Annotated in this window: 63 protein-coding genes (2 of these 63 cut by a window edge); 12 read left to right on the forward strand and 51 right to left on the reverse strand. The window is 36.5% G+C overall.

The annotated features are described in order from the left end of the window. Positions 1-804: the 5' portion of a transketolase family protein gene (locus MKY30_RS01515; protein ID WP_147210120.1), read on the reverse strand. The gene continues 144 nt to the left of window position 1, outside the view; the window shows 804 of its 948 coding nt (coding positions 1-804); it begins with the start codon at positions 802-804; its stop codon lies beyond the left edge, outside the window. Continuing rightward, positions 801-1,637 (reverse strand): transketolase, encoded by an 837-nt coding sequence (locus MKY30_RS01520; protein WP_186813604.1) that lies wholly within the window; start codon positions 1,635-1,637, stop codon positions 801-803. Before MKY30_RS01520 ends, MKY30_RS01515 begins: the two co-directional genes overlap by 4 nt. 222 nt (positions 1,638-1,859) lie before the next feature. Here MKY30_RS01520 and MKY30_RS01525 point away from each other — a divergent pair, with 222 nt between their 5' ends. Further along, entirely contained in the window at positions 1,860-2,867 is a 1,008-nt protein-coding gene (locus MKY30_RS01525; protein ID WP_147210118.1) for a LacI family DNA-binding transcriptional regulator, read from the forward strand. Between the two features lie 318 nt (positions 2,868-3,185). Further along, positions 3,186-3,737, forward strand: a complete 552-nt coding sequence (locus MKY30_RS01530; RefSeq protein WP_156984991.1) for a competence protein ComK — start codon at positions 3,186-3,188, stop codon at positions 3,735-3,737. A gap of 85 nt (positions 3,738-3,822) precedes the next feature. On the opposite strand, the gene MKY30_RS01535 is transcribed toward MKY30_RS01530, so the two are convergent. Continuing rightward, positions 3,823-4,083 carry a hypothetical protein gene (locus MKY30_RS01535; protein WP_156984992.1) on the reverse strand — a complete coding sequence of 87 codons (261 nt, stop codon included), beginning with the start codon at positions 4,081-4,083 and terminating at the stop codon, positions 3,823-3,825. Positions 4,084-4,361: 278 nt separating this feature from the next. On the opposite strand from MKY30_RS01535, the gene MKY30_RS01540 reads away from it, so the two are divergent. Continuing rightward, positions 4,362-5,018 carry a transaldolase family protein gene (locus MKY30_RS01540; protein WP_147210114.1) on the forward strand — a complete coding sequence of 219 codons (657 nt, stop codon included), beginning with the start codon at positions 4,362-4,364 and terminating at the stop codon, positions 5,016-5,018. A 239-nt stretch (positions 5,019-5,257) separates the two neighbouring features. On the opposite strand, the gene MKY30_RS01545 is transcribed toward MKY30_RS01540, so the two are convergent. Genes MKY30_RS01545 through MKY30_RS01570 form a run of 6 tightly spaced genes read right to left on the reverse strand, consistent with a single transcriptional unit; the run spans position 5,258 to position 10,767 of the window. Continuing rightward, entirely contained in the window at positions 5,258-7,198 is a 1,941-nt protein-coding gene (locus MKY30_RS01545; protein ID WP_198048541.1) for an HTH domain-containing protein, read from the reverse strand. A 31-nt stretch (positions 7,199-7,229) separates the two neighbouring features. After that, the gene (locus MKY30_RS01550; RefSeq protein ID WP_147210112.1) at positions 7,230-8,273 is read right to left on the reverse strand and encodes a tyrosine-protein phosphatase; all 1,044 of its coding nucleotides are present in this window, start codon (positions 8,271-8,273) and stop codon (positions 7,230-7,232) included. 4 nt (positions 8,274-8,277) lie between these two features. Then, the gene (locus tag MKY30_RS01555) at positions 8,278-9,099 is read right to left on the reverse strand and encodes a PTS system mannose/fructose/sorbose family transporter subunit IID (protein ID WP_147210111.1); all 822 of its coding nucleotides are present in this window, start codon (positions 9,097-9,099) and stop codon (positions 8,278-8,280) included. After that, positions 9,096-9,884: a PTS mannose/fructose/sorbose/N-acetylgalactosamine transporter subunit IIC gene (locus tag MKY30_RS01560; protein WP_147210110.1), complete on the reverse strand. Its 789-nt coding sequence runs from the start codon at positions 9,882-9,884 to the stop codon at positions 9,096-9,098. Before MKY30_RS01560 ends, MKY30_RS01555 begins: the two co-directional genes overlap by 4 nt. Further along, on the reverse strand, positions 9,885-10,352 hold the full coding sequence (locus MKY30_RS01565; protein ID WP_077601711.1) for a PTS system mannose/fructose/N-acetylgalactosamine-transporter subunit IIB: 468 nt from the start codon (positions 10,350-10,352) through the stop codon (positions 9,885-9,887). Next, entirely contained in the window at positions 10,339-10,767 is a 429-nt protein-coding gene (locus MKY30_RS01570) for a PTS sugar transporter subunit IIA (protein WP_147210109.1), read from the reverse strand. Before MKY30_RS01570 ends, MKY30_RS01565 begins: the two co-directional genes overlap by 14 nt. Positions 10,768-11,288: 521 nt before the next feature. Between MKY30_RS01570 and MKY30_RS01575 the strand changes: the two genes are divergently transcribed. Both MKY30_RS01575 and MKY30_RS01580 read left to right on the forward strand, forming a co-directional pair. Next, positions 11,289-11,660 carry a nuclear transport factor 2 family protein gene (locus MKY30_RS01575; RefSeq protein ID WP_341082608.1) on the forward strand — a complete coding sequence of 124 codons (372 nt, stop codon included), beginning with the start codon at positions 11,289-11,291 and terminating at the stop codon, positions 11,658-11,660. A gap of 189 nt (positions 11,661-11,849) precedes the next feature. Next, the gene (locus MKY30_RS01580; protein WP_147210107.1) at positions 11,850-12,596 is read left to right on the forward strand and encodes an SDR family NAD(P)-dependent oxidoreductase; all 747 of its coding nucleotides are present in this window, start codon (positions 11,850-11,852) and stop codon (positions 12,594-12,596) included. Between the two features lie 209 nt (positions 12,597-12,805). Here the strand turns inward: MKY30_RS01580 and MKY30_RS24070 are convergent, their stop codons facing one another. From MKY30_RS24070 to MKY30_RS01700, 25 genes are all read right to left on the reverse strand, one after another. After that, positions 12,806-13,054, reverse strand: a complete 249-nt coding sequence (locus MKY30_RS24070; protein WP_445667729.1) for a helix-turn-helix domain-containing protein — start codon at positions 13,052-13,054, stop codon at positions 12,806-12,808. 205 nt (positions 13,055-13,259) lie between these two features. After that, the gene (locus MKY30_RS01585) at positions 13,260-14,168 is read right to left on the reverse strand and encodes an NAD-dependent epimerase/dehydratase family protein (protein ID WP_147210106.1); all 909 of its coding nucleotides are present in this window, start codon (positions 14,166-14,168) and stop codon (positions 13,260-13,262) included. A gap of 3 nt (positions 14,169-14,171) precedes the next feature. Then, complete coding sequence (gene hydA / locus MKY30_RS01590) at positions 14,172-15,557, reverse strand: dihydropyrimidinase (RefSeq protein WP_147210105.1); 1,386 nt, start codon at positions 15,555-15,557, stop codon at positions 14,172-14,174. Positions 15,558-15,572: 15 nt separating this feature from the next. Continuing rightward, positions 15,573-16,802 carry a M20 family metallo-hydrolase gene (locus tag MKY30_RS01595; RefSeq protein ID WP_186813602.1) on the reverse strand — a complete coding sequence of 410 codons (1,230 nt, stop codon included), beginning with the start codon at positions 16,800-16,802 and terminating at the stop codon, positions 15,573-15,575. A 44-nt stretch (positions 16,803-16,846) separates the two neighbouring features. Continuing rightward, on the reverse strand, positions 16,847-18,310 hold the full coding sequence (locus tag MKY30_RS01600) for an NCS1 family nucleobase:cation symporter-1 (protein WP_186813601.1): 1,464 nt from the start codon (positions 18,308-18,310) through the stop codon (positions 16,847-16,849). Positions 18,311-18,360: 50 nt separating this feature from the next. Further along, complete coding sequence (locus MKY30_RS01605) at positions 18,361-19,119, reverse strand: SDR family NAD(P)-dependent oxidoreductase (RefSeq protein WP_147210102.1); 759 nt, start codon at positions 19,117-19,119, stop codon at positions 18,361-18,363. Between the two features lie 21 nt (positions 19,120-19,140). Further along, positions 19,141-19,509, reverse strand: coding sequence for a RidA family protein (locus MKY30_RS01610; protein ID WP_147210101.1), 369 nt, complete (start codon positions 19,507-19,509; stop codon positions 19,141-19,143). Positions 19,510-19,557: 48 nt separating this feature from the next. Next, positions 19,558-20,217 carry a PAS domain-containing protein gene (locus MKY30_RS01615; RefSeq protein WP_156984995.1) on the reverse strand — a complete coding sequence of 220 codons (660 nt, stop codon included), beginning with the start codon at positions 20,215-20,217 and terminating at the stop codon, positions 19,558-19,560. Between the two features lie 223 nt (positions 20,218-20,440). Further along, entirely contained in the window at positions 20,441-21,229 is a 789-nt protein-coding gene (locus tag MKY30_RS01620) for an SDR family oxidoreductase (protein WP_341082612.1), read from the reverse strand. 190 nt (positions 21,230-21,419) lie between these two features. Next, the gene (locus MKY30_RS01625) at positions 21,420-22,505 is read right to left on the reverse strand and encodes a DUF871 domain-containing protein (RefSeq protein WP_186813600.1); all 1,086 of its coding nucleotides are present in this window, start codon (positions 22,503-22,505) and stop codon (positions 21,420-21,422) included. A 6-nt stretch (positions 22,506-22,511) separates the two neighbouring features. After that, positions 22,512-22,790 (reverse strand): hypothetical protein, encoded by a 279-nt coding sequence (locus MKY30_RS01630; RefSeq protein ID WP_147210098.1) that lies wholly within the window; start codon positions 22,788-22,790, stop codon positions 22,512-22,514. Positions 22,791-22,806: 16 nt separating this feature from the next. Continuing rightward, positions 22,807-24,102, reverse strand: coding sequence for a PTS sugar transporter subunit IIC (locus tag MKY30_RS01635; protein ID WP_341082613.1), 1,296 nt, complete (start codon positions 24,100-24,102; stop codon positions 22,807-22,809). Positions 24,103-24,160: 58 nt separating this feature from the next. Then, a complete protein-coding gene (locus MKY30_RS01640) occupies positions 24,161-24,484 on the reverse strand; it encodes a PTS lactose/cellobiose transporter subunit IIA (RefSeq protein ID WP_147210096.1) in 324 nt (107 codons plus the stop codon). After that, positions 24,481-24,798 (reverse strand): PTS sugar transporter subunit IIB, encoded by a 318-nt coding sequence (locus MKY30_RS01645; protein ID WP_341082614.1) that lies wholly within the window; start codon positions 24,796-24,798, stop codon positions 24,481-24,483. The genes MKY30_RS01640 and MKY30_RS01645 overlap by 4 nt, the downstream gene beginning before the upstream one ends. 642 nt (positions 24,799-25,440) lie before the next feature. Next, the gene (locus MKY30_RS01650; RefSeq protein WP_147210094.1) at positions 25,441-25,584 is read right to left on the reverse strand and encodes a lmo0937 family membrane protein; all 144 of its coding nucleotides are present in this window, start codon (positions 25,582-25,584) and stop codon (positions 25,441-25,443) included. 175 nt (positions 25,585-25,759) lie between these two features. Further along, positions 25,760-27,154 carry a serine hydrolase domain-containing protein gene (locus tag MKY30_RS01655; protein WP_147210093.1) on the reverse strand — a complete coding sequence of 465 codons (1,395 nt, stop codon included), beginning with the start codon at positions 27,152-27,154 and terminating at the stop codon, positions 25,760-25,762. A 112-nt stretch (positions 27,155-27,266) separates the two neighbouring features. Continuing rightward, positions 27,267-28,439, reverse strand: coding sequence for an IS200/IS605 family element RNA-guided endonuclease TnpB (tnpB, locus tag MKY30_RS01660; protein WP_147210092.1), 1,173 nt, complete (start codon positions 28,437-28,439; stop codon positions 27,267-27,269). A gap of 335 nt (positions 28,440-28,774) precedes the next feature. Next, complete coding sequence (locus MKY30_RS01665) at positions 28,775-29,503, reverse strand: SIS domain-containing protein (RefSeq protein ID WP_147210091.1); 729 nt, start codon at positions 29,501-29,503, stop codon at positions 28,775-28,777. Further along, on the reverse strand, positions 29,503-30,246 hold the full coding sequence (locus MKY30_RS01670; protein WP_147210090.1) for a creatininase family protein: 744 nt from the start codon (positions 30,244-30,246) through the stop codon (positions 29,503-29,505). Before MKY30_RS01670 ends, MKY30_RS01665 begins: the two co-directional genes overlap by 1 nt. Before the next feature lie 55 nt (positions 30,247-30,301). After that, complete coding sequence (locus MKY30_RS01675) at positions 30,302-31,294, reverse strand: phosphotriesterase family protein (protein ID WP_341082617.1); 993 nt, start codon at positions 31,292-31,294, stop codon at positions 30,302-30,304. Positions 31,295-31,504: 210 nt separating this feature from the next. Next, positions 31,505-32,800: a PTS ascorbate transporter subunit IIC gene (locus tag MKY30_RS01680; protein ID WP_147210088.1), complete on the reverse strand. Its 1,296-nt coding sequence runs from the start codon at positions 32,798-32,800 to the stop codon at positions 31,505-31,507. A gap of 21 nt (positions 32,801-32,821) precedes the next feature. After that, a complete protein-coding gene (locus MKY30_RS01685) occupies positions 32,822-33,094 on the reverse strand; it encodes a PTS sugar transporter subunit IIB (protein WP_147210149.1) in 273 nt (90 codons plus the stop codon). Positions 33,095-33,097: 3 nt separating this feature from the next. After that, positions 33,098-33,538: a PTS sugar transporter subunit IIA gene (locus MKY30_RS01690; RefSeq protein ID WP_147210087.1), complete on the reverse strand. Its 441-nt coding sequence runs from the start codon at positions 33,536-33,538 to the stop codon at positions 33,098-33,100. A gap of 20 nt (positions 33,539-33,558) precedes the next feature. Beyond that, complete coding sequence (locus MKY30_RS01695) at positions 33,559-35,685, reverse strand: BglG family transcription antiterminator (RefSeq protein ID WP_147210086.1); 2,127 nt, start codon at positions 35,683-35,685, stop codon at positions 33,559-33,561. A gap of 305 nt (positions 35,686-35,990) precedes the next feature. Then, positions 35,991-36,194: a CsbD family protein gene (locus tag MKY30_RS01700; RefSeq protein WP_371863290.1), complete on the reverse strand. Its 204-nt coding sequence runs from the start codon at positions 36,192-36,194 to the stop codon at positions 35,991-35,993. A 514-nt stretch (positions 36,195-36,708) separates the two neighbouring features. Here MKY30_RS01700 and MKY30_RS01705 point away from each other — a divergent pair. The 7 genes from MKY30_RS01705 to MKY30_RS01735 are packed head-to-tail and all read left to right on the forward strand — an operon-like array spanning position 36,709 to position 41,743. Beyond that, the gene (locus MKY30_RS01705; protein WP_147210084.1) at positions 36,709-37,440 is read left to right on the forward strand and encodes a GntR family transcriptional regulator; all 732 of its coding nucleotides are present in this window, start codon (positions 36,709-36,711) and stop codon (positions 37,438-37,440) included. Between the two features lie 11 nt (positions 37,441-37,451). Next, positions 37,452-37,886, forward strand: coding sequence for a PTS sugar transporter subunit IIA (locus MKY30_RS01710; protein WP_147210083.1), 435 nt, complete (start codon positions 37,452-37,454; stop codon positions 37,884-37,886). Positions 37,887-37,897: 11 nt separating this feature from the next. Further along, positions 37,898-38,182, forward strand: a complete 285-nt coding sequence (locus tag MKY30_RS01715) for a PTS sugar transporter subunit IIB (protein ID WP_147210082.1) — start codon at positions 37,898-37,900, stop codon at positions 38,180-38,182. Positions 38,183-38,185: 3 nt separating this feature from the next. Then, complete coding sequence (locus tag MKY30_RS01720) at positions 38,186-39,454, forward strand: PTS ascorbate transporter subunit IIC (RefSeq protein WP_147210081.1); 1,269 nt, start codon at positions 38,186-38,188, stop codon at positions 39,452-39,454. A 19-nt stretch (positions 39,455-39,473) separates the two neighbouring features. Then, on the forward strand, positions 39,474-40,391 hold the full coding sequence (locus MKY30_RS01725; protein ID WP_147210080.1) for a phosphotriesterase family protein: 918 nt from the start codon (positions 39,474-39,476) through the stop codon (positions 40,389-40,391). A gap of 12 nt (positions 40,392-40,403) precedes the next feature. After that, on the forward strand, positions 40,404-41,009 hold the full coding sequence (locus MKY30_RS01730) for a bifunctional 4-hydroxy-2-oxoglutarate aldolase/2-dehydro-3-deoxy-phosphogluconate aldolase (protein ID WP_147210079.1): 606 nt from the start codon (positions 40,404-40,406) through the stop codon (positions 41,007-41,009). A gap of 2 nt (positions 41,010-41,011) precedes the next feature. Next, positions 41,012-41,743, forward strand: coding sequence for a creatininase family protein (locus MKY30_RS01735; RefSeq protein ID WP_147210078.1), 732 nt, complete (start codon positions 41,012-41,014; stop codon positions 41,741-41,743). Between the two features lie 87 nt (positions 41,744-41,830). Here MKY30_RS01735 and MKY30_RS01740 read toward each other — a convergent pair whose 3' ends face one another. From MKY30_RS01740 to MKY30_RS01820, 17 genes are all read right to left on the reverse strand, one after another. Continuing rightward, positions 41,831-44,620 (reverse strand): sigma 54-interacting transcriptional regulator, encoded by a 2,790-nt coding sequence (locus MKY30_RS01740; protein WP_341085586.1) that lies wholly within the window; start codon positions 44,618-44,620, stop codon positions 41,831-41,833. 413 nt (positions 44,621-45,033) lie between these two features. Then, on the reverse strand, positions 45,034-46,098 hold the full coding sequence (locus MKY30_RS01745; protein ID WP_147210076.1) for an SIS domain-containing protein: 1,065 nt from the start codon (positions 46,096-46,098) through the stop codon (positions 45,034-45,036). A gap of 66 nt (positions 46,099-46,164) precedes the next feature. Then, a complete protein-coding gene (locus MKY30_RS01750) occupies positions 46,165-46,869 on the reverse strand; it encodes an N-acetylmannosamine-6-phosphate 2-epimerase (RefSeq protein ID WP_147210075.1) in 705 nt (234 codons plus the stop codon). A gap of 34 nt (positions 46,870-46,903) precedes the next feature. Then, the gene (locus MKY30_RS01755; RefSeq protein WP_147210074.1) at positions 46,904-47,719 is read right to left on the reverse strand and encodes a PTS system mannose/fructose/sorbose family transporter subunit IID; all 816 of its coding nucleotides are present in this window, start codon (positions 47,717-47,719) and stop codon (positions 46,904-46,906) included. After that, positions 47,703-48,449: a PTS mannose/fructose/sorbose/N-acetylgalactosamine transporter subunit IIC gene (locus MKY30_RS01760; protein ID WP_147210073.1), complete on the reverse strand. Its 747-nt coding sequence runs from the start codon at positions 48,447-48,449 to the stop codon at positions 47,703-47,705. Before MKY30_RS01760 ends, MKY30_RS01755 begins: the two co-directional genes overlap by 17 nt. 12 nt (positions 48,450-48,461) lie before the next feature. After that, positions 48,462-48,938 (reverse strand): PTS sugar transporter subunit IIB, encoded by a 477-nt coding sequence (locus tag MKY30_RS01765; RefSeq protein ID WP_147210072.1) that lies wholly within the window; start codon positions 48,936-48,938, stop codon positions 48,462-48,464. Between the two features lie 13 nt (positions 48,939-48,951). Beyond that, positions 48,952-49,353 carry a PTS sugar transporter subunit IIA gene (locus tag MKY30_RS01770; protein ID WP_147210071.1) on the reverse strand — a complete coding sequence of 134 codons (402 nt, stop codon included), beginning with the start codon at positions 49,351-49,353 and terminating at the stop codon, positions 48,952-48,954. A 233-nt stretch (positions 49,354-49,586) separates the two neighbouring features. After that, positions 49,587-49,727, reverse strand: a complete 141-nt coding sequence (locus MKY30_RS01775) for a hypothetical protein (protein WP_341082622.1) — start codon at positions 49,725-49,727, stop codon at positions 49,587-49,589. A gap of 41 nt (positions 49,728-49,768) precedes the next feature. Continuing rightward, positions 49,769-50,908, reverse strand: a complete 1,140-nt coding sequence (locus MKY30_RS01780; RefSeq protein WP_341082623.1) for an aminotransferase class V-fold PLP-dependent enzyme — start codon at positions 50,906-50,908, stop codon at positions 49,769-49,771. A 68-nt stretch (positions 50,909-50,976) separates the two neighbouring features. Further along, a complete protein-coding gene (locus tag MKY30_RS01785; protein WP_147210069.1) occupies positions 50,977-52,152 on the reverse strand; it encodes a YhfX family PLP-dependent enzyme in 1,176 nt (391 codons plus the stop codon). Positions 52,153-52,178: 26 nt separating this feature from the next. Continuing rightward, entirely contained in the window at positions 52,179-53,375 is a 1,197-nt protein-coding gene (locus MKY30_RS01790) for a phosphopentomutase (protein ID WP_147210068.1), read from the reverse strand. A gap of 144 nt (positions 53,376-53,519) precedes the next feature. Further along, entirely contained in the window at positions 53,520-54,371 is an 852-nt protein-coding gene (locus tag MKY30_RS01795) for a phosphotriesterase family protein (RefSeq protein ID WP_341082625.1), read from the reverse strand. A 115-nt stretch (positions 54,372-54,486) separates the two neighbouring features. Further along, the gene (locus MKY30_RS01800) at positions 54,487-55,779 is read right to left on the reverse strand and encodes a YhfT family protein (protein ID WP_147210067.1); all 1,293 of its coding nucleotides are present in this window, start codon (positions 55,777-55,779) and stop codon (positions 54,487-54,489) included. Between the two features lie 24 nt (positions 55,780-55,803). Further along, the gene (locus MKY30_RS01805) at positions 55,804-56,166 is read right to left on the reverse strand and encodes a DUF2620 domain-containing protein (protein WP_147210066.1); all 363 of its coding nucleotides are present in this window, start codon (positions 56,164-56,166) and stop codon (positions 55,804-55,806) included. A gap of 11 nt (positions 56,167-56,177) precedes the next feature. Beyond that, positions 56,178-56,543: a PRD domain-containing protein gene (locus tag MKY30_RS01810; RefSeq protein ID WP_147210065.1), complete on the reverse strand. Its 366-nt coding sequence runs from the start codon at positions 56,541-56,543 to the stop codon at positions 56,178-56,180. Between the two features lie 51 nt (positions 56,544-56,594). Continuing rightward, a complete protein-coding gene (yhfZ, locus tag MKY30_RS01815; RefSeq protein WP_341082626.1) occupies positions 56,595-57,521 on the reverse strand; it encodes a GntR family transcriptional regulator YhfZ in 927 nt (308 codons plus the stop codon). A 143-nt stretch (positions 57,522-57,664) separates the two neighbouring features. Continuing rightward, a protein-coding gene (locus tag MKY30_RS01820; RefSeq protein ID WP_341082627.1) for a helix-turn-helix transcriptional regulator crosses the window boundary here: on the reverse strand, positions 57,665-57,671 show its final stretch. It continues 950 nt past the right edge of the window; the window shows 7 of its 957 coding nt (coding positions 951-957); the start codon falls outside the window, past its right edge — the gene reads right to left on this strand; it ends in the stop codon at positions 57,665-57,667.

The following is a 57,671-nucleotide window of genomic DNA, read 5'->3' on the forward strand; positions in this document are numbered from 1 at the left end:
ATCACTGACAGCACTGCCCAATCCATTAAGAATATTATGATCCTCTACTGTCACAATCTTACCGATTTTCGTACATTCTATAATTGCTTCATGGTCTATCGGTTTAATAGTATGCATATCTAAAAGCTTTACGGAAACACCCTTGCTTTCAAGAATTTCAGCAGCCTCTAATGCAAGGCAAACCGTGTCCCCGTTCGCAATGATAGCTACATCATTTCCTTCTTTTAATTGCTTCGCCTTACCAATCTCAAACTCTTCATTTTCATCATAGATTACAGGAACCTTGTCTCTCGTAAAACGAAGATAAACCGGACCATAGATTTCGGCTGCTTGTCTTACCAGCTTGCGGGTAGCATTATAGTCAGCTCCCATAATTACTCTCATATTAGGGATTGTTCGATATACCCCCATATCTTCAATCGCCTGGTGGCTTCCACCATCATTAGCAGGAGTTAATCCACCATGAGAACAAGCTATTTTCACATTTAGATTTGGATAGCAAACCTCTTGACGAACCTGCTCTGCCATGCGTAAAGATCCAAATACCGCATACGTGCTGACAAATGGAATTTTACCGGTTGTTGATAATCCGGCAGCCATTCCAGCTGCATTTTGCTCTGCAATTCCAACATTGACATGCTGTTTAGGAACCGCATTCATAAATTTCGTTGTTTTACAGGAACCGCCAATATCTGCATCAACAACCATAATATCTTTATTTTCTTTTCCAAGTTCTTCAATTTCATCACCAAAAGCTTCTCTTGTTGCTTTCTGCTCGTAAGGTGCTTTATTTAAAACGATCATGCATTTAACCCCCTTGCTAACTCTTCCATTGCTTTCTCATACTCTTCTTCATTCGGAGCTTTACCATGCCAGCCAACAACATTTTCCATAAAGGAAACACCTTTTCCTTTGATAGTATTACATACAATACATTTTGGCTTTCCATCTTTTACATTCTTCACTTCATCCAGTGTTTCTAAGATTTCTTCCATAGAATGGCCATCAATACGCTTCGTTGTGAATCCAAAAGCCTCGAATTTCTTTTCTAAATCAAGATTGGGCATAATTTCATCTGTCGGTCCGTCGATTTGTAATCCATTATCATCTAGAAAAACGATTAAATTATCCAGTTTATATTTCACCGCTGATTGTGCTGCTTCCCAAATCTGCCCTTCTTGCGCTTCACCATCACCAATAACAGCAAAAACACGATAATCTTTTTTATCTAATTTCCCTGCTAATGCCATGCCTACTGCACAGGATAGTCCCTGCCCAAGAGAGCCTGTAGAGATATCTATTCCAGGACATTTTTTAGAATCCGGGTGTCCTTGAAATGGAGATTTGTATTCTCTTAATGTTTTAACCGTCTCCATTGGTACGAAGCCTCGATGTGCCAATGCTGCATACTGGATAGGAGCAACATGTCCTTTCGATAATACAAAACGGTCACGGTCTGCCCACTCAGGATCTTCTGGGTTTACATTCATCTCTCTGAAATATAAAGCGGTTACGAAATCAGCCGCCGAAAGAGATCCTCCCGGATGTCCGGACTGTGCATGGTAGACCATGGTTACAGCAGTCTGCCTTAATTGAATTGCTTTTTCTTTAAGCTCTTCTACTGTGATATTACTCACTATCATCACCTCAAAATATTTATTTAAAAATCTTATTCTTTATCTCTCGCTAACATCCAGAAAAATATTTTTCCTTAAGGTTAATCGTTTAACCGTTTCTTGAATTATATATTGTAAGCGGAATCATGTCAATGATAAATTTTGATTTTTTGCCACTACTTGAATACGGCTACCCTATAAGGTAACATGAAGGCATTAAAGAACGGATATAGAGGAGAAGTTATGAAAAAAGAAGTAACTACCATGAAGGACGTAGCTAAAGAAGCAAATGTATCTATCGCTACAGTTTCACATGTTATTAATAATACAAAAAATATTTCCAAGGCTACGCGGATGAAAGTAATGTCTGTTATTGAAAAATATAATTATAAGCCTAATTATTCAGCAAAAACATTAAGACAGCAATCTACCAAGACTGCGGCCTTAGTCATATCAAGCTATCCGGATTCCTTTGTTACAGAAATGATATTCGCCATTGAAGAACGTGCAAAAGAAATGGGATATAATTTGTTATTAGTAAATACCAAGGAGAATAATGAATATGAGGAAAAAACGATTAACCTTCTTTATTCTAATTTAGTAGACGGCATCCTATTATCGCCAACTTCCGGAGACATTCAGTACCTTCACAAATACACGATGGAAAAATTCCCAATTGTAATGATAAATCGTTATGAAGACTCTATCAAGAATATTCCAAGGGTGACTGGTGACAATTTTCAGCTGGGATACGATGCGACCACGCATCTGGTAAAGCATGGTCATAAAAATATTGGATTTATTTTTACATACCCTAATGTTTCTACAACAGCGGATCGAATCAGAGGATATCAACAAGCTTTGAAACAAGCGAACCTTCCTTTTAATGAGGAATTAATTATACAAGGATTTGCTCATGCGGACGGAGGAGCTGACGCTGCAAGAGAATTATTAGAAAAAGAGACCAAGGTAACTGCACTATTTATCCAAAATGATTTAATGACAATTGGAGCTATAGATGCTATAAAAAAATTGAAAAAAAGTATTCCCGATGATATTGCTATTATCGGTTTTGGGGAATTTTCAGCTTCACATATTATCGAACCGCCAATAACAAACGTAGTTTTACCACCCGAAACAATTGGAAAAATAGCATTTGATACTTTATTAAATAAGATTAATAACCCTGATTATATGAGTCACATTGAATTACCTCACTCTATGACAATCCGAAAATCATGCGGATGTTAATGAATAAGCTTCTTTTTTCACGAAACTAACAAATTTTCCTAATGAGGTTTACAGCTCTTCTTTTTACAATATAGGTTATATTTACTTTAAAAGGAATATAACCTATACCTTCATGTTTCGTTCTTGATTACAAAGAGCACTAGATATTCATTTCCTCTTTCAAATCAACAATATAATCTTTGTATCTCTATTATTTTATCAATTATTAAATTTTTCAAAAAATAATAATAATTCTACTTTATTTATTATTTTTAATGTGGTAAAATATTTTCATAACATACATAATATGTTAATAATATATACTATAGGAGGGTTTTAATGAGTCCATATTATAAAATAACTGATAAAACTATGGCAATATTACCATACGACTCACCAAAAAATACATCAAAAGTCTTTGAGTCCGATCAGGAAAAAACGCTTGTTTTCAAAGAGATACCCTTAAGAATTATCGAAAAGAACTGCCTGAGATATTTTTCTTCCTATACAGGCAGAAGAGCTGCCGTGCTTTATCATGAGCCTCATTATAAAGTGAAAACACCGATTCCTATCAGTTCAACAAAAGGAATTATAGCTTTTCCAACACAAGGTCCCTCCCGTATAGATTGTGCATGGATTTTTTATCATCATGTTGCTAAAATTACAGAACGTGATGGTGGAAGTGTTGTTATTTTTAAAAATGGAAAAGAATTATTTCAGCCGGTCTCAAAAAAAGCTCTCTCCGGTCAAATTGTTCGTTGTCGTAATTTAGGATATATAATTGATAGCAGTGAAGAAAGTGAATCATCCATTTCTGCCAATTTGCTTGAACTTCAGGAAGAGTTTATGACTATCCGCATTGGGAAAAATCCTGTCAGCGCTAAAAAGTAAACGTTCGCTTAATAATATCCCCATGAATAAATCTCATAACAAGACAATCACTTGCTGAGAAGAGCATTTTAAATTATTTAACCATCTAAGTCTGATTGCTCTTGTTCTGTGTTTTTTGCTGTTTTTCTTTAAGCCCACTTTTTTCTTCCTTCACTATTCCAAAAGACAATATATTATCAATCATAAATCTGCGCACCTGCTTTCGATAATAACAATAAGCTAAAATCTTCGTTTCTTCTATCTGCATTACACGGATAATCCTCTGTGTTACGTTATTATCTTTATCAAGATAATAAATCATAATTCTTTTCTTTTGCTCCATTGCATTTGTTAAGAAACCAATCATTTACTATCGTCTCCTAAAAATAATATGCAGAAAAACAGTTGTTTTTTCTGTCTTTTTCTTCTCCACTAATATCATATGTTTGTATTTGTTTTATCTGACTCCGAAATTAAACAAAAAAACAATCAATGGTCAGAATCCATCGATGAAGTCTTAAAAAAGGTATGTAAAATTGATAAGATAGAAGAAAGAAAAAGAATTATTCAAAAGTATCATTGGTTTCAAGAAAACTTTTCCGTTGAAAATATGATAAAAAAAGAAATCAAATAGGGGTGAATAAAATGTTTTTAGATACCGCAAATACCGAGTATATTGAAAAAGCTCTAGAATCCGGAATTTTTCAAGGAGTCACAACTAACCCTACTCTTTTATTAAAGGAAGGTGAAAACAGAGAAAGGAAAATTGAAGAGCTTTTTTCCAAAGGAGTGCCATTTCTATTTGTACAGGCAGTTGGTTCTACCTTCAATGAGCTTTACGAAGATGCCTATAGAATTTATTCTTTGGCTCCTGAAGGAAAAAAGATTGGTGTTAAGATTTCACTGAACCAAGTGGGAGTAGGCGTAATAAGTAAGTTAAAGAAAGAAGATCCTGATCATGTCATATTGGGCACGGCGATTTACTCAGCTGACCAGGCTATTTTAGGGGCACTCGCACAATGCGATTACTTGGCTCCGTATGTTAATCGTATGTCAACACATGGAATAGATCCTTATGAAGCAATTAATAAGACCCGTGCTTTTATTGACTCCCGAAAACTAAACGCACAAATAATGGGAGCAAGCTTTAAAAATTCCCAGCAAGTGGTGTATGCACTAACCTCAGGTGCTCATACTGTAACAATTCCTTATGATATCTACTTGCAGATGATTGATAAAGAGATAGCTTTATCTGCTATTGATGTGTTTAATCAGCATGGGGAGGAATTAAGAGGTATGTAATTGTATGATATTATCTCGAAAATACAGCCCAATTTATAAGAAAAGTGCAACTATTACTCCAAGACAAAGTTTATTTCTTCTCTAATTATGTAATAAATTAATAATAACTCAAACAGTTATCAAAGAATCCACCTTTAGTCAGTTTTATTCTTCATCTGGCTGGCCAAAGGTGGATTTTCTTAGCAATATCTTTTTCTATCTCATAAGTACAAAACGGCTTTTTCTTCTCTACCCTGCTTCTAAATAAAAAATTGGCTATAATCCTTCTGACTTTCTTTACATAGATGAACCAGTTTATTTTTATCTGTCACAGTCCGGTTTAAAATATCTAAAAGCATCCGGAGCTTTTGCTTATCCCCATCTACATTTAAATTAATCAATAAATAATATTCATCTCCCCCTATTTGCGCCGAGCCATTTTGGGGAAATGAAAAGATTTTAAAGGTCTCTTTCTCTGAAGAAAGATGGAGATAAATGTGGATGTGAATATCTCCTGGAACTTCGACGTGTTCATAATCGCATCCATTTTGAAAATGAGCTTCAATAGGAAAATGATTGAATTTATACTTTGGCTCTATTTCTTCATACATAATGACAGGCATTTTTTTATTATAATCGAAGGCATCTAAAAATATATGCTTTAGTGAATCGACATACTCCAGCTCGGTCATGCCCTCTTCGGCAAAATAAATCGGGGAATAATGAATATTCATATTTTTACCATAGTTTGAGCATAAATAATAATCATAGGTTTGATACGCCATCGAATCCAGCTCATATAAAACCTTTGTTTCAATACGCTCAATGTAATCAGAAAAATGATGCTGTAGATTGAACTTTAACTGTTGTGTGCTCAATCTGCCATCTATAGCAATAATTGCCAATCTCAGTTTACGGTGATCTAATTCAATCCGGTTCAGCATCAGCAAAAATGTACTGAAAATCATATGCTCTTCATTTTCAGAGAATGTATAGCCGTATTGCTGCTGAAACTGTTGACAGATTTTTTTCATAATATGCAGCAGAAAAGGGTCCTGCTCATTACTATCTCTGATATTTCTATATCCTAAATCAACACAGTCGGATACTTCAAGTTTAATTTTCATACTGATTGGTATCATAATCTTAAGCAGATCTTTTAAACATACCTCACTATCAAATGCATCAATCTGCAAATAACTTGATAATTCTTTCAGCAAGAAATTCCGTGTTTCCCCGGCCAATGCAATCAAGCTATCATAATTTTCAACGGTACAGTCTTTAAAACGGTACAAATCGGTGCTGATAACCGCCATATAGGCTAAAAATTGAACAATATCTTCTGCAAAAGTAAAACCTTCAAATTCCAGCTGTAAGTTTTTAATCAGCTTCTCTACCAGTTCATATTCTTCCGTTGTCCGGTAATCAAATGCAATCTCCGGCAGCTCCAGTTCAATCCGATTTTTGGCCAGACTTTGATTGCGGAAGTAAATTAAGTAAATAATAAAGCGTTCTGCATTGATATCTGAAAATACAATTCTTGATTGCGTGATAGTCTCATAAAAAATCTTTCTGATTATCTCCATATCCGCCCGTTCACATGTGAATAGCTTATTATATTCCGCTATCCCAAAATCACTTGTCGGATTTTTATCAAAATATTTATAAACACGTATCGTCAGCATAATTTTTTTAAAGTGGGCACCTTGAACAAGCATCCCATAATGCGGTCTTACAACAAGAGTCAGATTATAATCGGACATAATTTCTTTTACTCTCTGTAATTCTTTGCTTAACGGAAAGCTGACATTCAGCTCATACTGAAGAAACTCCACCTTTACTGGCTGATGTGAGGTTAATAACCTTCGTAAAATATATTGAACACGATTATCAAATTCCGTATCGATTGTTTTGGGCTGATAGATTTGGAAATATTCTTTAATACGATTTTCATATTCCTTATCCACAATTTCTAATTTATAGCCTAGTGACTGCTTGGATGTAATCAGCAGATCCGCATTGATCAGCTCTTCTTTTAAGGTCCGAATATCATTCTTGATGGTTCTCGATGTAACACCAAGCTCTGCTGCCAGCCGATCACTTGTCATATAGGTTTCCGAACGCAAAAGAAGGAGAAATAACGCCTTAAACCTAGCTTTGCCATCTAAAAATCTAAATTTATTTGACAAGTCTAAATCCATGGTGATCCCTCCTTCCATTTGCGGTATAAAATTATTCTAAATACATACTCTTCATTGTATCAATCATATCACGAGTTATTCCTAACTCTTCTACAACATATTTTTCAATAGATCCATACTTTTGAATAATCGTATCAATGGATGTAGCAATAAATTCGGAACGTGTATCAATAAAAGAATACAAATGCTCCAGGACCTCTTTATCATCAGTCAATTTTTTATACCCTTCCATTTTCACACGGTTACGTTCCTTGCGATTTTCTTCTGTAAGCATATAATCTTTCACCAGGTCATCTTTTTTCACACCCAGAATACCCAGAACAAGCATAGCTCCAAATCCTGTACGGTCTTTTCCACCGCGACAATGCTGAAGAACAGCTGGTGCATCAGGGTTTGCTGTGATGCGCAGCATTTCTCCAAAAGCTTCCTTCGAGTTGTCTTTATTGGCAAACGTACGATACTGTTCGAGAACTACATCTGCTTGATTAACCAAAGTACCTTTTTCTTTTTGCTCAATTATTTTATTAATTAAATTAATATCTTCTTTATCTTTCGAAGAAGTAAACTGCGCAGATAGTTCTGCTGCATGTGCTACCGGGTCCAGCTGATAAGTCTTTATAGAACCGTCAACCGTTTTATTCGGATATTTACTAATCTCATCATCGCTTCGATAATCAATGATTGTATGGATATCCAGCTTCTTCAAGTAGTCAACACCGGCCTCCGTCGCATTATAGATATGATCAGAACGGTATAACATTCCCCATTTAACCGTCTTCCCATTTTCTGCTTCATACCCTCCCATATCCCGGAAATTATTCATTCCTTCTACAGGAAGCGTTCTTTCACCTATAGTATAAGCTTTATCGGCGAATTTCAAAAGAAAATACGGTCTGTAATCGACTGGTCCAATATTAACGGAGAAGCTTTTCTCAGATGTTTTTAGTAAAAACTCCGGCTGCACATCTGCAGGACTCTTCTTTAGATAGACTACTACTTCCTCTTCAGCAGTGTCATCCTTCTTAAATAAAAATTTATTGTTTTCAACTTGGGTAACTTCATATTTTTTTCTCATAGTATTATCCTAGTACACCTGCCATCGTTAACAGAATAGCTAAAACCATAATTCCTACAATAAGCTGCGGAGCATATTTTCCATTTGTCCGTTTAAAAATCTTATAAACTGCGAATGTAACCAGCAAGCTGAGAATTCCAGGCATAACCTGATCAATCATCTCTTGAATTTCGATAACATTTTCACCAGCTGTAATCTGGGCGTCAATATTAATCTTAATAATACTGGCTATCAATGCCCCGATAACCATCAACCCAACTACGTTTGCCATACTGGCCAGTCTTTGCAGAAAGTTCCCGCCGGCTCCTTCGATCATTTGCACGCCTTGCTTATAACCAATATGAATTCCATAATACTTCGTACCAACGTTGACTGTGTTATATAAAAGGAACATTAGAATTGGTCCGATAACACTGCCGTTTAAAGCAAGGGAAGCACCAATACTTCCACAAATAGGGAGCCATGTGAATTTAAGAAGGCTGTCTCCTATCCCGGCTAACGGCCCCATCAATCCAGTCTTAATAGCTGTAACAGTTTCTTTTTCCTCTTCGGTAGTTGTTTCTTCTACTGCCGCAGAGACACCCATAATTAATGCATTCGCATTTACATGGCTATTATAGAATTCTAAATGACGTTTCATCGCCTGTGTTTTCAATTCATCTGGTTTATCAGCATATAACCGTTCTAAAACAGGAGTAAAGCTGGATAAAAATCCGATTGCCTGCATCGATTGGTAGTTATTTGTCACGTTCATTAATTGCATGCGCCAGAAGATTCGATTGAGATCTTTTTTAGTAATCTTATTTTGCTCATTATGCTCCGTCATAGATCATAATCCTCCTCATCATCGTCAAAATCATCTGAGTCCTGAGATTTTGATTCAGCCTTTGTTTCCTTCTCCCGTGTAGCCAAATCGTAAAGATAAGCTAACGGCAGGGCAATTAAGGTAATTGGCAATACAGATAAATCAAGGTAAACGGCAAGTGCAAAACCTGCAATGAGGAAAACCCATAATTCACCTTTCTTAATCATCATCAGCATTAATAGACCAATACCAACTGCAGGAATAATGGAACCAGCTATTGATAGTCCATCCATAATGGAATCAGGCAGTGCTTCTACTGCTTTATCAATTGCTCCGGCACCGAAATAAATAGCCAGGAAAGTAGGAACTGCACGGATTAAGAAAGCAAAAATCATAGGAACATATTGAATGCGAAATACCTTTTTAAAATTCCCCGTTTCTGCAATTCGATTAGCAATCGGATTCAAGTAAACAATCCCGGAACGATACAAAATTAATAACTGCTGTGCCAATAAAGAAGTCGGGACTGCCAACGCAACAGCAGTCGCTGTTCCGCCAGAAAGAATACCAAGAGCTGTTCCAATTGCGGAACCTGTAATAATATCTGGTGCGGAATAGGCGCCGACGTTTCCTACACCCATCCACATAACTTCCAGTGTTGCACCGATTAACAAACCAGTCTGAAGATCTCCCATAATTAATCCGACAACCGTTGAAATTAACAACGGCCGTCTGATCATTTGTGTACCGATATCATCAATCGCGCAGATACCGGCCCAAAGTGATACGAGTAAAGAGGTGACCATTTAGATGACCTCCCTCAAATCTACTTTTTCATCATTAGGAACCATTTGTACAGTTATATTTAGGCCTTTATCAAGTAATTCCTTGAATGCTTCTCTTTCTTCCGGTGTAACAGACAATGCTTTGGAGACTTTTTCTCTTCCTTCACGGTAGCGCATTCCGCCAACGTTTAAGTCTTCAACCGGCACACCATTTTCTACAGCCTCTAAAACATCCTCACTTGTTGTAAACAGAAGCATCGTACGGCGTGTAATTTTTTGCTTTTTAATAATTTCAGCAAACTTCTTCACCGGAAATGCTCTTACTTTAATTCCTGATGGAGCTGCCATTGTTAAAATATTTTTTTGCGTAGCATCATTTCCAATTTTGTCATTTAATACAACAATTTGTTCAATCTTGTGCATATTCACCCAAGTTGTTACTACCTGTCCATGGATTAATCTATCGTCAATTCTACTAAAGCAAATCATCGTCATCGTCTCCTTCTAAATCTTTATTTGTTCTAATGGATAAACCTTGTGCGTAAGCTGTCTGAATAACTTCTTCCAATTCACTGATTTCTTTCCCGCGGTTCATTAATACCTCCAGTAATAATGGAAGGTTCACTCCTGATGCAATCATCGTATTTTCTCTTGTTAGAAGGTTGCTGGCTAAGTTAATCGGTGTTCCCCCAACAATATCAGTAAGGATCAGCAATCCTTTTGAGGTATCCAGGCTTGCTACCTTATCCTCCATTTCCTGTTTGAGATCATCAAGATTATCTACAACAAAAACGCTGATTGTTTCGTAGTTTTCCTGTTCGCCCACGATTAATTGTGCGCTTTCTATTGCAGCCTTCCCAAAGTCTCCGTGTGTCATGACCAAAATTCCAAATCCATCTGCCATGCTTTTCTTCCTTTCTATATTTTATTTGTGCGTATACTTAAGTGACATCGACTCTTTTTTACTACGCTTTTATTTTATAACATGTGGTATCGTTTTCAATTTCATTATTTTCACTATTGATAATGAAATTTCACTAATCTAAAGGAAATTCTTCCTTTTTAGGGTTAGATTGTGAAAGTATAAAAGTGTAGTTCATAATTTTATCTAGCTCTCATATTAAGAAAAATTAAATTAGTTAAGAGATATCAAATGTAGATAATTAATAATTAAAAATGAAAAAATTGACAGTATAAGTAATCAATAATACATTTAAATAAGAGTTACTTTTAACTATTAATAATCACAATTCTTGAAAACGGTATCTTATTAGTAGATAAGATACAAAGGAACTCATCTTTCTAAAAGCAGATGTTTCTAAAATTAAAATGTAAAGACTATATAACTCCAAGCATTGAATTCAGATTACCCGTCAGCTTTCAAAGGACATTGAAAGAACCACATAGTAAAGGAGCGTATGATTTATGGATAATTTACCAATGAAAAAAACATTGCAGGAATATGTAGATGCCTTCAATACCAACGATCTCGAACATCTGATGTCTTTATTTTCAGATGAAGCAAGTGTAGAAGACCCTGTTGGTTCGCCTCCTAAAACAGGCCGTATAGAAATTGAAGCGTTCTATAGAGAAAGCATGACTGGCGCCAAATTAGAATTATTAGTATCCCCACGCGGTTCTTACAGCAATGCAGCAACCATAACTTTCGCCGTTCACACAGAAAAAAAAGGGCATTCTATTCGAATTGATGTCACAGATGTAATGACTTTTGATTCCGCGGGTAAAATTGCTACTATGCACGCTTATTGGGGACCGGATGATATGCAGCAGCTATAGTTTATTAAATATTTAAAACTTGTGATTTTAATTTCTTTTCGTATATCTTGTATTACTAACAAGATAGCTATTACATCACAATAATATTAGATATATTGAAAATATCCGCAGAATATATAAACCGTTTTTCGTAAAAGATACTTAAAAAGCCATAACCAAATTTTAACTTAATGAAAAAGGATGATTATCATGGGCCGTTTAACAGGTAAAGTAGCTATTATCACTGGAGCAGCTAATGGAATGGGAGCTTCAGAAGCAAAGCTTTTCGCAAAAGAAGGAGCAAAAGTAGTTGCAACAGATATTAATGATAATGTATTACATGAGGTAATTAATGAAATTAAAGCGGATGGCGGAGATGCAATCGGTTTGAAGCATAATGTGACATCGGAGGAAGAATGGAAACAGATTATCCAAGAAACTGTAAATCACTACGGTAAAGTAGATGTACTTGTAAATAATGCTGGTGTTTCCAGTCCTAAAACAATGGCTCAAATGGAAATGGACGAATGGAATAAAATAATGGATATTGATTTAAATGGCTGTGTTATCGGGATGAAATATGTGATTCCAGAAATGCAAAAAGCCGGCGGTGGTTCTCTGATTAATATTTCGTCTATCGGCGGACTTGTCGGTATGGCCGGATCAAGTCCATATACTGCTGCCAAAGGTGCATTACGTTCTTTATCAAAATCAGCAGCTGTTGAATATGGAAAAGATAAAATTCGTGTAAATTCCGTTCATCCAGGTATTATTGAAACACCAATGACTGCAGATACTTTTAAGGATGCAGAAGTCTATTATAAAACATTCACACAGCTTCCTTACTTCGGAAATCCTGAGGATGTTGCATATGGTGTGCTATTCCTTGCATCAGATGAATCCCGTTTTATGACAGGTGCTGAGCTTGTGATTGACGGTGGCTGGACTGCGCTTTAATAGAGTTTAGTGATAAGGTATTGGGGGAAGCTAATATATGTAATTTATTTTAATATAGCTTGTATCTATTAATGATAGGCCCTATATTTATAAACAAAAAAAGATACTCTCTTCCTATGTAATTCATAGAAAGAGAGTATCTTTTATGCAATATATTATTTAACTCAAAACAACAAAATTAATATATTGGTTTAAAAACTTTTCTTTTTTTAATGTGTAAAAGATGACATGGATGCTGCCTGTTCATCCTCCCCATGTTTATCAATAAGAGATAATTCAAGTTCAAGAACATGAGCTAATTTTAGTAAAGTAACCAGCTTTGGTATATCTTTCCCGCTTTCCATTCGGCTAATTGTTTTTTGGGGTACATTAGATAACCTTGATAGTTCTCGTTGAGATAATTCCTTTCTATCCCGGGCAGCAATCCGTTTTCCTACAATTCCAATGAAATAAATAATTCCGGATTCTCCCTTGCTAAATCTTTTCGGACATCCTCAAAGTTCTTCATTATTATAGTACCGTGATAAACGCTTAAGGACGAAACAATCACCAAATAACAGCGAAGCAAAATTACCCTATTCAAAAAGAAAAAGATCTTCCAATCGCTGCAGCGATATGGAAAATCTTTTCTTTAACTTATTTAGCTAATGTTTTAAATTCGATTCAGCTCTTCAAAAGATTATAATACTCTTTTATGCCATCACCAATTGAATATGAAGGGTTGAAATCCAGCACTTCATTTGCTTTTGAACAATCAAGTGGAGGAATTTCATCATAGCCAAAGTCACCTGGACCTATTTTAAATACTGTGCCGGGAAATAATTCTTTCATTATAGAAACTATTTCTTCTGTACTTGTTAAATTTCCTTTTCCAATATTTATTGTTAAACCATTTGCTTCTTTATTATTGATCGTTAACCAAATGGCATTTACTACATCCTTCACATAAATATACTCTATCTTTTGATCCTTTCCCTTATCTTCTATTACATTCTCACCTTTTAAAGCTTTTTCAAGAATATATTTTATTGGGTCGTGCGTTACCCTTCCAGCTCCAAAAACAAATGGGATCCTTAGAGATGTGATATTCATCCCGTATTTTTCATAATATACCTTCGCAAGATATTCTCCTGTTACTTTAGTTACACCGTAGATAGATGCTGGTGCTGGAATAGTTTCTTCATGGAGTTTTGCTGCTTTACTATCTCCATAGATTGCTGCTGAGCTTAAATATATAATTTTCTTTATTTGAAAAAGTCTTCCTGCTTCAAGCACATTTGAAGTTCCAAGTATATTAGTATTAATTATCTTATCTGGTGAGTTTTCAAATCCTTTTGGGTGTGATACTCCGCCACCATGAACAATAATATCTATTTTATATTTTTCTAACACAGCCGCTAAGCGTGAGAAATCATCTACATTTCCCTGTTCAAAACTAAAATAGGGAGACTTTATATTCTTGTTTTCCATCATATTTATATCATAGCCGACAACCTGTAAGTTCTGCTGTAATAAGAAATTTACTAAATAACGGCCAATTAATCCATTACTGCCTGTTACTAAAATATTCAACCTTTATAGTCTCCCTTCTTGAGACTGTTCCGTAAATTTATTTCGGTATAAAAATTTTCCAGACCCAGGTTCTCCAACGACCTTGTTATCTTTAACAATTACTTTGCCTCTCGATAAAACATACTCAATACTCCCCTGTACTTCCATACCTTCATATACATTATATTCTGTACTCTGCTTCTGAGATGCTTTCGTAATAATACTGGATTTATTGGGATCGAGAATCACTACATCCCCATCACTGCCAACATTAAGACTACCCTTCTGAGGATATAACCCAAAAATCTTAGCTGGATTCTGACTTGTTATTTCAACAAGCTTTGACATGGAAATTTTCCCTTCACAAACGCCATATTTATAAAGTAATAACAGAGTGCTTTCTATACCAGGCAAACCGTTTGGTGCTTTTGTAAAGTTATTTATACCGTTCTCTTTTCCATTTACATATGGGTGTGATGCATGATCAGAACCAATTGTAGAAATAGAACCGGATTTAATATTATGCCACAAAGCTTCCTGATCCTTATTTGTTCTTAGTGGTGGAGAACAGATGTACTTAACTGCTTCTTTCTCTTCTTGTTTTAAATACTCCTCATTCAAAACTAAATATTGAGGACAGGTTTCGCCAAAAGCGTTCACACCTTTTTCTTTAGCTCTGACAAATTCTTTTAAAGCTTCCTCACAAGTTATATGAACAATATAGGCTGGTGCTCCCGTTATTTCAGCAATTCGTAAAGCTCTCGCTGTTGCTTCTGCTTCGGTGGCAGGTGGCCTGGTATAAGCATGATAAATCGGTTTAGTATTATTGCTGCTTAATGCCTCTTCTATAAGACAATCTATTACACTGCCATTTTCAGCATGGATATTGGTTACAACTCCTGCTTTTTTTGCTGCTTTCATTAATAAATATAATTCTTCATCGTTCACCATATTTTCTTTGTATGCCATAAATAATTTGATTGATGTAACACCTTCATCTGGCAATTTAGAAATCTGTTCAAGTACATCTTTATCGCATTTATTTATAATAGAGTGAAAGCCATAGTCTATTAAAGCATTTTGAGCCTTCTCCTTCCACTCTGTTAAATCTTCTAAAAAGGTTTGAGAATTATCTGGATCTGTATAATTTATTATCGTAGTTATTCCCCCGGCTGCAGCCGCTCTTGTTCCTGTTTCAAAGGCATCCAGAGTTCCTTTAATCCCAAGATGAGTATGGGGGTCAATTAAACCTGGCAGTACATATTTATTTGTTGCATCCAGAATAGTATCTTCATTGCTGCCAGTAATCTGATTGGATATCATGTTAATTTTTCCATTATCTATTTTTATGTCCGCTTGAAAGGTTTCGGAAGCTGTCACTATTATCCCGTTCTGTATAATTGTAGCCATCTTTTGCCTCCTAATTTATTTATTCATATAATGAATCGCAGTATTTGCTAACAGGTTCGTTCCTAACGTAATATCCTCTGCTTTTGCAAATTCTTTAGGATTATGACTTCCATTTTCAGATCTGATAAAAATCATACCCATGTCCGTAATTTCTGCCATTAATTGTGCATCATGGCCACCACCGCTTGGCATTTCAAACGTCTTCATATCAAGCTCCTGGCTTTCTTTCCGCATCGTCTCTAAAATATGTGGTGCTGATTTGGCAGGATTTGCTTTTAATTTACTGGTTATTGTGTATTGTAAATTCCTGCGTTCGCAGATTTCTTTAATTCTTTTTTCGAGCGTATCGAGAATAGCTTCTCTGCTTTCTAAATCGGTATCGCGAATGTCAATAACTGTAGAAACTCTGCCGGGAATAATATTTACCTGGCTTGGTTGAACATCCATTGTAGCTGCTGTCCCCACAGCATTCCCTCCAGATTTATTCACAATTTCTTCTACCGCCAAAGCTGTTTCACTGGCCCCTAATAAAGCATCGTAGCGTAAATCCATTGGCGTAGCACCAACATGGTTAGGTTCTCCTTCAAAAACTACCTCTGTTAATGACAAACCCGTAATAGCTGTTACAATGCCAACCGGAGCCTTCTCACGAATCAAAATTGGCCCTTGTTCCACATGCATTTCCAGATATAATTCAAACTCTGTATTCTTCCTTACTGCCTTATCAATATTATCTGCATCTAAACCAAAATCTTTTAATATTTTATATCTGGAATCACCATTACTATCCGTAACTTTAAGGTCTTCTTTTGTTAGCTTGCCTGCCATCGCTCTGCTGCCAAATACTCCTCCAGATTGGAATCTGGAACCTTCCTCTTCGCAAAAAGCTATGACTTCCAGAGGCCGCATATTAGAAATGCCTTCTTCTTTTAAATGCTGTGCTACTTCTATGCCAGCAATAACACCAACCGTACCGTCATACTTTCCTCCGTTTCCAACAGAATCAACATGTGAGCCTAATGCAACAGCCTTTAAGCCAGGAACATCTCCTTCTTTTCTGCCAATTAAATTTCCAGCCTGGTCCAGTCTCACATTTAATCCCGCTTCTTTCATCCATTCACTAATTAACTCCAGACCTTCTCTATATTCTTTCGTTAAAGCAATTCTGCTGACTCCGCCTTCTTTGGTTTTTCCAATTTGAGCTAGTAATTCTATTCTTTGCTCTAATCTTTCTTTGCTTATCAAAATACAAACCTCCATATGCATTTTTCTTTTTAAACATATCCTTATTAAATAACTTTACTATCTGCGTCCTTCTTTTTAGAATCTGTTACTGCAGTTCTCTTTGACCACATTAAAGCAAGATAAGTGACAGCAGCTACTCCTACACCAATAAACCAGTTATAATTATATAGATAACTAATAGATGGAATGATTAATCCGCTATATGCAGCTAAAGCACCTACTATAAAAGCTATTAAACCATTTCTATTCCATCCTCCATATATCCCGTCATGACGGAATAAGCTTGCAAGATTATAGTTCATTTTACGAATAATGAAGAAATCTATTAACATAATCCCCAGTACTGGAGCCATTGTTGCACCGATTGCTCCCAAAACTACATCTAACGCTCCACCTTCTTCATACCAAAGCCAAGGGGCAGAGATAGCACCAATGGTTAAAGCTATTGCACCGGATTTACGGAAATTTAATTTTGATGGAGCCAGATTAGTTAAATCATATCCAACTGCCACCCCATTTGTTGCAACATTTACTGATAAAGTAGATACTAAAATAGAAAGTGCTCCAACAATCACTATGAAAGGGTTTTCAAATCCAGCTAAAACGTAAATTGGATTTGTTACAGGTTCATCAAATGCGTACATCGTTCCTGCTGTAGTCAATAGTGCCATGAGTGAAAATAAGATAAACATCGTGGGCATTCCCATTCCTTGCCCTACAATATGATCCTTTTGTGATCTGGAAAATCTGGTTAGATCAGAAATATTTAAGATAAGGGTTGCTACAGTACCTAGTAAAGCTGTCATTCCAAGAAAGAACGTAGGCCAGAAATCCTCACTGGAAATGGTTGAAGGTATGGAAACCAGATTACCTAATCCACCGGATACATTTGCAGCCCAAAATACTAAACCAACTGCAATAACCATGATTACCGGCCCTGCCCATGCTTCAAATTTTCTAACTCGTTCCATTCCATGTGTAATAACAATTGCATGTAATGAAAAAGTGATAACAAATGCAATAAATTCATTTAATCCAAGACCTAAAACATTGATGTTCCCTAAGCTATCCCACGCTGGAAAAGAAGATGCAAGAATTACATTAACAGCGATACTGCCAATGTACATATGCACTCCAAACCAGAATATCCCTAGACAAGCCCGAATAAATACTGGTATCTGCGCACCTTTTGTTCCAAAACTGGCACGGATTAATACGGGGAAAGGAACCCCATATTTTGAGCCTGAATAACTATTAAATGCAATTGCAATAAAAGCAACTAAATAAGCACTGGCAACACAAGCAAATGCCTGCCAAAAACTCATTCCTGCCACCATTAAATGAGCTGCAACCTCCCATGCAACAATATTGTGGACAATCCCCATCCAAATTGTAGCGTAAGCCCACCAGGTCCAATTCTTCTTTTCACCTGTTAATGGAGCAAGATCAGAGTTATACAAATTTTTATTGGGTTCTTTTCCTTCCACTAAAACTCTTTCTTCTTTCATGACAATCCCTCCATTATATAAATTGAACATTCTGAATTATCTTCTAAGCATTAGAGCATTACATCTCCGCAATTCGGACCAAGCGTTTGGCCTGTATAAATATTTCCATCTGGTTCCGAAGCCAGAAAAACAGCAGTAGGAGCTACTTCTTCTACTTTTCCAAATCGAGGAATCACTAATTCTTTTTGCTTGTTTTCCTTCCATTCATCACTTACTTCATTCATCAGCTGTGTTTCAACCGGACCTGGAGCTATACAGTTTGCTGTAATTCCATATTTCCCGAGTTCCAGCGCTACAGACTTCGTAAAGCCGATAACCCCGGCTTTAGCAGCTGCATAATGGCTATGTTCTACACTTCCTTTTTGAGCAACCTGTGAAGATATATTAATAATTCTCCCAAATTTATTTTCTATCATATAAGGAACAGCTGCTCTTGTTGTTAGAAAGATACTTGTTAAATTCACTTCTATCATACGGTTCCATGTTAGCGCATCCATTTCATGAATGGGTGTGGGTGTAGAAATTCCTGCGCTATTAACTAAAATATCAATTTTTCCATAGTTTTCTATTGTATTAGAAATTAGCGTTTGCACCATATCCTCTTTAGAAATATCTCCTTCTGTTATGATTACCCGGTCTCCATACTGGTTCATTTCTTTTTTAAACGCTTCTTTTTCCTCGATATTTCTAGCCAAGTAATTTATTGATACTTTCGCACCCTCTTGCAGAAATGATGTTGCTATCGTATAACCGATGCCTCCTCCAGGGCCAGCACCAGTTATAATAGCTACCTTATTTTTCAGTTTCAATTCTACCACTCCTTAAAGCTATTACAATTCAGCAATAGCATCGATTTCTAAAGGTATCCCTTTTAAATCACATCCAATTGTAGTTCTGGCTGGTAAGTTATCTGTGAAAAACTCTTGATAGACTTTGTCATAGATTTCAAAATCATCTAAGTTAGTTAAATATGTGTTCACTTTAACCACATCTTCCAACCTGCCGCCTGCTGCTTCTAATACATTCTTAACATTGGTAAGTGCTACTCTTGTCTGTTCTTCGATAGTCTCTGGAACCTTACCAGTTTTTATATCAACCGGTGCCTGTCCTGCAACATACACCGTATTATTTTTTTTAGTAGCTTGAGAAAAATGTCCACCCGGCTTTGGAGCCAGACTTGTATTAATAATTTCTTTCATGATAATCTCCCCTTTAATATATTTTGAAACAAATCATGTTATTTCCTTTTATATTCCTTGCGTACTACGCACTGTATCTAAATAGTTATAGAGTGTGTATTTGGAGATTCCATAGTATTCACAGATTTTATCCCCTGACTTCTGAATGAGAAAAGCCCCTTTTTCATCCAGATATTTTATCCCCTTCATCTTATCCTCTTTGCTCATATGTGCGACTGGCTTCCCTACATGATTTTGAGCTTCTTGAATTAAAAGGGCTAATACATCATTCACGTTATTCACAAATACTTCCTTTACATCTGTATTAATTTTATTCAGGTCTGTAAATTCCTTAATAGATGTTTCAGCCATCATCAAACTTGTGATATCAAAATTAATACATATACATCCGATAGGTTTTTCTTCACTATTTCGGATGTACATTGTAGTTGATCTCAACATTCTTCCGTCTTTTGTCTTTGTCAGGTAGTTATGTTTATCACCTTCCTGATCCGTTCCTCTCAAAACTTCCAATCCTAAATTCGTTCCTGTATCCCCCACTTTCCTGCCTGTAACATGGCCATTTTCAATCCGGACAATTAAACCGCTTCCATATTTCTCATGCTGCGTTAAATCAAGAAGCACAACTTCACAATCACTGCCAAACTGTTTAGCAATACCTTTTACGGTCGACGTCAAAAAATCAATTTCCTCGTTAATATGTTCCATTTTAAAGAGCTCCTATCTATGAATATTCACAATGTTATACTAATTAATTTTTTTTAGTTTGTCAACATTTTTTTTAGTTTGTTTTTTGGAGATTAGAATATAAAAAGAAGAGCAACAAATTCTCATAAAGAATCTATCACCCTTCTTTAACATCATTTTCTATTTCTTATTCAAATTATTCTACATTAAAATCGTACTATTTTATTTTTAGAACTTACCCAATCTAATAAGACTTAACAAACCCGCCATCAATCAACAGTGTCTGCCCAGTAATATACGTATTTCGATAAGATCCTAAAAAGACAGCAGCTTCTGCAAATTCTTCCGGTGTACCATATCGGCCGATTGGAATAGAAGCCTGAACATTATTTTGCCAATCCTTTAGTTCAACCTGTCTCTTCTCTGCATTTTTCTTATCAAGGCTTCGCAATCTATCCGTATCGATTTTGCCCGGCCCGACGATATTGATTAATATCTGTTCCTTTGCATAATCTTCTGCCAGCGATTTGCAAAGTGCTTGTACACCGCTTCTAAATATATTGGAAAGCAACAGCTCGCTGATTGGTTCTTTAATAGAACTCGAGGCAATATATATAATTCTCCCTTGTCCATTTTCCTTCATTAAAGGAATCGCTTCTTTTATTGCACGTACAGAACTCATTAAAGTCAGTTCAAAAGCATCATACCAAGCTGTCTCATCACTGGTTTCAAAGTTAATAATTGGTGGACCACCTGCATTACTTACCAGTACATCAAGTACACCAAAGTGTTCTTTCACAAAAGCAAATAGACGGTTGATATCTTCTTTTTTCGAAACATCTGTAACGAATGGAATCACTTCACCGCCTGTCTGAGTTGAAATCTCATCCGCTGTTTTTTTTAAAATTTCTTCCGTTCTGCCGGTAATAATAACAGATGCGCCTTCTTCTGAATACTTATTCGCAATTTCTCTGCCGATGCCTTTACTTGAAGCTAAAACCAATACCTTTTTGCCTTTTAATTTTAAATCCATTGTTTATCGCTCCTTTCTTTGTTATTTAATATATCATATTTGAATTAGTGAACAGAAGAACGTGGAGCTTTTCTCTATGAAAATCATTTATGGATTTTGACTGAATAGAAAGTTTTAAATGACTGTCTTCTCTTCAGAATACAAATGGACCTCTGCCTATTTTCCCGACAGAGGTTCATTATGCGTTTCTCTATATTTCTCTTAAAGTAAAGCTGCCCCAAGGGCGAATATAATCTAGTAAAAATAGCTCTTCCTTACGTACATGCCCTACTTTATTTTTACGTTCATCTGCAGGCATGTCTTTTAAAACCACTTGAAGCTCTGCTTTATATTTTCCAAAAGAATCATTTCCTATGAATATATCTCCACGTTTTTGCGCTGGAGTCGCTGCAGATTTTACTGATCGAGAAGCATATTTTTTTCGAACATCTACAGATCGAACCATATACTCACTGATATCGCCCCGGCGTATATGCGTTTCTTCAAACATAATCGTTTTCTCCATAAGGGACACATTTTTTTCAAGCTCTACGGAGAGCTCAAGTCTTGCTGGATTGAGTTTTCCGAGCTGCTCTAATTCCTCATCGCTGGCATACGCATTGCCAATAATGACATCATCAATGAGCCCAGTAGCAAACAGATGCTTTGCCTGTATATCAATTGGAAGATTCCGATGCTCTTCCAATGTACACAGACCATCATTAATATTCCACGGCCCCAATTCTGCATGCTCTGATGTTACAAAAGCTGCTGTACGTAAATTGTATTTTTTAAAACGTTCGGAGCAGCTGATAAAAAACTCATATGGAAGCCCCGTATATTTTTGCGGGTAGAAGTTATGACAGCCGACTAGGTTCGCAGTATTTGGCTGATGTGTCATAATATTTTCCAAATACGCAACATCATTACTCATATTTAATTCAATTTTCAAGCCGTAATCATTGTAAGTCATCTGTGCTTCTTTTAACCCATCAAAACCTAAATCAAGCCGAATTCCATCTGCGCCAAGCTCTGCGAAAAAGTCTGGTTCATCATAGCTGATACCTAGCTGATTAAATACTGCTGGTGCAACATCTAAGATAACCTCCATTTGTAACCCCTTGGCACATGAAATAATATCCATAAAGTCTGCCTTGATTTCTTCTTTTGGTTTTTGCACAGAAAGCAGACAGGTAAATACACGGCTAAATCCATAAGAGGCCGCTTTCTTCAAATAATCTTTATCCTGCTCTGGAGTCGATTTTTCAGGATAAATGGAGACACCTAAACGACGCATAATATATTACCCCTCTCTTTGTTTTAATAATTGCTGCTGGCGTTTATGTATACGTGTCAGCATTTCTCGATAAAGTGTAGAGATATAGACTGAGCATATAATTGTTGGTACAATAATAATGCTCATAAAACGGCTGTTTGTCAGAACAAAAAACACAATGGCGGCAAGAATTATCAGAATAGAAAGCCCCATTGCTTTCCATACAGATTTTGATTCTAATGGCTTTTTATTAAAATAAATAAGAGACCCGACAAAAGCTGCTGCTGCAAAAATAATTTCTAACAAAGATAGCACTCCCTTTTTATGATGTTTGTGATTCTTCTTCTGTTTGAAGCTGCTGCTTTTCAAACATCTTAAAGAATGGATAATAAATAAGCAGCGCAACGGTGAAATTAATAATAACTAATATGCCGGCCATTATTGACCAATCTGTACTGATAATAGCAGCAATTGGTGATGGAACGGTAAATGGGAGCTTTGCCATTATCATTGGAATCAGGTTAAACGTAAAGAACAGGTAAGCAATTACGGTATTTACAAGTGGAGCAATGATAAATGGAATTGCAAGCAACGGGTTCATTACAATCGGTGCTCCAAAAATAATGGGTTCATTAATATTGAAAAGCCCCGGTATAAATGAAAGCCTGCCCAGCTCCTTTAAATATTTTGCTTTGGAAAACATAAACAGTACAACTAATGCCAGTGTTGACCCAGCTCCTCCAATCCAGACAAACCATTGAATAAACTGCTCTGTAAACAATGTAGGAAGATTAGCTGCATCTCCTGTCGCTGCATATGTATCCATATTTTCTAAAATTGCTGCATCCCACATCGGACGAATAACCGGTCCTAAAATAGCTGGCCCATGAATACCTAGTGTCCAGAAGAACACAATCAGGAATACCGTTAACATTCCACCTATCAGACTATTACCAACAAGCAGGTCTTTCAACGGTGTAACTGCCCAGGTAATAACATAGTTGATATCAAAATTCAGTATGTGACGGACAAACCAGAAAAGGACGATAATAACTAACGCAGGAATAAGCGCTGAAAATGAATTTGCAACCATCGGCGGTACAGTATCTGGAAGCTTAATCTTAATATTACGCTGTATAAAAAAGCGAAATATCTCTACCGTTAAAAGTGATGTAACAATCCCGCCAAATAGCGATTGTGCACTCAAGGAACTGATATCTAACCGGCGTCCTGCTTCAATAACACCATCCACACTCTCTGTTACATTTACCGGAACAACTGATGTAAGCAGAAAAGCTAATACTGCAAGCAAGCCTGAACTAAGCTGATCAATTTTATAATGTCCTGCCAGCGCGTAGGCTACCCCAAAACTTGCATACAGCCCCATTGCTCCTACAGTGAAACGAAATGGGATGTCCAGTACTTCACGATAAGGCGCGATAAAATCTGCATAGCCCTCGATGGGAAAATTCAGCAGTATAACAAAGAAAGAGCCGATAATAGTCAGGGGCAGTGTGGAGAGCACCCCGTTACGAATTGCAAGTAAATGTCTCTGTGAAGCAATCTTATGTGTTGTGGGCAGTACCTTTTCTTCCAGAAAACCCATAAATTTATTCATAAATATTTAACTCCTTTAACATAATAACGTTATAATGTTTATAATTAAAAAAATATTCTTATCTGGAGATTTGCTTTTCTTTATGCACATCAATAATCTCTTTGGCAAGCTCAACCGTAGTCATCGCATTCATCAGGTGATCCTGCGCATGAATAAAAATAATTGGAATTTCAAATGTTTCTCCTTCTGCTTCTTTTTGAATCAATTCTGTCTGGATATGATGTGCTTTTACAAACTCTTCATCTGCTTCTTTCAGCTTTGCTTCACACTCATCTGGATTCATCTGTTTAATAGATTGAATGGCTTCTATTGCACTGCTGCGAGCATTACCGCTGTGCATAATCAACATAAAAGACTGTTCATAAAGCTCTTCTTTTGTCATGATTCAATGCCCTCATCGATTAATTTTTGAGCATGATCTAACACTGCACTCCCTTTAACCATACCATAATCTCTTTGGTCAATTGTAGCAACCGGAATATTATATTCCTCACCTATTTTTTTCATATCCTGAAGCATATAACGAATCTGTGATCCAAGTAAAATGACGTCAGCCTCTCCAACATAATTACGAACTTCCGAAGCCGAAACAGCGTTAATAGTGGCTTCCTTTCCCTGCTCTTCCGCAGCCTTCTTCATTTTTGTAACAAGCAGACTGGTGGACATCCCTGCTGAACAACATAACAAAATATTCATAAAAAATACCTCCTATTTTTTGAAAACGCATTCTTTTCTCTCAGTGAACAATATATCATACAAACAAATCATAGTAAATAACGTTATAATGTTTATAACGATTTTAAATCTATGGAACTAATATATTATTACCTTTGGGAATATATATTTATTTATAACCTGTCAGTGTTGTTTTATAAGGAATCTAGAATAAAGAAAGGGGTAAGTTTTCTTACAAAAGAATATTCTATAAAACGCTGCTTTATCAATACTGATATGGAGTAAACTGTTATTGTTCCAAATCACTTCAAATACTCTTTCTTTTAGTAAATTTATTTTATTCATCCTGTCTCTCTTTCTTAAATCATATGTAATATCCAGAAACAGTTAATTTAAATTTATAGATAAATGTATTCCTATAAATTTGGCGTTTAGAAGTTTCGATATCTTTACAAGAAGCGGTCACAAAAGACTGGATATCAAATGAGATTCCAGCAGACCCTGTAAGTCTTTTTAAATCAAAATAAGCTTTAAATGAAAGATATACTTGTTCATTATCATATTAATTTACTTTCTTATATACAGGAGCCCATCATATTAAAATCAATATGATGGGCTCCTGCAATTTTATCTTTTCATTTTTAAAAATTTTATCAAGCTTATCTAAGGCTTCCGGCCAGTCAAAAGCTTAACAATCAGTATGACTAAAGCCACAACCAATAATATATGCACAAGATTTCCGGCTACATCTCCAATAAAACCCAGCAGCCATAAAACTAAAATAATAACTATAATCGTCCAAAGCATCTTCTGACCTCCTCACTTCTTCTTTCAATTACCATTCCCCGTTCTTATTTTTTGTAAACAAAAATTTTACAGTCAGAATATTACTTATATAACATAATCATACTCCACTCACAAAACCATGAATTTTCAAATCTGCTGAATGAAAATCCATGGTTTTTTCACCTATTTCTATTCTTTATCCCACTTTCTCCAGTACTCTCTTCCCAATAAGAACAGAAGTAACATTATCTCCGTTCCTTGAAAAATAAATCCTCTCTCCTGTTTCAGCTATAAAATCACTTTCAGATATCGGGTAAAAGCAAGTAGCAAGCTCATTTCGATTTAAGTAAAGCAAATTATTTTGTATAGATACCAAAGCCTTATTTCCTTCTCCTGATTTATATAATCCAGAAAAGATACTTAAATCCAAAGATTTATTAGAGAGCATCTGACTTTTGTTGAAGAGATCCGCAGCCGGTATTTCTAAAATAGTATTTAATACAGAAACTAATATTTTTTCTGCCGGGACATCAGCCATATTAATCAAAATGGAAGCTGATATTCCTTTTTCTCCGATAACTTGAAAATTAGAAGATACCCCCTTTACACTGCCTCCATGTCCAAACCGGGTGTGTTCTCCAATAGAATTTATTTCAATTCCATAGCCATAATCCCCGCCATTAGGCAAACTAAAAGCAGATGAAGTCATTTTTTTGATCATATTCTCTGATATAATCTTTTTGCCGTAGAAATCGCCATTTAAACGCAGCAGCTCTACAAATTTCATTAAATCTTCGGCAGATGTTTTCCATGATCCATTTGTATAAATATCACCTACGTCCCACCAGGCTGGCGAGTGAAAAACACCTGATTGTTTTTCTTTATAGGCATATAATTCCGTTACATTTTCTTTATTTGCAATGGACTCAGTAAGGAAAAAGGAATCTTGCACATCGAGCGGGAAAAATAATTTTTCTTCCACATATTTGATAAAAGGTATGCCGCTTGCCAATTCAATTATTTTTTGCAGCATCCCGAAGCCTTCATTGGAATAATTAAATACTTTTCCAGGAGGACCAAGCAATTCGAAATCCATATTGCTTATTTGTTCAATCAATTCATCCACAGTTTGTATGATAGCCTGCTCATCCGGCTGCCATTTTCCAAATAAAAATTCACCATCCGGATCATTCATAATACTTCTGATACGGGCATTATGAATGGAAGGTAATCCCGGCAAGCCGCTGGTATGAGACATAAGATGTTTGATTTCCAGCTGTTTCGCATAATCTTCCCTTGGCCATTTCAAATTGGGCAGCCATTCTATCACTTTATCTGTGCTATTTAATTTACCCTCTTCCTCCAGCTTCATCACCATAAGACATGTTAAAGATTTAGTAATAGAAGCCAGCCCAAATATAGTATTCTTTGTAACAGGAAGCTCTTCTTCCATATTTCTATATCCATAATAATTATCATAAATACTATTACCATCTTGATATACAGTAAGTGCCATACCGGGGATTTTTAATTCTTTACAGGTTTTATTTAACTCTTCATTCAATTTTTCTTTGATAGATTTAGATATCATGATTTAATTCTCCTTATGTATTGTTTGATTTGAACTATCCCCACTTATCAACCTTCATGGTTGCTTGAAGTGGGGGATTCCTAAGAACACCAACCAATCGGTCAGTTATGGATTAAGCTATCTCCACAGTCCCTGCGGTTAATCGCAATGCTTCCTTACGAAGATTGATACTTGCGTTTTTGTCTCTTTGATGATGACATTGACAGATGTCACATGTCCATGCACGCAAAGCGAGATTTTTAACGTCTTGGTTTTGGTGTCCACAATTGGAACAAAGCTGGCTTGATGGATAGTTTTTAGCAACTGTAACCACTTGTTTTCCATACCAGGCTGCTTTATATTTCAACATGGTTCGGAATGCTGACCAAGATACGTCGCTAATGGATTTCGAAAGATTTCGATTTTTTAACATGTTTTTCACAGACAAATCTTCCAAACCTATAATATCGTGGTTTTTAACTATCTCGGTGGAGATCTTATCTAACATGTCTTTTCTTTTATTAGAAATTTTTTCGTAAAGCCGGGCTACTTTTCTTTTTTGTTTCTGCCAATTTGCTGAGCCTACCTGTCTTCTGGACAGAATCACCTGCGCTTTTACCAGTTTCTCTTCTAATGTCCGGAAGAATCTTGGGTTTTCATACACCGTTCCATCAGAAAGGGTTGCAAAATCGGTTACTCCAACATCAATGCCTACGGAAGAACCTGTCTTTCCATGGTGCCTGACTTCCGTTTCGGCTACAATCGAAACAAAGTACTTGCCGGAAGGGTTGCGCCGAATCGTTGCATTCATAATACGTCCTTCCACTTCCCGTCTTTTTGCAAAACGAACAAGTCCGAGCTTAGGCAGTTTAATATGTTTACCCAGTACCTCGATATTTCCATTCACATATTTAGTAGTATACGATTGAACAGGATTCTTCTTTGATTTAAAACGAGGTGCCTTGTTCTGTTTCTTGTAATAACGTGTATAAGAATCGTTGACGTTTTCAACGGCTTTTTGAAGGGCAATGCTATCGACTTCTTTGAGGAAGGGGTAATGCTTCTTTAATTCCGGAATCGCTTTGATAGACGTATTTTTCTGAAAAAAGCCGCCCTTCCAATTATTTTGAAGGAGCTGCCCGTTTTGCACCATTTCGTTCACCATATACCAGTAACTGTCTTTCTCTTTTTGTTTTCCTGTAAAATAGTTATAGACAAAGTGAGCACAGCCTATTGTCTGGTGGTTAAGCATTATTTGGCTTGTGTTCGGGTAGATACGAAAACGAAATGCTTTTTTTACTTTCATGGCTTCTCACCTCCTCCTATCCATTATATCAAATGGAAACACACAAAGGAACGTTCGTTCTGTTTATTGTCCCAAAATAATGCTTGCAAAAAATCATTATTATCCTTAGGCTATTCATTTCCCCTTACCGCCTGAGTGATAACCATTCATATGCTTGAAGAGGGAGTTTTCTCGCCTGTTTCTGATAAAATAAGCCGTTAGTGTTGTATTTATTTTATCTAATAATAAGGAATAATACTAATTTTCGATTTCCAAAGCTTTTTAGATATTAAAAAATCCTCTATATTGAATAGCCGGAATTTCTAGCTGAATCCAATATAAAGGAAATAGGATTTTTAAAGGTTTACCCGTTCTCTATATTTGTCAATCAGGGTTTGGTTATGCTCGTCTGCCCCTTCCAGGTTTCCACTTAAGAAAATAGGAGGTTCATAATTGTTTTCTGCCATCGTCTTGATAGACGCTGCAAAAACAGCATTTAATATAGCTGCACCAATTACAGTAGAGCTTGGTGAGAATTTTATTTTTACTTTTTCATGTGACAGAAGTGCATCTCCGATTGGTGCATGATTATCAATAACTAAGTCCACTGCATCAAAAAGATACTCTCCACTGTCATGACGTGAAGGCTGGCTGGACGCATATTCGATGGAAGTAACACCGATAACATAAGCACCTTTATCTTTAGCCATTTTTGCTGCATCAACTGGTACAGGGTTTCTTCCAGAAGTGGAAAGAATAATGACAATGTCCTCTGGACGGATATCCTGTTCCTCCATAAAAATCTTGGCGTAATTATTTTTTCTTTCTAAATCTGATGAACGGACAGCACCTTCATGAAGCATCAACGGCTCATGAAAAATAGGATGGATAGGAACCAGTCCGCCGGCACGATAATAGACTTCCTCCGTTAAAATATGTGAATGCCCGCAGCCAAATAAATGAATAATTCCGCCATTTTGAATAGCTTCTGCAACTTTTTCAGCTGCGTCTGCCATTGCTTTCTTTTCTTCTTTTTCTACCGTTTCCAGTAGATTTGTAATTTGATTAAAATACTGATGAATCATTAGAATTCTCCTCTCTGCTTCATCTCTCCTGTGCTTTCCATAATGCTGATTATATTTTCTAAAGCAATATCGATTATATATTTTCCTTTTTCCTCCGTTGCGAGACTGGCATCTCCTAATACCGCTGTCTCTGTGAAATCCTCCCACGGTGTAGGTGTAGCATCAGCATGCATTGGTATATCCGGTGTATCCTCTGGAGCTTTATCCATATTTACGAATTCCGGAGCCAAATAAAGCATGTAAGATGTTTCTATCTCATCGGCATGGAAATAGGTGTTATGAGAAGCATTTTTATCACGAATTTCAGCTGCAGCCTTATTCATACCTGGATAAAAGAAATAGAACACACGTAAATCCGGACAAGATTCATATAATTCACGGGCTGCCTCTTTTAAAGCAGTCTGATTTCCCAAGTGCCCATTCACCATTGCAAATGTTTTAAAGCCTTGTTTATACAGACTTTCTCCGATATCAACCAGAAATGCGATAAGGGAGTGATTACTTATATTAATACTCCCCGGAAAATTACGCAGACTCCACACCTGACCATAAGGTAATGTGGGCAGCACCAGCCCGTTAACACGTTCCGCTATTTTTCGTGACAAACGTTCAGCAAGTATATTATCTGTGCCCAGCGGCAAGTGTGGGCCATGTGCCTCCACTGCTCCAATCGGTAAAATAGCAATTTTAGATTGATTGATTTTTCCCTTTACCTCAAAAGAATTTTCATATTGGAATTCCATTTTTTCACCTCCTGCTTTTTTATAGGTCTCTTAAAACCAGCATTGTTTATATGCTCTATTTTTTAAATGTAAAACAACGTGCCGGATTTTCAATAAAGAACTTATCGATTAATTTTTCACCGTCAAATCCATTTTTATATGCCTCATCAATAAAGCGCGGCACCCATTTCCCAATAATATATTCCAATCCTAATCCATAGTCATAGTGCTTGTAATAGGATTTTCTTGCTGTATCCCCACTGACAAGAATCTGATCTTCATATCCTTTTTTGACCAGTTCTAAAATACATTGAATACGTGTACTTTCCGGAGCATATTTAATTTTTGAAATGCCGTCAAAGGAAAGATATGCACCTGTTTGTGCTATTTGCTCATGATAGTAAGGGTCCGGATTACGATCCATATGTCCGAAGCTCATATATTCCAGGTTTACGTTTTCCTTTTGCAGCAGCTCTATTTGTTCAAGCCCCATCGTCCCGGCTTCTGTATGGGAATGCATTGGTGCTTTTGTTTCATGATGTGCAATAGCAACTGCGCGCAATGTTTTTTCTTCCAAAGGGGTAATTCGATTATAACCGGTTCCAAATTTCACCTGTCCGCCTCTTATTCCAGTACCTTCTAATCCTTCTTCTATTTCACGAATGACAAAATCAGCCAGCTCATTAACCGATTTTGCATCAATCCATTGATAATACGTCGCATAATCCCCTGTCACTTTTTTAACATGCTCTGGTATCGACGCATCCCAGAGAAAGCTTTTATTAAATCCAGCGGTACCAATAATCGTAATCCCTGTCTCTTCCGCAATTTCTTTCACTGCTTGAATATCACGTCCATAATCTACAGCAGTCGCATCCACAATTGCCTGCCCGCCAAGCTTTTGAAAATCCAGGACATCAAGCTTTGACTTCTCTTTATCATCCAGAAGCAAATCATCCTTTTTCTGCTCGATCCAGTACGGCGGCCGGCAGACGATATGTTCATGTGAATAGGTGAATCCTAATTTCGATGGATCCATATCACCGTGAAATGTTCTGATAAAACTCATTAGACTCACTCCAATTAATCATTTTTTGTTTGAATATTTCCCATTATTTTAGAGGATGTTCAAAAAGTCCAACAAAAATGACACATCGAATTTCTGCGTTGACATGGTTTTTCCGATACTCACGTATTTGAAAGCATACGCTCCGTTCGTAAAAACCATTTCGCCTTGAACTTCTTGGTCCTATTTATCGGACTTTTTAAACACGCACTTTTAGAAGAATAGCTGTGCTAAAAGTCGAATGATCGGTCCCAATATAAACATATCTGAATCCGCTGCCCACATGGCCGTATCTGGAACAGTACCCGGTAAAAGCATTTTTACCATAATAAATTGTCCCCATGCAACGACTGTAGCTGTAATAAATCCACCCATAATGGCACCTCTGACACCACCTGTTGCATTTCCGAATACTCCAGCAGTTGCGGAGTGAAAGAACAACACAATCATTGTCGGTACGAATACATAACTAACTGTGTTCCCTAAAACAACTAACCAGACTAAAGCTCCGACAAACGCTCCAAGGAATCCTAAAATAACGGCATTCGGTGCAAAGGGAAAGACAACCGGACTGTCCAATGCAGGCTTTGCACCCGGCACAATTTTTGTTGCGATCCCTTTAAAAGCAGGAACCATTTCTCCGATAAACATACGCACCCCTAAAAGAACAACCGCAATTCCTGCTGCAAATGTAAAGGATTGAATAATTGCATATACAATAAAGTTCTGTTCTCCAGCAGCTGCTACCAGTTCTTGTGCTCCCGGCGTATCTTTAAACGAAATAATAATTGCTCCGACCAAAAATAACAGTCCCATTGTCAACGCTGTGATAACATTTGAATCTCTTAAAAACTCTAACCCTTTTGGCAGTTTAATTTTTTCAGAATCATTTTCTTTGTTGCCAAGATACTTACCTGCTAAAGCGCTTAATAAAGAAACAGAAGCAGACGTGTGACCGAGTGCAATATTATCGTTGCCCATAATTTTCCGCATGAATGGTTGTGTTAATGCAGGCTGGATGGTCCAGTATAATCCCATAATAATCGCCAGGAAGATGACCAGCTTAATAAAGGAAACATCCCCTGCTGTTTGAATCACAATTCCTGCGAAAATGGTCGTCGTCCAAAACATCATATGGCCAGTCAAATAAATGTATTTCAACTTCGTAAATCTGGCTAAGAGAACATTTATTACAAATCCTAGTGTCATTGCCAAAGTAACTGCACTTCCATACCTTGCGTTAAATACTTCCTGTCCCATAAAGCTCCCGAGCGGTTCTTCTGATAAATTAAATACTTCCTTCCATAATGGTTCAAATACCGTCAACGCACCGGTAATAACGCCAGCTCCAGCGGAGATAATCAAAAATCCGATGATTGCTTTAAACGTACCGCTAATTACCTGACTGGTGCTTTTTTTCTGTAAAAGTAATCCTAAAAGAACGATAAATCCCAACAAAATTGCTGCCTGTCCAAAAATATTTGTTGCAATCCAGAAAATCACATCCATTGTAATCCCCTCCTAATTTGGTTAGTTCACCAGATTTTCATCAATCACTTTATTGATTTCTTCCATATCAAAATAGTTATTTACAATAAGAATTTTCGCCTGGTGATCTGTCAAGCTCTCTGCCAATTCATTACCAGTAATGATATAATCTGCTCCCATATTGGATGCAGAGGAAACGTCCGTATGTTCCACATCAGCATCGATTCCTCTATCTGCCAACGCCTGCTCTACATTCATTTTTAGAATCAAACTTGTTCCCTGTCCCAACCCGCAAACTGCTAATACCTTTAACATCATTCATCTCTCCATTTCTACTATTTTTTTTATTTCTTCATACGTTGTTGCATTAATTAATTTTTCTACATTTACGGAATCATTAAGAAGCATTGTAAGCTTCCGAAGCAGCGTTAAATGCTCATCACTGGATGATGCACCTAAACCAAATACAAGCCGGACCGGATCATTGAAAGAATGCCCAAATTCAACCGGATTCTTTAATTGCACAAGAGAAACAGAAGCTTCCTTTACTCCGTCCTCGGGTCTCGCATGCGGAATAGCGATATGTGGAGCCAAAACAAAATATGCTCCATTTTCTTTATATGCATTTTTCATCGCTTCAATATAGGATTCTTCTATTAATGCATCCTCTGCTAAGAGGTTTCCAGCAGCCTCAATCGCTTCATATGCATTAGAAACTTCCACCCCAACTTTTACAATACTTTCTTCTAAAAATCTCATATTTAAAAATCACCTGCCCTTTACTGCTGATTGGCTTCTGTTGAATAGCACTGTATCCAATCCACGATAGCCTGTTTATCTCTAGTTGTTATGATTTCTTTCCTTATCTCTTTATTAGAAAATAGCTTTGTTAACTGTGATAAAGCTTTTAAATGCTGTTCATTATCTCTGGAAGCCAATATAACGATAATCGTTGCCGGCTTTCCTAATATATCTACTGGTTCTTCCAGATGAAGCATGCTCATTCCTGTTGTAACTACACCGTCATCAGGATTTGCATGAGGAAGTGCAAACTGATCAGATATCACAATATAAGGACCTGATTGGTGCACATTTTCAATCATCTTATATAGATAATTTTCTTTGATATACCCTTGCTTTAGCAATGGTTCAGAAGCAATTTTAATCGCATCCTCCCACCCGTCGGCTTGTTTTTTTAATACAATTCTGTCGGGAGATAACAGTTCTATTAAAGTGGGTTTATCTGTTTTACTTTCGACATGAAAAGGTGAATGAAGATAGCTTCGAATCTCCGCAGAAAGCAATTCATTATGCTCAATCACAGCATACTTTCTTACAATATCCATAAGCGTCTCGACAGAATAAACCTGATTTTCATGTGAATAATTGAACAAACCATTCACTCTTTTTAACAGCTGTTCTTTTTCCTTGTTATCTAAAACCGGATTGACAACAAAAACCGGAACGCCCCGATTAGGAAGCGGGATAGTTGAAACGATAAAATCCGCTTCTAAATTCATTTTTTCATATTCTCTTAAGGACGTGACACCAACCATTTCTACATCAGAGAACAATCCTTCAAGCTGGCTTTCCAGCAGCCTTGATGTTCCCAGACCATTTGTACAAACAATAAGCATCCTTGTTTGGGTCCTTTCCAGCTGAACGCCTTCCTTCCGAAGCCAGCCGCCGAAATGCATGGCAAGAAAAGCTATTTCGTTTTCATTGATTGGCTCGCCAATTACATTTTCGAAATGATGTACAACTTTTTTTGTCAAATGGAAAACTTCAGGATAATTTCGTTTAACTGAATCACGCAAAGTATTTTCAATCTCAATTCCATATTTCATACGATAGAAAGCAGGTTTCACATGAAGAAGTAAATTTTGAATCATCTGTTCAGAATCACGAAACTCAATCGCAGCATATAATTGGAAATCTCGAATCATCTTTTTTACTACTTGAAGTAATGTGTTCATTTCTCCGCTTTTTAACTGCGGGCTAAAATTGTAATTCACTTTGGCACTGAGAAGATATTTTGAAAAATAAAATTGTTCATTTAAAGGAATCTCCATATTTAAAGCTGCTGAAAGATTCTTACATAAGGCACTTATTCCTCTATATTCATCCGTTGTTTCAATGACCTCTTTCTCAACGGCATCAACCTCAACAGTTTCTTTTTTTTCAATTCGCTTTAAGAAGAAATGGAACCAGACAACAATATTCGTTAACACTTCATCCGTAAGTTCAACCATAAATTGCTTTTCATACTCATTTAACAATTGATTTAACAACTGCATCCACGAAAGATTGAATATAGAGTAAGGTTTATACGCCTGATTTCCAGTGTTTATCGGTGTATTAGATAAATTGGTTAGATAGTTATACCATCCTTCTTTTGGTATAACTATAGATAAACAGTGAATCAGCACTCTCCTGATATCGTTTTCATTTCCTTCTAAAGTGTAACCGGCTTTGCGTTGCGGATATAAGTGCAGTTGGTACGTTACTAGTTTGTCTTTTAATTTTCTTATATCCTCTAATGCGGTATTTCTGCTCACTTGAAAAAGCTCTCTAATATCCTCCAGAAAATATGCCTTATCTCCTCCAGTCAGATGAAGATAAATCCATGCCTGTCTTTCTTCAGCAGAGAATTCATAATACATTACTTCAGGTGCAGTAAAATTGGTCAGAATTTCCTTTTTCGCTTCTTTTTCTATATATAGGCCTTGTCCTCTCACTTGTTTCACTGCACCAAGATGATTTTCGCTCAACCAATCATTGACCTTATCGAGATCACTATAAATGGTACGTCGTGATACATTTAACATTGCTGCAAGTTTCTGAATAGTAATGTATCCATTCTGTTTCAATAACTGATTTAAAACCGCCATACTGCGCTGATCCATTATTCGACACCTCCAATCTGCCTTTTAAAATTAGTATGTGCCGTTATCTTTATTATAGTAAGAACTTATTATTACAGTAAGACCAAATGAACCACAGAGAATTTTGTAAAAATGGGCGGAAGTTCTAAGGCATTTTTCAAAAGCAGTAAAATACGCCTTTTATTATTGCCTCTGCAGCATATTCTTCATTGTTCTTTTAGACATAATAAACGCTCCCTTTATAACAGACAGAGAATTTTTTTATGATTCCCTGTCCCCACTATAAAGGGAGCGTATCAAACCCGAAATGATGGCTTATTTTTTATTTAACGTTGTTCATCAGAGTCATTTAGCGCATCCTTGACATCACCTTTTTTATCTTTCGCTGTACCTTTGGCTTTATCGGCTTTACCTTCTGCCTGTTTTTTCTTATTATCTGTTACTTTACCAAATGCCTCTTTGGCTTCTCCTTTTACTTTGTCTCCTGCGCCTTTTATTTTATCTTTAAATCCATCACTCATGTTCATCAACCTCCTAATAGTTTTAAAAAGAAATTTCTTTATACTAATTGTTTACCACGAAATTATTGATGTAAACATAAATCCTAAGCTCCAACCCGAAACTCCCGTCTGAATGAGAAAAATAACTATCTATCATTATTCGCCCAATAAAATACTTGTAAAAGCAAGGCAATATATTCCATTGTCATTAATTGATTCATATCTGCTAAAACTTGTATGATGCGTTTTCTATCTCTTCGAACATAATATTACAATATTACCCCTGCTAATTTTCTTAATTATATTATATAGAATAAACACTTCCAGGCCGTATCTCCTTTCTTCACTAGCTGATGAAATGGAGCTGAGCGCAGCAAGAAGATTTATCTGATCTACCAATAATTATTCAATTGAATAAAATTACTATCTTAAATATTTATTTTATATAAAACGTTTACAAAAGGTCATCCTCATGTTATATTCATTATAATCAATATTAAAAATAAAACAAAAGATTATAATGAATTAAAAAAGGAGAGCAGATATGACAACACCTTTATATAAACAAGTAAAACAAACTATTTTAAAAGAGATTAATCATCATATGAAAGAAGGTGATCTACTGCCAACAGAAGGAGAATTGGAAAAAAAGCATGACGTCAGCAGAATAACAATCCGCAAAGCAATCGATAGCCTGGTGACTGAAGGGTATGTCGAAAAAATTCAAGGAAAAGGAACATTCGTTAAGTCTACAAAGATTGTACAGGATGCTGGCAGTATCACAAGCTGGACAGAGGAAATGCACTTAAAAGGAAAAAAGCCAGATACTGTCAAGCAACACATTTATGAGGTAAACCCTTCTTTAAAAATGAAAAGAAAGCTTCATTTACAGCCGAATGAAAAAATCATATGTGTAGAAAGAATTCGCTTGGCTGATGGGGAACCGCTCGCACTCATGTTTAACTATTTACGTGAAAAATATATCCCAGGTTTTTTAGAAAATGGGTTTACAAGAGAATCATTATACGAAGAGCTTGAAAAAAATTACGATATTGTTTTGGAGGATGCTACCGAACAAATTAAAGCCCGATTAGCAACAGATTTAGAAGCATCCAGACTTGGTATATCACCTGAAGATGCTGTTATGCATATAACCAGGACTACTTTTTTACCTAATGGAGCTCCATTTGAAATGGTTGAGATGGTCAGCCGATCAGATAAGTACGAGTATCATATAAACGTATCTGGAAGAAATAAAAATAAAACAATCAGATAGGAATGGTTTGGATGACATTATTAAAAGAAAAAGCTGTGAAGCTGGATGTGGAGTTGGATAATGCTGTCGAAGCTATCCGTTTAAGTGGTGAATTGCTGGTCGAAACTGGCTGTGCCACTGAAGAATATACACAAGCAATGATAGATGGGTACAAGCGAGTAGGTCCCTATATCGTTATTGCACCAGGCATCGCTATTCCACATTCCCGGCCTGATAATGGAACACTTCAATCCGGGTTTTCACTTATTCGATTAAAACAGCCCATCCCTTTCGGCCACGAGAAAAATGATCCGGTCAAACTGGTCTGTGCAATTTCAGGTGTTGGCGATAATGGGCATATCGAAATGCTTCAAAAAATTGCAATGGTTCTTGGAGATAAAGATAAATTTAATAAGATTATGCATGCGAAAGATTATGATGAATTATCAAAAATAATAACAATTTAGGAGTGAACAATATGTATATTTTAAGTGTATGCGGTATGGGATTTGGGACAAGCTTGATGTTATTAATGGATATTCAATCAATGGCAAAGGATCATGGATATACTGTTGAGGGCGAAGCAACCGATCTCGGCAGTGCAAAAGGAAAAAGTTGTGACTTAATTGTTGCTTCAAGTGAAATTGCAGCCAGCCTGACTGATGAAGAAGTTCCTGTTGTAGCTATAGACAACTTACTTGATAAGGATGAAATAAAAGAAAAAGTACTTCCATTGATTGAGAGGCTATCCAAGGAGGGATAAAACATGTTAGATGTATTTGTTTCCATTTTAAGTAATCCGTCTATCATTATTGCTATCATTGCCGGTCTAGGCTTGGTTGCATTACGAAAATCAGCCTCAGATGTTATTAAGGGAACAATGAAAACATTATTTGGGTTCCTGATACTTCAACAAGGAGCGAACATAATTGTCGGTTCATTGGTTCCCTTCAGCACAATGTTTACAGAAGCTTTTGGATTAACAGGTATTGTTGCTGAAGACAACGCAATTGCTGCTGCAGTTCAAACTGTATTAGGAAAAGAAACCGCATTCATCTTGATCTTTTCTTTCTTAATTAATGTAGCGATTGCCCGCTTCACAAAGTTCAAATATATATTCCTTACTGGTCATATGATGTTTTCTTTTGCAGCAACCATGGCTATTGTATTCAGCCAAATGGGACTGTCTACGACGATGACTATTATCTGGGGGTCTATTGTTCAGGGTATTTCCATGGTATTCTTCCCAGCTATCTCTCAATCTTCCGTCCGGAAAGTTATCGGTAATGATAATGTTGCTTTTGGTTTTTGGGGGAGCTCCTGGATTTCTTTGTCTGGCTGGATTGGCGGAATCTTTGGAAACAAAGAACAATCATCTGAAGACGTCAAGGTACCAAAATCACTCGACTTTTTAAAAGATATGAGTATTTTAATGGGGATTATAATGGTTTTAGTTTACGTGATTACAGCTAGTTTCGTAGATAGTCAGGTTATGAACGAAATTTCTGGAGGCGTCAATCGGTATCAGTATGTTATTTTTGAGGCATTAGGCTTTGTAGTAGGGATTCTTATCCTGTTAATGGGTGTTCGCATGTTTCTCGGAGAAATTGTCCCTGCATTTAAAGGAATCGGTGAAAAAATCGTTCCTGGTGCAAAACCTGCATTGGACGTCCCTATCTTTTATTCCTATGCTCCTGTAGCAGTAACTATAGGATTCCTTACAGCATTAGCCGGCGGTTTAATTGTAACTTTTATGTCCAGCTTTTTACCAGTGGCAGTCCTCCCATCAGTTATAGGGCTGTTCTTCATGGGTGGAGCTGCCGGGGTATTCGGAAATGCCCGTGGCGGCTTACGCGGAGCAGTTATCAGCGGCTTTTTCCTGGGGTTCACTTTTTCCCTATTGGTAGCTTTGGCGTACCCGCTGATAGGATTAAGTGAATATGGTATCGGCGGCCTATGGTTTGCCTCTCCAGATGCTATTATTGTCGTTATTTTAATTAAGCTGGTTGGCTTATTATTTGGAATTGGATTCTAAGAAAAGAGGAGTGAATGTAATGAGTAAAAAAATAAGGACTGTTTTAGGAGATATTAATAAAGAAGATTTGGGATTCACATATAGTCACGAGCATTTATGGACGAATCCTCCTGCTTCTCAAAAAGACCGTGATTTAGAACTCACAGACTATGAAGCAAGCGTAAGTGAACTTTGGAGATTTCAAAAAGCAGGCGGGAATGCACTAGTTGATGCTACAACACTTGATTATGGCAGAGATGCTTCTAAGCTCGTACAAATGTCTAAAGAAACAGGGGTAAATGTCGTTGCCACTTCAGGGTTCAATAAACATATTTACTTTCCAAAATGGGTAGAAGCGTTGACCATCGATGAAATCAAGCAGAAGTTAATAAGAGATGTAACCATTGGGATGGATGGGACCGAAGCAAAAGCTGGCTTCTTAAAGTCTGGTGCCTGGAATCAGCTTATTCATCCGTTAGAAGAAAAGGTGACTAGAGCAGTTGCACATGCACAGCTTGAAACGGGTGCACCTATTTGGCTCCATACTGAAGCAGGAACGATGGGATTAGAATTATTAGATATTTTAGAAGAAGAAGGCGTTGATTTAAACTTAGTAGGCGTCGGACACAGTGATAGAAACGCTGATCCTTACTACCATTTAAAGCTTGCAGAACGAGGAGCTTATGTACAATTTGACGGCACAAGTAAAATTAAATACTATCCGGACAGCACTCGAGTGGAATTAATTAAAAATATGATTGATAATGGTTTCGCTCACAAATTGCTGATTTCTGCTGATATGGGACGGCAATGCTACCTTCATGCATATGGCGGTGGACCTGGATTTGAGTATATTCTAAAAAAATTCATCCCCCGATTATTAGATGAAGGGATCAGCCAGTCTGACATTGATACGATATTTATCGAAAATCCAGCAAACTGGCTCGCACATTTTTAAGGAGTGGTAAAAATGACACAATTAATTGCAATTATACGTGGCGTAGAAGCTGAGAATATACTTGAAATTACTGAAGGGCTGCTTGAAGCAGGGGTCGATACGCTCGAGGTTTCATTAAGCAATGAACAGCAAGGCCTGGAATGTATTCGTACTATTAAAATTGCCTATGGAAACCAATTGAACCTGGGAGCAGGTACAGTAATTTCTGAACAGCAGGCAGATAAAGCATTAGAAGCCGGCGCAACATTTTTAATTACTCCTGGCTGGGATAAAGAGCTGGCGAAGTATATTTTATCAAAAGATGTTCCTATTTTCCCTGGTGTTTTCTCACCAGGGGAGATTATGCAAGCTGCAAGCCTTGGAATCGAAACAGTTAAACTGTTCCCAGTTTCTGATTTGGGGAGCAGCTTTATCAAAAATGTAAAAGGGCCTTTTCCTAATATGAAATTTATGGCAGTAGGCGGAGTTACGCATAACAATATTGCAGAATTAAAAAATGCAGGGTGCTCCTATTTTGCAATTGGAAGTGATCTTGTTCCAAGAGGTGCAACGAAAAAAGACAAAGAAAAAATAAAGAAAAATGCAGAAGGATATATAAAACTTCTTGAGGAGGTGTAGCTATGGGACAAGCGAAAGAAATCTTAAATATGACCCGGGATGAAGTAGCCGCTGCAGTAAAAGAATATCCTGTCGCTATCCTCCCCCTCGGCGCTACAGAACAACACGGACATCATTTACCATTAGGTGTTGACGTTTATTTGGCGGAAGGAATCTCTAGAAAACTTTCGGAGCAGACAGGCGCACTTCTCCTTCCCTCGATGCCTTTTGGTTATTCCTGGGTATGGAGAAACATCCCGGGAACCGTTTCAATTCAACAGCATCATGTAGAAAGCATTATTAAGGATGTTGCTCACAGCGTAGCAAGATATGGCACAAAACTTCTTATACTTGTGAACGGACATGATGCCAACAATTCCAGTATGAAGTATGCTACCAGAGAGCTTATGGATGAACTGGATATGACTGTTATCTATTTGTTCTATCCAAATATGGAGAAAATAAGAAATGAATATTGCGCCTCTCCTACCTGGTATGGCATGATCCACGCATGTGAATTTGAAACCTCTTTAATGCTGGCACTAAAACCGGAGCTTGTAGATATGGAAAAATCTGTATGTGAATTCCCTGAAAAACCAGATTTATACGGGATGTCCACTATTTCACTAGGGGATTTAAGCAAAAGCGGTGTTTTCGGTGATGCAACAATTGCCAGTAAAGAAAAAGGAGAACGAATGCTTGAGGTTTTTGTAAATGATATGAAAGAGCTTATAAATGAGGCTTATCCTGATTAAAAGGGAAATTTTTATATTTATTGTGCAGCAGAAACACATATCGTTTCTGCTGCACAAATTCTATATTAGTAATGAAAATAGCATCAATCAATACTTAAAATCAGAATGTTTCATTTTAATAATATCATAAATATACACTATTTCAGATAACGGTATTTCCACGCTATATACTTCTTCAATATGATTAAAGACTCTTTTAAGGATGTGTATAAAATTTTGGTGCTTCTGTTGAAAGGTTGCCAGATCAACATGGTGAACAATTGGATTTTTCTTTACCAGCCTTTCAATCAAACAGCTTAAATGGACATAGAGGCTGATTCTGGTCGGATTATTAAACCTTATATTCAGCTGCTGTTGAAGCTTTTCAATAGATATACTTAAATTTTCTATTATTTTATCCGGGTTAAGGATAATGAGGTGATTAATAACATCTTGTAGTGAAAATAGCTTGACGATATCTTCATTTATATTACCAATAATATTTTGAGGGACAATATTTTTGAGCATCTCCTTTAATTGTTGTTCGCCCTTCCCTGAAATGATGTCTTCTATTGCGATAAAGGAAATATCCTGTACCTTTGGATTGACTGTGCCTATAATCCCTATCACATTATATTCTTTAAAAATATTCTCTTCGATTCCATTATTTTTTAAACTTAAAAAATCGTAAGGCAAAACATATATTTCACCTGAACCCTTTCTAATCCCTTTATCCAGCAATTCTTTAATTTTTACAGCTGTCCCAATACCCGTAATACATGTTGAAATAATCGTATTTTTTTTATGGCTGCTTTTGGCTTTAATAATTTGATAAGCAGGACGATAATTTTGAGAAATCCCCTCTAAAATTTGTTCAATAGTATTTCCCCTGATGATTTTTTCACCAGCATCAATCGCTATCTGAGTTGTAATATTATTAACAATTCCGACTGTACTGTTACTTATATTTTTAAACTTTTTATAATTCACCATCAGTGACCCCATATCCACAAAAATGATAATCCCTTTAGACGTATCAATAGATTTAAAATAATTATTCAGCTTATGTACAATTTCGGACAGAGAAACATCAATAGGCATATCAAAAGCTTCAAAAACATATTCTCCAAGCAGCTTATTCGAAATATTAGCTATACTGCTGGCAGTAGAATACCCGTGGGCAATAATAATGGCCTTTGTCCTGTTTAAATTCAAGCTTTCATTAAGGGATCTAATATATACAATTAAAATAACTTTATCCAGTAAATTCATTGAAATGCCAAACGTACTTTCAACTTCTGAACAAATTTTATCAATCAGCCAAAATTCTTTTGGAAAGTAGGTTTTTAATATATCTCCTATATCATTTTCATTTGTATATTCATAATTAATTTGCGTTATATCTTTGATAAAATAAGCCATAGTTGTCATTGAATTTTTAGATATATTTGTTTTTACGCTAATATCAACAGAATCAGCAATTCCTTCAAGAAAATATTTTAAGGTATTAAACTCCAAACCTTTATCACCATTAGAATTTATATAAATTAATTTTTCCAAATATTGATTAACTAATAGAGATGCTTTTTCTAAAAAAGCATCTAAAAGCAATGATTCGGTAAGGTATTTATGAATTATTATTAATAAACCTTCATACAGATTTTTTAGAGCATTATTATTTTCTACATGATACTTTTGCCCCGACCAGTCACTTTCGCTATCAATTAAGACTGATTTATTTAATGCTGTATGAAAACTTACATTTGAATCGTTATTAATAAAATTACTGATTACTTCCATCGGCAAATGCTTCAAATGCACTTCAATCAATGGAGAACTTTGATTATCAGCATAATCAATATACGCTTTTGCGCAAGAATAAATAATAATATTTTTAAGTTCCCCAACATTCCCCTGTGCATTGAAGGCCATCAATGCTTTGATTACTTTAGAATTAACCTGGAGCTGTTTATTTACATTGCTGCTCTCTTCTTTATAAAAAGTACATATTAAATGGTATTTTTCACTGTCTGTTCTTTCTCTCAATGGTGGAATAGAAACAATAATCGGGATTCTTCTCATAAATGTTTTCAAAAATGCCTCTTCCGGATCTTCTGTTGTTGCAAATAACATTCTTACGTTTGCTTTTTTCCAATTTGAATTATCACCCAAAGGATGATAAATTCCTTTGTCCATAAATAGGAATAATTTTTCCTGACTTTCAGCATTTAACCGATGCGCTTCATCTAAAAAAAGAACCCCCTGGTCCGCTTCTTCAATAATCCCATTAGTATCTTTATCTGCACCTGTAAAAGCTCCCTTTGTGTATCCAAACAAATTAGCTGTTACTAGCTCCGGATTATTGGCAAATTCAGCACAGTTGAGTGTAATAAATGGCGCATTATCACGCAGTATTTTCTTATTCTTAGCATATTGATAAATGAGTTGGGCTAAATCGCTTTTTCCAACACCTGTTTCTCCAACTATCATAAAAGGAAGTCCTGATGGAGGATAGCTAATTGCCGCTTTGGATTGTTCAATCTGATTCTTTAAACTTCCTTCATTACCGATGAAGTAATAAAAAGGATCATTTATCTTCTTTTTGTTCTTGGTATAAAGAGCATCCTTCAATTCTTCAAAGCTTGCATAAATATTCTTATCTAAAGAGATATCAAATTTATTTTCCAATAACGATTTATTAAAAAAATATGCCGGTCTGGTACTTATCTTAATTAAAATTTGAGATCGCGTGAGTTCATTTAAATATCTGCTGGCAGTACTTCTGTGAATATCTAGCTTATCTGAAATATATTGTGCTTCGACACCAGCTTCTAATCGAAATGTATCAGCAAGTCTTTTTTTAGAAATCTCCTCTATTTTTGATTTAAAATTATCCATCAAAATACATGCCCCCTCGAGCCTATAAAACCCAATTTAATAGTTTCCCGATAAAAACTGAACCAAGTTAGCGTTTCTTAATATGCCGCATATTACAAAATACTGAGAAGACAAGATAATGAAGATAATGTTGTATCTACTCTTATTTTTCTACTGTCAGTTGCAAGTATGGAAAAGCTTCACGAAAACATGATTTGAGTCATAGTATTATTGTCATCTGGTTGTTTATAGAAATAGGTGAAGGTTTGTTCACTAGACTTCTTAGAAAATTCGATTTACCCTTTCTTTTTCAGTGATACAAGGACTTATCTATGCATAATGAATCTAGTCAGGGTGAAAAGCCATGCTAAACTGTTGAAATCCAATAAACAATAAGAGCAGCTCTTATTGTTTATTGGACTTATTATTTCTTCTTAATCTACATCTCCAATTTTACTTTCTAATTTTTGATGGAACTGCGGATCCTTTGGAATACTTGGATCTACTCCCTTTAATATAGGGATTTGAGCACATATCATTTGAATGGGAATTATATATTCATAAGTTTTATAGTATTGGTGATTAATGAATTCCGTTTTTAAATTCTGAGAACTGTCAGGCACATTACCTTTATTGCCAATGACATAAATAGAATTTGTCCATCCTGAGAGTACTTTAACCATCTTTTCTACTCGCGGCTCCACCCCCGTATCTAAAATGATAATTGTTGAATCCTCATTGATAGCATTATATATTCCATGAATAAACTCCTCAAATTCGTAGCCGGTAACAGGAATGCGCATTGTTTCCAGTAATTTCAGCGCGCCCTCCAATGTATCTCCATAAATCTCGCTTGTTCCAATAACACGAATATCCTTTGCCTGTGTAAGTTTTTCTTTATTAGTGTTAATCCAGTCAAGGGAAGCATGATATGTTTTTAAAAATTGATCGGCACTTTTCTCTATGGAAGCAATGTCATTTGCATATTCATTTTCTGTTAGTTTACTTGTTTCTCTGGCAATCTGTAGTGCAAGAAGCGTCAAATTTAATTTCGTACAATAATACCCTTTTGTCTTCGCACCAGCTTTTTCTTCACCACAATGTACGGTTAAAATATAATCAGCCGCTTCATCAATAACCGCCCCCTCCTTTCCAGCCATAGATGCCACCATACACCCTGCCTCTTTCGCCAGCTTCATCGCGCCATATGTTGAATTACTTGCCCCTCCTTGTGAAATACCGATTACTAATGTTTTCGAATTATCACCTATAAAGGTTTCCTTATCAATCATAAACGGGTAATAGGCGTCTACACGGATCCCCGTAAGACGCTGCATTAATTTCTGTGTTTGCAGCCCTGCATGAAAACTTGTGCCAGATCCAGTTACAATCATACGTTCAATATTCAAAGTTCTTACTTCAGCAAATAATTGGTCGGCATTTTGGATAATCTCTTTCATTTTTTCTGGGGTTTCTCTCATATAATCTTCGACTCTCATTTTTTAAATCTCCCTTTCTTAGGTATAATTATTTGATTATTGCTCATTTTTTTCTGCAATCCCTCTTTATTTTGTTGAGCACAGAAAATCTTGAATTGCTGTGGAAATACGATTGGTTGTTACTTGCGGCCTTGTAATTGCACTTCCTACCACTACGGAATGCGCTCCTATCTCAAATGCTTGAACAGTGTCTTCACCTCCCCAAAAACCACCTTCTCCAAAAACAGGAATGGTTACTTGTTTAACAAGCTCCTGAATCAAGTTAAAATCAGGCATTTTATGAATGCGATCTCCTGTTGTCGGCATTTTGCCAGGTTTCGAACTTGATAAGGTCGTCGCCAGTATATCTGCTCCTGAATTCCAAGCATTTATCCCATCCTCCACGGAGGAGATATCTGCCATTACTAACACATCAAACCTTTTCTTTATATCTGTTATAAATTCATGCGTGTTCTTCCCATCGGGCTTTAGTTCGTTTGTTGCATCGACTGCGACAATATCCGCTCCAGCTTCTGCAACTTCTTCCACCTCATTGATAGTTGGCGTAATGTAAGCATTACTTCCTTGATATCTTTTTTTTATTAAGCCTATAATTGGAATGGAGACGATATTTTTAACCTCTTTAATATCCTTCACTGTATTTATTCTGACACCGACAGCTCCACCGGATTCTGCTGCTGACGCCATTTTCCCCATACATCCATACAAAGGATCTTCTGGAAGCGCCTGACAAGATACATATAATCCTCTTTTTAAATCTTCTATTTTCATAATGAACCAGCTCCTAAAAATTTTTTTCGTAAGCCTACATAAGCCCAATCAACGAAGCGACTATTCCAAAAGCAAGAAGCCCCAAGATAACGTACATAATCTTTACTTCTTTCTTTAATAAGTAATAAACGAAAAACGTAACTGCCAGCGGAAGAATCGCTGGAAAGATTTGATCTAAAACCTCCTGCACTTTTATGGAAGCATCACCAAAATTAAATTCAAGAGGTGTCTCGAATTTAACCATGGTAGCGGTCATAGCACCAACTGACATTAACCCTACGATGGATGCGCCGTATGTTATTTTCTGCATAATTCCACTTTCCATTGCTTTATTTAAAAAGCTCGCGCCAACTTTATATCCAATAAACAACCCGTAATATCGAGCCAGATAATGAGGCACATTAAATACCAGTACGTAAAGCAGCAATCCCAATGGATTTCCTTCCACAGTTAATGATGTACCTATACCTGCTGCAAGCAATCGAAAGGTCCCCCACCAAAAAGAATCTCCAATAGCCGCCAAGGGGCCCATTAAACTTATTTTTGTACTTTCGATAGAGTTAGAATCAAAATCCTTATTTTTTGCATTTTGTTCTTCCATCGCTATCGTTATTCCAAAAATAAAGGTTGCAAGCCATGGAGCTGTATTGAAAAATAGGAGATGTCTTTTCAGCGCAGCAACCGTATCTTCTTTTGTTTTATAAAGCTTTTTAATAATCGGTATCATCGTATGGACATAACCCAGTGCTTGCATTCTTTCAAAATTAAATGAACCTAATAGACGAAGGGATCTCCAAAAAACTTTTAATAGATCTTTCCGGGTAATCTCCTGGCTAGACGGATCTATCATCGGCTTCTCCTCCCTTCATTTGTAATAAAACTAAAGCTACAATTACTCCGATAACTGTCACACCGATAATATCCATTTCAAGATAAGCAGCTAAGACAAAACCGCCCAAGAAAAATGGAATCAGATTTTTAGTAAGAATCATTTTCATTATCATCGCAAATCCAATAGCAATCAGCAGTCCTGCTCCCATCGACAGTCCATCTGTAAGCCATTCTGGAATAGCATTAACAAGTGAATCAATAAAATTGGAGCCTAGGTAAATAAGAAGAAATACTGGTATAAATTGACTTAAGAAAAAAACAGCATAACCGCCTCGATGTGACCACTCAATCGCCTTCATATTTCCTTCTTCTGCATATTGATCCGCTTTTTTCATCCAATAAGAATTTATAATTCTAACCAGATTTTGCAATTGAGCCCCAAGTAAAGAAACAGGAACAGCCAATGTTGCTGCAACTGTAGCTTCAACACCTGAGAGGATTGCAAATGCTGTACCAGCTATTCCGCCAGTTATCACATCTGCCGGGGAAGTAGAGCCAATACCCACAATTCCCATAAAAACCAGCTCCAATGTTCCTCCTACAATCAGTCCTGTAGTGAAGTCACCCAACACCAGCCCTACAGCTGGCCCAAGAATAATTGGTCTTCCCAGCATATTATCTCCGAATATGCGTGAATCCCACTCAGCAAGTCCACCAATTACCCCAATTAGCAGTGCTTGGATAAACATAGAAGCACCTCCTTATTTATTTAATAAAACAGCTAACGGTTTCTTATTTTCTACCGGTGTCTGTCGAATTTCTATCTGAACACCCGATTCCTCCATTTCCTTAAAATGATTAATATCCTGTTCATCAACCGCGATTGAAGGCGTTCTCATTTCCTTGCCATCAGACATCCTCATTCCTCCTACATTAATGGAGCTGATCTCTTTTACTCCCTTCACGAGCTTTAAAGCATCCGCCGATTTATCTACTAAAACAAATATCTTTAATTTTGATGATGCGTCACTGTTCAAATATTCAATAGACTCGTCAAGAGATTTAAATAACACTTTCACTCCTGAAGGGGCAGCTAGATTTAGAGCCATTTTTTTCAGTTCATCTTTAAGAACTTGATCGTTTGCAATTAATATGACATTTGCTCCTAAATATCCCGTCCATGTATAAGCTACTTGACCATGTATTAATCGGTCATCAATCCTGACTAGTTTTATCATGAAGAATCCCTCCTTAACTATTGTTTTGAACTACTTTATTCACATGAATAATTCCTTTTTTACCTTGATTTATACAGTGATCAATTAGTTCATTTGTATCCATTTTTTCCTGAAGACTTATCATTTCCAACATCATTGGCAAATTAAATCCTGTAATAATATTCACCTTATTACTTACAAACTCGGTACAAAGATTTGATATACTACCGCCTAGAACATCCGTTAAAATGATATATTCATTCTCTTCACCTCCTTGCATAATTAAAGAATTTAATTCTTCTTTTATATTTTCTATACTTGTATGAGGGTGCATACTGATGAAATTTATATTTACAGCAGGCCCCATAATCATTTGCACAGAATTCACCATTTCTTTGGCGAAATCTCCGTGCGAAGCAATCAAGAACTTCTTCACTTCGATATTCCCTCCTAGTCATTGTCCTTTCATCAAATACATGCAAATTCCATGCCAACTAGTGTGAATATATAAATTTCAGTTAAAATTCAGTTAATTAATATTAGTGTTGTCTATTTTCTGAAAGAGTGTCACAGATATAGTTAGCATTAGCTGATTTGATAGGTTAGTGTGCAATGTTTTTTTCAAAACAACGCAAAAATGCTTTGCCTTATGTTACTAAGCAAAGCATTTTAAAGTTTATATAATACAATAATTAGAAAACGATTGAATGTGAAATTCTCCGTTACTGATCCATTTGCTGATTTAACTAATGCCCCTGTCTTTTTTTCGTTCATTTGTTCAATCATTTTTTGCACAGCAAGCTGAATCATCCTCTATAACTTTCTGCTAAAGATTTCAGAACCGGTTTCACTTATACATCACTTGTAATATTTGATAAATTTATTGCCTTATCTAATATACTCAATATCATATTTGCACCAGATTTCATAGGGTTAATACGCAATCCATATTGCTTTAAGTGAGGTTCAGCTTCTATAAAACTTCCGGATACACGATAAATCAAGGGTAAAATTTCATATTTCGACTCAGCACCTACTGGATGTGTAGCCGCTCCTAATTCATTACTTCTCTTTAACACTTGTTCAGCTATTGGTTCTTTTAATTCAACAATTACATTCTTTGATTGGGCATTCGCTATATATGCATTTTCTATCCCTTTAATAGCTCCTTCATTAAGTAACTTGCAGAGCTCCTCTACCTGTTCATTTTGAGTTGCCAGTAAAACAGGAGAAAATGTCATCATGCGTAATAATTCTAATGCCTCGTATCCTTGCACCTGCCCGCCGCCAGAATAATTCTTTTTCTGCAATTGTTGAATCTGTTTTTCTTTACCGACAATAACACCGACTCCTTCTGGTCCCAAGAGTTTAAAACCAGAAAAAGTAGAAAAATCAGCTCCGTATTCAACCCCTATTCCATTCGTTTTCATGACACAGTAATTATCATCCACAACAATCGGTAATTCCGGCCTTAAATGCTTCACCATCTCAATTATTTGCCGCAATTCATATGTATCAGAAGGCTGTTGTCTGGCATGCTGAATATAGAATACTTTACTTTCTTTATCCTCCATCACCAATGCTTCAACAGCTTTTCTGTCATTATAATCAACAGCTTTCGTTTTAAGACCTAACATACGAATGGTATCTTTTGTCGTTGTATAGACAGGTGCTTTATGAATAATCATCGTTTCCCCAGCTTTCATTAATTCACTTAAAATGATACGAATAGCACCTGTCCCTGCACCACGAACCAGTGCAGCTTTTTCCGCACCAAAAAATGCAGCTAATACACGCTCTGCATTTTCGGTATACTCAGGCTTTTTATACTGAGCAGTCAAACCTAAATCACCCATAGTTAAAAACTGGGCTCCGGTAAAATGTTCACTTATCTTCTCTACTAATTTGAACTGTAATTGCTGCGCTTCCTGTACAGTTAAAGAGGGAAGCACAGAGTTTGCATATTTCAGCTGTGATACATCGTAGCCCATGATAAGTACCCCTTTCCCCTATTTCAATTGATATATTTACAAAAAATTTCTAAAAGGCTGGTTTATTTTTATTCATTATCTATCGTTTGTCCATCACTCAGTAAATTCCCCACTGAATCATAGATACCTATCAATTTTGGTGAACTGGAGAGTCCCTGAATAACAGCAATTTTTGCATGTGTCACAAAAACTTGTGTACGGAAGGCAAAAATTGCTGTATCTCCAATATGAACACAATCCGTATCGAGTGTCCCGTAATAATCAATATGCCCTGGTTCATTTTGAAGAACAGGTACTTTCTTCAACTGTGTGCTACTAGATCCTACCAAAGCGCACTTCATATGTGATCTTGGGTAAAATCCACCACCGAACACATACGCCTTCTTATTAGACACATGAGAAACTTCAGACACATATGTCATCGCTGGTCTTTCTTTCAGAAAATCTTCTGTATGCAGTGGCGTGGTGCCTGTCAGTGCATGACCAGGTTCTCCTTGGGTGGCGCCATGCTCTTTTAATAAACGCATCGTTTCTGTCGAAGTAGCACTAGGCATATTCAATTCCAAATGCTCATAGCCTTTTTCCTTTAAAAATTCATTTGCCTTTTGCATCGATGCAACATTAGGTGTAACAGATGGTTTATTTTCTTTAATAAGCAGACAGGGAAAACTTGTTAATCCGGCTATTTCTACAGCCTTTAATGCTTCTAATTTTTTTATATCTTCAAACAGCCTGGATAAGGTAAATCCGCCCTCCTGGCCATAATAAATATAATCGTTTTCCTCAGCAATACGCAAAAAGATTTTCTGTGATTTTCCCATTTCATTTGCAATATCACTTATATTTTTTGCATTTTCGTAGCTGAATACAGTAATATAATCTGGGTTGAGTTTTAAGATGGTCCGAATCATATTTTTAGGTATTTGAACAAGATGCCCAACATGTCCAATCTGAATACCAGCCTTACTCAATGTGATGGCTTCCCATGGGTCAACCGCTACAGCTTTTTTGATACCTGCTTCTACGATAGCATTGGCTACAGCTGGGTTTCTTCCAATTTGTTTTGTCATAAAAAATAATTCCATACCTAATCTTTCAGCTTCTTTATTTAACATAGATGCATTTTCTTTAATCGTATCCAAATCGAGTACATACGTATTTGGATCAATGATTCCCTGCTGATGCAGCTTTAAAGAAATATCTATTAATTTATAGTTACGTTTTTTTGTTATTTCCAGAAACATAAACTTCCCTCTCCAATCACAAATACTTATTCAAAAAGAAACGACTCTCCATTTTCTGTCGGATGCAGTTCTAAATAAGCAGCTGCCGTGGCACCTATATCTGACAGCGTGTCCCTTTCTCCGATGTTTATTGGATTCCAGCCTTTATGAAAAGCAAGTAAATACGTTTTTTCTCTTGTATGCTGACTATGGCCAATTGTAGGATCATTACCATGATCAGCACTCATAATTAATAAATCGTTCTTTGTCATTCTATGAAATACTTCCGTCAAATACGTATCTACTAATTCAATACGATCTGCATACCTATCCGGATCTTGAGCATGACCAGCAAGATCCGTTTCTTGGACTGTTGCTGCAATCAAACCAGAATTCACATGATCCATCTCATGAAGGATATTTTCCATTACTTGTTTTGTATCAACTCCAGGAAATTTTTTAGCACCTTCACAATAAATAACGTCCTGCATTTTTCCTACCAGAGATACATCCAGCCCTTCTTTTACAGCAATCGTCGGCAGCTGATACTTCGGAGATATTCCATATCCCAGATGACGAACTTCATATCCTTGTTTATAAACATTTGATTTTGGAGAGTTTACGCCGACTAATCCATCGGCCCGGCGTTCTATAGATGCTTGTAAATGCTTTGGAGTCACATTTTTCCCTCCAAGTGCAATCACTCTGTTCACTTTGACATTTTTTCGGACACAATTTCCTATTTTCAAAACTTCTTCGAACGAAATATAATCTAAAGGAGCACTCACATTATATATTTGTCCATAATCGGTCTCGATATTATCTGCCACTATAACGAGATCATTCACCAGCAGATATGGCATCTTTGGATTAGGTATCGTTACTTTATATCCCTCATTTTCTAACGCTGCTTTCACTTCTTCCATATTCTCAATAAAAGGAGCAAGGTATGCTTTCTTCGGCTTCGAACCCATAATTTCATTATGGCCTTCAAAACTATCAGCTCCCTGATGCATTAAATTCAATACACCGTAGCTAGCCAGATTTTCTTCATTTTTTAATTTAGGATGATGTAGAATTTTATTTATTCCCAGTCTTTCAAGATTTGGTATATTTAAAGATGTTTTATCTAAAATATGATAAAAGGTATTTGCGCCAATATCCTGTGGATGATATTCTTTCACATCATCCATATTGCCGACACCTAAACTGTCCAGTATTAAAATAATCACTCTTTTTGTCATGCTTATTTCCCCTATCTAAGACATAGATAATATTTTTGAATAGACTGGAGAAATATTTCATGGATTTCTAAGCACCAAATCTTTTCAGCCAGCCTATTCTTTCATATATCAGCATTCCTTAACTCTCTATGAATATAATTTTTCTCAGGTATTCATAAAAGTCATCGGATTTTTTACGAGCATTTTATCAATGGACTCATCTGTAATGCCGTGAGACTGCATCAAAGGAACAAACGAATCCAGTAAAAAGCTGTATCCCAGTCCTCCTTGGTACTCTAAATGAGATTTTCTCGTAATATCCATTGATAAAAATACGCGTTCTATATATCCGGCATCTTGGATTTTCTTTAACATTTCTGCTCTTGTGCGGTCTGGCATATAGCTTTCCTTACCTACCGTATCAAATTCAACATATACACCTTGTTTCAACATGTTCAATATATAATCGGCATCTCCAGTAAGATCAACGTGTCCGATAACAACTTTATCCAAATCTACTTTTTCTGATTTGAAAAATTCTACCTGTTCTAATCCAAGTGTCCCAATGGAGGTATGTGTTGTTATCGGTTTATTGGTTTCTCTATGAGCAATAACAACAGCATCAAAGACTTTCTTCTCTGTTTCTGTCCATTCATTAAAACTCGTACCAATTTCTCCAATAATGCCAGCCTTTACGTTTGTTCCTTTAATCCCCTCATTGATTTCTTTTATCATTCTTTCAGCCAACTGTTCCTTGGTTTCTCTCCACACCTGTACTGGGTAGAATTCTTCCTGATAAAAACCCGTAGAATGAATAATATTTATCTCGCTTAATTCCGCAGCCTTCTCTACAAACGGAATATTCCTTCCCATCCCAAAATTTGTGACATCAACAATATTTCGGACACCTTTTTCGTATAATTTTTTGTATTCTGATACAGTCTCCGAGAACACATCCAGTTGGCAGTCTTCCGTATTTTTCACTTCCGATAAATCTATTGTCGTATGCTCATGCATATAAGTTATCCCGCTAACTAACATAACAATCCCATTCCTTCCATAGGCTTCAACTAGCTTTATATCTCTATCCATTTAAAATGACAGAGTGATGTGGTTTATGTAAGAAATTTATTTACCATAAACCTACCAGGTTCAAAATATTGACCAGAATTCCTAAAGCAACAACTGCTACAGGTCCTACAGCTAATTCTACGAGCGGTTTCTTGGCCATACGGTTAATTAGGTAGAATCCCATCACCCAGAAAAATCCAATTCCAGGCGCAATCTGTTCAGAAGCCATGGCACTCCCAATTAATATGGCCATCCCCAATACATCCGCTAATGATGTTCGAATATGCTCTCCCATTTCCCGAACTCCCGGGAGTTTATCCATGCTTTTAGTAACTATGGACAGCAGCATTACTTCTGCATACATAACTACCGCTCCTAATACGAACGCCAGTATCGGAATATCCCTAAAAATAAGACCAACTACAAAAACCATTGTTGTACCAGCAAGACCATAGACTCCAGTTACAATTGCGGTTGAGAATACCAAAGGAATAAATCCAATCGCTCTTGCAAACGTTGCAATTGCACCTTCAGTATATTTTCCCTCGTTAATTAAGGCTTGCGGCATGGCATCTACTGCAAGTATTAACTGTGCAGATACCAGCGCAATCAAACCACCCATTAACGCAAGTAACCAGCGGTTTTTCCTGATTTTATTTACACGCTCAGCAAATATATTTACCAAATCAGCATTCGTAGATTCTCCCTCGCCTTTCACTTTTGCCGCATAATATACCATCATCAACATTCCGACTAAGAGCGCCATCCCCTCCGGACTTAATGTTATATCATAAGAGGCAACGGTAAATGATCCAAATTTAGCAAATAAGAGGTAGGCGATAAAAGTAATCAGAGCTGTACTCATTGCCTTCTTCATCCCATGCTGATACCCTACAGCTACTGCCGGGAAAACCGTGAAAGATATAATGATAGGAGTTCCTACCAGACTTAAAGACTCCAAGAAATTGATTGGAAGCTGGTTAAACAGATCAACAATAAACTGAAGACCCAGACATACTCCAATGCTGTACACAGCGCCGACAATTCCTGAGATAATCATTCCTTTTTTACTATCTGGCGTCCAAATACCAATGATGTCACAAGCTAATAAAATACTATGTGCTATAATAATTACTGCACCAATGGATAAAGGAATCCCAAATCCAATAATTAACCCAAAACTTAAAGCAAAACTAGTTGCTGCCAGTTCTTTTCTTGTAATACGTCCTTCCAAATATTCTGGCATAATAGGCCGCAGCCCATCATTAAACACTGCTACCCCTCGATTAACCAGCATGGAACCTATTGCACCGACTAAAGCAATAGATATAAGCTGAATGATTGTAAACTCCATTCTTTCCTACCTCCTGACCCGTCCTTATTTATTTAGTAAAGCAGGGATTAAAATATCTAACATATTCTTCGAGGAAGGAGCAGTGAAACCAAAAGCTACCTTCCCTTTGTTTACTTCTTCTTCTATTTGCTCTTTGCTCATGACAGAACTCGGGGAAGCTAACGAAACACAATTGCTCTGTCCTAATAACGCATAAGCCATTGCAAGTGCACCGCCTGATCCAGTTTCACACGCTCCGACATAGTAGTCAGCCTGCTTATTTTTAATAGCCATTACAGCATCTAAATCACTCTTGATTACCACATCGACTTCCTGCCCACCCAACTCTTTAATTTGCTTCTCAATTACCTGCTTGTTTAATTGACCACCAATTACAATTTTCAACATAATAAAACCTCCTATTTGTTATTCTCCATAACTCCATGTAAATGGAGATAAAAATAATCCTGCTCTTCTTTTGGAAATTCGTGATGAAGCTGATCTTTTACAAACTCAATGACCTCTTTTATTTCTTCCATATATGGTGTCTGATATATATCATCTACGACTGCCTGAGATGGACCTTCCAATTCTTCCCCTTTTTCAATTCGGGCTAAAGCCATACACATATGTGTCCAAAACATTTCCGAGTTTTCAATTGGTTCTTTGTTAAATTTTGCTGCTAAAAAATCATACGTTTGATTCGTAACATCATAAGCTTGCTTCGTAATGATTTGACCTTCTAATAAAATTGTTAATTTCTTATTCATTTCCAATTTGTTCATATTATCATACCTCTATATACTGTATATTGTATTTTATTATAAGGAAGGATATTAATACCTCGGTATTACTTCTCCCTTTTCTACACTTTGTTGCACCTGTAGTATCTTCTCTTCAGTTACGGAGTGCCATTTTTCATTCATTTCCTCTTCCCGGTCACCTTCAATAACAATGACCGCCTGCGATGTGTCCCTTGCAAGCTTCTGAGCTTCTACAGATTGGAAGGAAATAGATTTAAAATTCCTTGTCATCCTCTTATCATCCACATTCCAAATGGTAGCATCTATTTCTTTACTCGATAATTTATCGAATAGCTGCATATAGTTAACATCTACAAATTCAACATCTTTTTCCGCAAATTCCAGATGTGTTAATTGAAATTGGTCTAATGACTCTTGGTCCACGCCAACCCTCATTCCATCCTCAATTTCATTTTTTTCTTTGTCTGCTAAGAAAACTTTATGCGCAGAGACATAGGTATTCTCTCCAAAGCTTCTTAATATTTTCAGATTAGGGTAGTCAGATAAAGTAAGTTTTGCAGTCATTTTGGATACAACAGCATAATCACATCTCTTCGTTCTTAAAGACTCAATTCGATTTGTTGCACCACGCATATAAATTAAATTAACCCGCTTTCCTGCTGATTCAAAAGCTTCAACAATTCCACTTGCCAATCCTTCATACTTTCTGGAATAAGGCAATGGCATTGATCCAATCAAAGTAGCAATCCCTGCTATTTCCAATAAAACATTATCATCTTTCCAAACTAAGAAAGTGCCTAAATGACCTCTTGCCTCTGTCTGAATTGCTTTCATCTCTTCCAGCAATTTCATAGCCTGCTGCACAGTTCCTCTGCCAATATTCAATCTTTCGCTGTAATCTGAAACTCGTGGCACCTTGGCTCCAACATCTATCTTATTCAATAACTCTGCAATTTTCTTAGCCGCCAGACCATTTTTAGAATAGAGTCTTTCCCACATATATACCCCCCTTTTACCAATATACCGTATTCTGTATTTTATTATAAGCGTTTTCATTTGGATATACAAGATAAATTTTTAGAAATCTAAATTATGTAATAGCACCTCTTTACTCTGTGAACTCTCGTTCAAAAATTCCGTAATCAATAT

The sequence above is a fragment of the Oceanobacillus sp. FSL W8-0428 genome (assembly GCF_038004405.1).
Lineage (GTDB): Bacteria > Bacillota > Bacilli > Bacillales > Amphibacillaceae > Oceanobacillus > Oceanobacillus sojae.

What these genes read in the sequence shown, in the direction of transcription:
- MKY30_RS01525 (WP_147210118.1), top strand. Translation starts at nt 1,860, where the DNA reads ATGAAAAAAGAAGTAACTACCATGAAGGACGTAGCTAAAGAAGCAAAT.
- MKY30_RS01530 (WP_156984991.1), top strand. Translation starts at nt 3,186, where the DNA reads ATGAGTCCATATTATAAAATAACTGATAAAACTATGGCAATATTACCA.
- MKY30_RS01535 (WP_156984992.1), bottom strand. Translation starts at nt 4,083, where the DNA reads ATGATTGGTTTCTTAACAAATGCAATGGAGCAAAAGAAAAGAATTATG.
- MKY30_RS01540 (WP_147210114.1), top strand. Translation starts at nt 4,362, where the DNA reads ATGTTTTTAGATACCGCAAATACCGAGTATATTGAAAAAGCTCTAGAA.
- MKY30_RS01545 (WP_198048541.1), bottom strand. Translation starts at nt 7,198, where the DNA reads ATGGATTTAGACTTGTCAAATAAATTTAGATTTTTAGATGGCAAAGCT.
- MKY30_RS01550 (WP_147210112.1), bottom strand. Translation starts at nt 8,273, where the DNA reads ATGAGAAAAAAATATGAAGTTACCCAAGTTGAAAACAATAAATTTTTA.
- MKY30_RS01555 (WP_147210111.1), bottom strand. Translation starts at nt 9,099, where the DNA reads ATGACGGAGCATAATGAGCAAAATAAGATTACTAAAAAAGATCTCAAT.
- MKY30_RS01560 (WP_147210110.1), bottom strand. Translation starts at nt 9,884, where the DNA reads ATGGTCACCTCTTTACTCGTATCACTTTGGGCCGGTATCTGCGCGATT.
- MKY30_RS01565 (WP_077601711.1), bottom strand. Translation starts at nt 10,352, where the DNA reads ATGATTTGCTTTAGTAGAATTGACGATAGATTAATCCATGGACAGGTA.
- MKY30_RS01570 (WP_147210109.1), bottom strand. Translation starts at nt 10,767, where the DNA reads ATGGCAGATGGATTTGGAATTTTGGTCATGACACACGGAGACTTTGGG.
- MKY30_RS01575 (WP_341082608.1), top strand. Translation starts at nt 11,289, where the DNA reads ATGGATAATTTACCAATGAAAAAAACATTGCAGGAATATGTAGATGCC.
- MKY30_RS01580 (WP_147210107.1), top strand. Translation starts at nt 11,850, where the DNA reads ATGGGCCGTTTAACAGGTAAAGTAGCTATTATCACTGGAGCAGCTAAT.
- hydA (WP_147210105.1), bottom strand. Translation starts at nt 15,557, where the DNA reads ATGGCTACAATTATACAGAACGGGATAATAGTGACAGCTTCCGAAACC.
- MKY30_RS01600 (WP_186813601.1), bottom strand. Translation starts at nt 18,310, where the DNA reads ATGAAAGAAGAAAGAGTTTTAGTGGAAGGAAAAGAACCCAATAAAAAT.
- MKY30_RS01610 (WP_147210101.1), bottom strand. Translation starts at nt 19,509, where the DNA reads ATGAAAGAAATTATTAATACAAGTCTGGCTCCAAAGCCGGGTGGACAT.
- MKY30_RS01615 (WP_156984995.1), bottom strand. Translation starts at nt 20,217, where the DNA reads ATGGAACATATTAACGAGGAAATTGATTTTTTGACGTCGACCGTAAAA.
- MKY30_RS01620 (WP_341082612.1), bottom strand. Translation starts at nt 21,229, where the DNA reads ATGGATTTAAAATTAAAAGGCAAAAAGGTATTGGTTTTAGCTTCAAGT.
- MKY30_RS01625 (WP_186813600.1), bottom strand. Translation starts at nt 22,505, where the DNA reads ATGCGTCGTTTAGGTGTCTCCATTTATCCTGAAAAATCGACTCCAGAG.
- MKY30_RS01635 (WP_341082613.1), bottom strand. Translation starts at nt 24,102, where the DNA reads ATGAATAAATTTATGGGTTTTCTGGAAGAAAAGGTACTGCCCACAACA.
- MKY30_RS01640 (WP_147210096.1), bottom strand. Translation starts at nt 24,484, where the DNA reads ATGACAAAAGAAGAGCTTTATGAACAGTCTTTTATGTTGATTATGCAC.
- MKY30_RS01645 (WP_341082614.1), bottom strand. Translation starts at nt 24,798, where the DNA reads ATGAATATTTTGTTATGTTGTTCAGCAGGGATGTCCACCAGTCTGCTT.
- MKY30_RS01650 (WP_147210094.1), bottom strand. Translation starts at nt 25,584, where the DNA reads ATGCTTTGGACGATTATAGTTATTATTTTAGTTTTATGGCTGCTGGGT.
- MKY30_RS01655 (WP_147210093.1), bottom strand. Translation starts at nt 27,154, where the DNA reads ATGATATCTAAATCTATCAAAGAAAAATTGAATGAAGAGTTAAATAAA.
- tnpB (WP_147210092.1), bottom strand. Translation starts at nt 28,439, where the DNA reads ATGAAAGTAAAAAAAGCATTTCGTTTTCGTATCTACCCGAACACAAGC.
- MKY30_RS01665 (WP_147210091.1), bottom strand. Translation starts at nt 29,503, where the DNA reads ATGATTCATCAGTATTTTAATCAAATTACAAATCTACTGGAAACGGTA.
- MKY30_RS01670 (WP_147210090.1), bottom strand. Translation starts at nt 30,246, where the DNA reads ATGGAATTCCAATATGAAAATTCTTTTGAGGTAAAGGGAAAAATCAAT.
- MKY30_RS01675 (WP_341082617.1), bottom strand. Translation starts at nt 31,294, where the DNA reads ATGAGTTTTATCAGAACATTTCACGGTGATATGGATCCATCGAAATTA.
- MKY30_RS01680 (WP_147210088.1), bottom strand. Translation starts at nt 32,800, where the DNA reads ATGGATGTGATTTTCTGGATTGCAACAAATATTTTTGGACAGGCAGCA.
- MKY30_RS01685 (WP_147210149.1), bottom strand. Translation starts at nt 33,094, where the DNA reads ATGTTAAAGGTATTAGCAGTTTGCGGGTTGGGACAGGGAACAAGTTTG.
- MKY30_RS01690 (WP_147210087.1), bottom strand. Translation starts at nt 33,538, where the DNA reads ATGAGATTTTTAGAAGAAAGTATTGTAAAAGTTGGGGTGGAAGTTTCT.
- MKY30_RS01695 (WP_147210086.1), bottom strand. Translation starts at nt 35,685, where the DNA reads ATGGATCAGCGCAGTATGGCGGTTTTAAATCAGTTATTGAAACAGAAT.
- MKY30_RS01705 (WP_147210084.1), top strand. Translation starts at nt 36,709, where the DNA reads ATGACAACACCTTTATATAAACAAGTAAAACAAACTATTTTAAAAGAG.
- MKY30_RS01710 (WP_147210083.1), top strand. Translation starts at nt 37,452, where the DNA reads ATGACATTATTAAAAGAAAAAGCTGTGAAGCTGGATGTGGAGTTGGAT.
- MKY30_RS01715 (WP_147210082.1), top strand. Translation starts at nt 37,898, where the DNA reads ATGTATATTTTAAGTGTATGCGGTATGGGATTTGGGACAAGCTTGATG.
- MKY30_RS01720 (WP_147210081.1), top strand. Translation starts at nt 38,186, where the DNA reads ATGTTAGATGTATTTGTTTCCATTTTAAGTAATCCGTCTATCATTATT.
- MKY30_RS01725 (WP_147210080.1), top strand. Translation starts at nt 39,474, where the DNA reads ATGAGTAAAAAAATAAGGACTGTTTTAGGAGATATTAATAAAGAAGAT.
- MKY30_RS01730 (WP_147210079.1), top strand. Translation starts at nt 40,404, where the DNA reads ATGACACAATTAATTGCAATTATACGTGGCGTAGAAGCTGAGAATATA.
- MKY30_RS01735 (WP_147210078.1), top strand. Translation starts at nt 41,012, where the DNA reads ATGGGACAAGCGAAAGAAATCTTAAATATGACCCGGGATGAAGTAGCC.
- MKY30_RS01740 (WP_341085586.1), bottom strand. Translation starts at nt 44,620, where the DNA reads ATGGATAATTTTAAATCAAAAATAGAGGAGATTTCTAAAAAAAGACTT.
- MKY30_RS01745 (WP_147210076.1), bottom strand. Translation starts at nt 46,098, where the DNA reads ATGAGAGTCGAAGATTATATGAGAGAAACCCCAGAAAAAATGAAAGAG.
- MKY30_RS01750 (WP_147210075.1), bottom strand. Translation starts at nt 46,869, where the DNA reads ATGAAAATAGAAGATTTAAAAAGAGGATTATATGTATCTTGTCAGGCG.
- MKY30_RS01755 (WP_147210074.1), bottom strand. Translation starts at nt 47,719, where the DNA reads ATGATAGATCCGTCTAGCCAGGAGATTACCCGGAAAGATCTATTAAAA.
- MKY30_RS01760 (WP_147210073.1), bottom strand. Translation starts at nt 48,449, where the DNA reads ATGTTTATCCAAGCACTGCTAATTGGGGTAATTGGTGGACTTGCTGAG.
- MKY30_RS01765 (WP_147210072.1), bottom strand. Translation starts at nt 48,938, where the DNA reads ATGATAAAACTAGTCAGGATTGATGACCGATTAATACATGGTCAAGTA.
- MKY30_RS01775 (WP_341082622.1), bottom strand. Translation starts at nt 49,727, where the DNA reads ATGATTCAGCTTGCTGTGCAAAAAATGATTGAACAAATGAACGAAAAA.
- MKY30_RS01780 (WP_341082623.1), bottom strand. Translation starts at nt 50,908, where the DNA reads ATGGGCTACGATGTATCACAGCTGAAATATGCAAACTCTGTGCTTCCC.
- MKY30_RS01785 (WP_147210069.1), bottom strand. Translation starts at nt 52,152, where the DNA reads ATGTTTCTGGAAATAACAAAAAAACGTAACTATAAATTAATAGATATT.
- MKY30_RS01790 (WP_147210068.1), bottom strand. Translation starts at nt 53,375, where the DNA reads ATGACAAAAAGAGTGATTATTTTAATACTGGACAGTTTAGGTGTCGGC.
- MKY30_RS01795 (WP_341082625.1), bottom strand. Translation starts at nt 54,371, where the DNA reads ATGCATGAGCATACGACAATAGATTTATCGGAAGTGAAAAATACGGAA.
- MKY30_RS01800 (WP_147210067.1), bottom strand. Translation starts at nt 55,779, where the DNA reads ATGGAGTTTACAATCATTCAGCTTATATCTATTGCTTTAGTCGGTGCA.
- MKY30_RS01805 (WP_147210066.1), bottom strand. Translation starts at nt 56,166, where the DNA reads ATGTTGAAAATTGTAATTGGTGGTCAATTAAACAAGCAGGTAATTGAG.
- MKY30_RS01810 (WP_147210065.1), bottom strand. Translation starts at nt 56,543, where the DNA reads ATGAACAAATTGGAAATGAATAAGAAATTAACAATTTTATTAGAAGGT.
- yhfZ (WP_341082626.1), bottom strand. Translation starts at nt 57,521, where the DNA reads ATGTGGGAAAGACTCTATTCTAAAAATGGTCTGGCGGCTAAGAAAATT.